The organism is Ruegeria sp. HKCCD7628, assembly GCF_057221005.1.
Genome location: NZ_JBWVBA010000005.1, coordinates 1 through 57,671 on the forward strand (window position 1 = coordinate 1; position 57,671 = coordinate 57,671).

The window sequence follows — 57,671 nt, forward strand, 5'->3', positions numbered from 1 at the left end:
GCATTTCTCGGAGAGTTTAGCCCCAAGTGCCTAGTGTCATTTCATGTTCTGATGAGCTGGCTGGGGTGGTAGGAATCCTTGCCCTCCGATGATTAGACTCGCCTTTTTCAACCGGTGGCCAGAACTGGGGCGGTTTCGGGGGCATTTCGAGGGTGAGCACGGGGTATTCTGACCGCTAGAGAGGTCGTTAGCGGGTGCCAACAGGCGCGACTAGACCGCTAGATCGACCGTCCACTGGCGCTGACGACGTCCGTAAGATGGAACCGCTGTCGAGTCGTTCCGGGTGCTGACGGGTGGTCGCTGGTGCTGGCGGGGGCTTTGGTGGGGTTGATATTGCGTGGGCTAGGGAAATATCCCGTGCTTTTCTTCCATTACTTCCGCTAACCAAATCAAGCTTTCTGAGTCCAAACAAATTCGAACAATTTCCTGCCATGTCACGCGACGAATAAGACCAGGTACCCGGCACGCGGAAGCAGCTTGTCTAATTTGAACGTCCGCAGCTCCGCCAACTTTGTACCTAGGATTTCGGCCATCATATACGAAGACGGCGTGTCCATTTGAAGGATCCACATTTCCGTCAATATTGGTGACTGCAGCGAGTACGTTCCGGACGATCTGATAAGTTGGTAAAAGTGGGCAGGGAGACAGATCCTGCTTGTCGCTCCAATCAAATAAGTCAGGTATGTGATCCCAATAAGAAACGCCAACTTCCGTTAAAGCGCAGCGCGTTTGCCTGTTTTGCTGACGAGTATAGGTCCCATCGCACAAAGGCGTCTCGGACTTTTGCGGCTTGACGCGCGAGCAAATTCCGAACTCTGATTCGCTAAACTTGCATTCAACGGCTACCCGGTAATCGTCCCTTTCTAGGCAGACATCCAATTGCGTTGGTCGAGGCTCATTAAGCGTTTGAACGTCGACTTCCATGGACAGCGCAGTTTCTTGAGAAACGTTTCCAAAAGCTGAACGCCCACATTGGGCCGGAATTTGGGACAGTAATTCCAACTGGCCTGCGGCTTTGAAGGCTCCAAAAACACTTTGAGCCATCGCCTGCGAGCTTCTGAAAGATCGAAAATGCCTATGGCGATCCGTTGCTGCAATTTCAGCTTCAATCTCCGAGGCCATTCTTTCGTCGGATGGCAGCATGAGATTGAGGTAAGGTTTTGAAACGGAGACGACTGGCGGCCTTCCCGGTGCCGATTGCCCGTCGAGATCGCCCTTGGAGAACGATTTCGCATAATTCCACCAAACCCCTTGCAGCAGCGCTTCGTGTTTTTTTGGTTCCGCCCCCATTTCACTTGATTTTTGCAAAGCACTTTTGGGCAACGAGTTCTGGTACTCAATTTGGGATAGCCCGATTAATCTTGGTGCTCTGCTTCGCTGGCCATATTGGACTTTTGCGTTCGGCAAGGATGCGAAGATTATACTAAGGCCAAGAACATTTGAGATTTCTTGCGACTTTTCTTCGAGAACAGACTTAAAGGCTCTGTCAGATGTAAGCCATCGCGACCACCAATCTGCTTCTCCTAGGACCACGATATCAGGCCGCTCCAAGACCATCTCACGACCAAAGGTGTCACGAATTTCCTTCGCAATTCTCGGAAGATTGGCCTCAACGATGGCGGCATATCGTACCCCTTCCAGCAGAGCGACAGGGGGCGGATCACTAGGGCCACCCGAGTGCCCAATCACCTTGAGTTCAACTAGTACAGCTCGGCCATGTTCCGTCAGGCCGAACATATCGATCTTTCCGATTTCACGATCTGCACGTGTCGCCTTTAGCGGAACTTGATAATCAAGCAGCTCAAATCGAGTCCCGTCTGGTAAATCCCAGCCCTCCTGTGCGTTAACCATCGCAATCGCAAAATGCTCTTCCCTGCGGTTCGTCTTCCCTTCAGTCGTAGGATAGCCACTTCTCCCTCCTAAATAGGGGCGACCAGTTGGACGTTTCGGAGCTTCTTCCTTAAGGCATTGATAGGCTTGGCAATACGAAGCTACGTCAATTCGCGCGACGTCTTTCGTTAATGAAGATTTTGGCCAGCGGCGGGCAAACAATAGATCAAATGTCATGTAACTTTATTAATCAGCGAAGTATGACTTGTCATGTCTGGCAGAGGTCCATCCGAGAGATCAATTCGGGCCGTACCTCGCAATTTACTACGCTAGGCCCTCTCGACTCCACCGAGCCTTTATCTGGCAGGGGTTATGCTTGTTCTCGGCGTCCTGATGAGCCCGTGCATGACAGCTTGGGCATAGTGCAATCGCGATGAGCGTTTTCTTGCCCGTTATAGCTATCTGAAACCGTCGACCTCCGACCACGGCGGAATGACATGGCACGAAATGAGCATGCGACTTTGAACCAATACTAGTCGTTTCTACTTCAATCGGTTGTTCAACCGAATTGAACGCGTCGCTGCGCAACCAACACGCGCCTTTATGTCTAGGTATGGGCCTCTTAGTGGCGTCGGTATCCAAATTTGAAAGGTTCTGGTAGTTTGCCTCTGCATCTGGGGAGGAACGCTTGATGGAATACTATAAACTCGGGAACTACTCTCGAAAGATCACTACATCTTCATTCTGGTGAGAGAGCAATAACTCAATGGGGATGAAGTACACGGCTAACGAATATGACTTCTGGGGTGCACAATTAAGTGCCTTGCTGCCGGGAAAGCTCTTTGGGAGACTACGATGGAACAACGACTTTCAGCCATTCTTGCGTCTGATATGGTTGGCTATTCTCGATTGATGGAAGCGGATGAGTTGGGTGTTTTGTCGCGTCAAAAGACGTACCGAAAAGACTTGATTGACCCGGAAATCGCTCGAAACCGAGGGAAAATTGTAAAGACGACTGGAGATGGCCTATTGGCAACATTTCCTTCTGTTCAGAACGCTGTACGCTGCGCGTTGGAAATCCAGAAAGAGATGGGGCGGAAAGAGTTGGACTTGGTCGAAGATCGGCGGATCCGATTCAGAGTGGGTATCAACCTTGGCGATGTAATCTTTGACGACGACGATATCTTTGGCGACGGTGTGAATGTTGCCGCGCGACTAGAGGGCCTGGCGGAACCGGGTGGCATCTGTGTTTCGGACATTGTGCATCAATCTGTTCTGGACAAGATCGATGAACCATTTCGAGACATGGGCGGGCAGCGCGTGAAAAACATCACACGACCAATACGTGTGTGGCAATGGACGCCTAATGTGGTGCAGGAACGAAAAGCGCCGGAAATCTCCTATCAGCAGCGCGTGAAATTCTGCAAATCCGCTGATGGGATTAATTTGGCTTGGGCTTCAACGGGAACCGGAACACCTGTTCTTAAGGCTCCCAACTGGCTGAACCACATCGAATATGAGTGGACCAGTCCTGTATGGGGGGATTTCTTATCTGAGTTTTCCAAACTCTGCCGGCTGGTTCGGTTCGATCAACGCGGCAACGGACTTTCTGACTGGGACGTCGACGACATCTCCGAGGACAGAATGATAGATGATATGGTTGCCGTCGCTGATGCATCTGGCTTGGATCGTTTTGGTCTGTTTGGAATAAGTCAGGGCTCAGCGTTCTGCGTTCGATTTGCCGCGAGATACCCAGAGAGGGTCAAATTCCTGATCCTTCTAGGCGGATATGTCCGTGGAAGAATGATGCGAGGAAATCCTGAGGCTGAACAGTTTTATGAGGCGTCCCGTGCAATGGTTTCAGCGGGCTGGGGGTCGCCTAATCCTATTTATCGACAGTTCTTTACGTCCAGCTATATGCCAGACGCAACTCCAGCGGAGAGTGCCAGCTTTGATGAAATGCAGCGAATTTCTGCGAGCCCGGAAACTGCTTTAAGGATTATGGCCATGAACTCAAAAGTTGATGCGCGAGCAGACGCCCGAAAGTTAAGTGTGCCTACACTTGTGCTACACGTGCAGGGGGACATGGCAGCTCCCATCAGTGAAGGTCGTGAAACAGCGCGTGAAATAGCCACCGCAGAGTTCGTTGAACTTCCCGGTGCTAACCATTGCATGATCCGCGGTCATGCAGGATTTGATGAATTCTTTCATGAAATTGGCCCATTCCTTGCGGAACAACAGGATTGACCGCTTCGTCCGCATCGCGGTCATTCAGCCAACCCTCAACCAAAGTCCGCTTCGGCAAAAAGAAAGCAAAGTCAGCACCCCCGGCAACCCGCAAAGGGCCGCCGAGGGTTGGTATTCAGGGCGGTCTACGGTTGACGACATAGTCAGCCAGCCATTTCCAATAGGCTTCAGCGTCAGGAAACCCCTGAGCACGAGCAGCCAGATCTTCCGCAGCTTTACGGGTGCACCCGCCATCGAACTCAGCGATAGCAGCTCGCTCCACGAACGCATCAATGTCGGGGAAGGTCATGTCGGCAGTTGGATCTGGTCAACGATCGACCGCCGCTGCTCGTCGCTGATGCCAGCCGAGTAGATGCCGTAGGTGATCCCGTTCTCCGACCGTGCCGATTGGTGACCAACCGGAGAGGCCGTGAAGTGCTCAGGAACACCCGTTCGTTCGCACTGGGTCACAAACCACTTGCGGGTCGAGTGAAACACCAGTCCCGGTCGCTCCAGTCCCAACCGACGTCTCAGTCTCGCAAACCCCTTGGTGACATGGGCCACGGTCAACTCAGGAAACAGAGGGCCATGGCAGGGTAACTGACGGAACGTATCGTCTAGCACCGGGTGGACTGGAACCAGTCTCTCCGCCGCATCGGTCTTCAGCAGTCTCAGTTCGTTTGGTTGAACATGAACGAAGCAACCGAGGTTGCCCTTGGTCACGAGTTCTTCCCGGAGCAGCCCGACCGCTTCCCCCGCTCGCATTCCCGTCAGCAGACAGGTCAACAGAACAGGATGTAACTCCCGGTCCTTGGCTTCCAGCAGTCGTACGACTTCATCGTCGGTCGGGACGGCATAGGGTTGAGGACGGACCTTCCGATCAAAGAGAACAGTCCGGAAGGGATTGACCTCCAGATGCCCCTAATAGACCACCCAGTCGAGGAAGTGATTGACCTGCGACCAGATACGCCGCTGGGTTCTGGCCGTTATGGTCACCGAACCCCGAGACGAGTACGCAACTAACTGGTCCAGGGTCAGCCCTCGGGTCCGTTCTGACTTGCCGATCATTGGAGACAGTTGGGCAATTGCGGACAGGAACTCTCTTCCGTCCGCTCTGGTCAGGCTGCAAACCGACTGGTCACCGTATCGACTGGTGAACAACCCGACAGAGTATCGGACCGATTTGAACCCGCTGGGTCGAAGCTCGTTACTGCGCTTGTTCAGATAAGCCCGGCTCAGGTCACGAACCGGCACCTTTACCGGCGCTGATGGCCTGATGAACTTAGACCTCTCCAGATTGCATCCAGAGTCCTCCAGAGTGGCTCGGAGACGGACGAGAGACGACTCCGGTTGGTCAACCCAATCAGGAACGTCAGCGGTGCTCTCTGGGACAGACAGGGCGTCTTCTGCTTGAGACCGAACCTGTTCCACCAGTGTCTCGAACCGGGCATTGACTTCAGCGGCTCGGACGCGAGCGGTGTTACGATCACTGGTCTTGAGGCTCTGCTTCAGCGCCTGAGCGCCCAGCGCGAGAGCCACGTCAGCGGGATAGTTACGTCTGAACAGCCACGTGTGGCCCTTCAAATAGGCATAGCGAATGTGAGCAGACATGGGTCTCCTCCTTTCAGATTTAGGATTTGGGATGGGTTCAGTTGATTGAGACGATCCGCAGGATCATCTCGCGTGCCGGTTCGCCGTAGGAACGCCCCCGAAACCGCCCCAGTTTCTCGGGCTTCGCTGAAAAGCCGATAACAATCATCGGACGTCAAGGATTCCTACCACCCCAGCCAGTTCATCAGAACATGGATCGACAGCAGGCACTTGGGGCTAAACCCTCCGAGAAATGCCCCCGTTTATGCCCCCGCCCAGATCACACACGTCTTGCTAGACTGTCTTGCTGTCTGCACGTCAGCGGCGACCTCCCCCAGACAGAGGGAGAGGCCGATAGCGGTTATGGCTGAGTATAGTCGGGCATAGGGTTAAGTAGTGGAAAACGCGGGATAATAAGGAGAAGAGAAACTCAAACCTCTCCCTCCCAATCACCCAGTTTCCTCATCCCCCAGAGAATCCAGATAGGCTAACCGCTCGCTGAAGATATGCTGACGAACCCTATAAGCTGGGTGGCGAGGGAGATAACGCATGTCCATGTAGTCATCGACCAACCTGGGTGTCTTTCGTTCCACCTCATCACAGTCTTCTGTTCGCCGTGCTCGGCGGCCAGGCCAGCCATCATTCGCGCGAAGATGCCCTTGTTGCTCCACCGTTTCCATCGGTTGTACAGTGTCTTGTGCAGTCCATAGGCAGCAGGGGCATCCCGCCACCGCAAACCTTTGCTTTTGATGGAGACAATCCCGCTCAACACACGCTTGTCATCAACGCGCGGCTTGCCGTGGGGCTTGGGTAAGAGGGGCTCCGGACGCGCCATTTACGCATCCGTAAGCCAGAAGAGATCAGACATGTTCACCGCTCGTTTTTGAACCGTGAATCACGCCGCAAAACAGAAATCAATGGGTCCTGATTCTAAAACATCACCCCCATTTAACTCTCCAACTCGCGTAAAATCGATGATGCAGCTCCTGTGCGGCGAAAGAGCTGTTCATGCCTGATGACCGCACCAAAAATGGGTGCGTTCCGCCATCAGGCTATCCGGATACACTAACCGGATAGCTGAGCTCTCATTGGCACTTGAACGCACATACCTCAGACTACGATACAACTGCTAATCACCGAAACGATCCGGCATCGGACAGGGCGCGAGCAGCTGGGTTTGCTGCAAGTGTCCAACACTCAACGGGATTTTTTAGCTCGGGCTTGACGCCGGATTACTCGGAATGTTCTCTCTAATTCATATAAATTGGAAACCGTACTCAAGGCCACTTCGCTTGTATCAAAAACTGGCACTGGGTCGCATACGAAACGCGTCAAGGATAATGAAATTACTTTGCTTTGTTAGCCTTTCAATCGTTTTTCTTTCAGTGTTGCGGGCGTTTTCAGGGCTGGAGCACGCCTCTTTGTGGACAGACGAACTGTTCACCGCATATTTTGCCGACCCAAAGCTGGCGAATTTCGATAATTTGCTGGCGCGCGCGACCGAAGATGGCCACCCCCCAGGGTACTACATTATCCTCTGGACGGTTTTGCGCGTAGTGGACGGTGAATTCGTGACCGTCGCGCGCGGCTTTTCCGCGCTAACTGCGACAATAGCGCTTGTCCTAGTGTACCTAGCCCCACTCCCGACCGTCAGATGGCAAGCGCGCTTGGTGTCCGTTGCAGTTGCAGTCACTTCGTGGAACTGGTGGTATTATGCTGGTGAGGCTCGCTCTTACGGGATCGTTTATTGCCTTGTCGCGATTGCAATATTAAGCGGCCTTCGGTGTCGTCGCAGCTTTTCAAACAATTTGCCTTTTGCTGTTTGGCTCTTCACGTTAACTGTCACTTCCATATCGACGGTTTTTATTCACTATTATTCGATTTTACTATCCGGGGCGATTTTTGGAGTTTTACTTCTAAGCTGCACTAAATGGTCACATCGGGTTCTGGTTACTTGCTCAGGGTCTGCAGTTTTAGTCTTTGCAGTCTGTCTTGTGATTTGGCACATGCCCAAAATTGTCGTTGACGTACAGAACACCTGGTTCGAAGCCAGCGTGCCATTTATTTTGGAACACATCGCGCGAGGAGTAAACGTCGCGGGCTCGCCAATGGTGGTCGCGATCTTTGCTCTACTCGTGTGCTTAATTACAGTTTTGATTGTAAAATCTTGGGATTTGGCGATACTCAAATCAACTTTTACCCCAGATCTATCTTCGGGGGTTTTGCTCTTAATTTCCGTAATTGTGTTGACGATTGTTTTTGGAATAATCATTTCTGTTCTTTTTGTGCCCGTGTTTTCGTTTCGGCTCTTTCTCATTTTTGCGCCGATACTTTGGATTTCCGTCGCTTATTTCATGGAAGGGATTTACCGCATGATCTCCCTGCGCGACACTCCACCGGTACTTGAAATCACAACAACCTTGGCTTTATCGACTGCGTTGATCATTGTGACCGCACACAATATGATCGAGAGCATACCTCCGAAGGAACCATGGAAACGATCAGCACGTTACATCGCATCTCTGGACAGCTGTTCGTCTTCGAAAATTCCGATTTCATGGTTTGAACAAAAGCATTTTTCGGAAGACGACCCAGAACGATTTTACGGCTTCTACCTGGAACCGAATGCGCAAAGAGAGTGGTTGAAAATACCGCGTCAGCAATCAAATATTGCGTCTGAAATGATCGCGCTAAAAAACCATGTCTTGCGCGTGGCTGGAGACCCCGAAACCTGCCCCGTTCTCTTTTGGAGCATCCATTTCTTCAAAGACGAGCGGTTGGCTGAAATGAAGACCTTTCTGGATGAAACTTTGAAGTCGAATGGCCATGGAGAAATGTGGGTCGAAGTATTGTTTTCCAAGAAGGGGTCATACTCTGCCCTCATGATGCTAGCGTCGGAGTCAAATTCTCATTTAAAATCGGTTTGTTCGCCCCCCAACGCCGATACTGTTTGCCAGCACTGGTTTGAGAGCTAGAAACAAAAAACATTTGAAAATGGCAACTTCGCGCTTTTAGATGCTGGCTGCGCTTAGGGTCAGGACTCATAGCCAATAGATGACCAGAGCTGAGAGGGAGACCTTCGGGTATCTGACGTAACGGGTTGCCACACGGCACCAATCCTTCAGCCTGCCGAGCATGATCTCGATCCGGTTGCGCTGTCTGTAACGACCCGTGTAGTACTTATCCGTTGTCTTTCGCTGCTTCCGACCGGGGATACAAGCGCGTATCCCTTTGCCTTGTAACGTTTCTCGGAACCAATGGGCATTGTATCCGCGATCTCCGAGAAGCCAATCGATTTTCGGTATGCCGCTAAGCAGAGCCCCAGCACCGATGTAGTCGCTGACCTGCCCTGCGGTGACCTGCTCCCCTTTGAGTCCGCATTTTTTAGTTAACTCTGTTCAGGGTTTGGTCCTTTCTTGACCGTTGGTGATTCTCCCGCGGGGTGAGCCCGTCGAGGCTCGAATGCGGGCGGTGATGGTTGTAGTCGTTGCGCCATGCCGCAATCATGCGGCAGGCATGGCGCAGAGACGGGGACAGGTGTTCGTTCAAGCATTCTTCCCGCATCCTTTCCTTCGGGCGCATCCATAGTTTCGCCGTAGGATCAAGCGATACTGTCAGGCTAAAAAGCGTCCCGACGAACTGAAATTGGTTTTTTTGTCCTAAGTAGCAATTCGCATTTTTTCATCGCTGCAACAGGACGCAATTGAGAAAATTTTTGACAGAGGGTACCTGCAAAATGATATAATAAAACGTGAATATTTATTAATACAACACTTCTTGCGTGTTCAATAATCTTGAATTGGGAGGTTCATATGCTTGGGCGCTATGCTTGTTTGCTGACTTTGTTAGGTGTTCCGCTGAGTGCATGGGCCGACGCCATACCCACAAAAGAGGCCGCCGAAGGTACCTTTGCGGAACGACCGTTTTCCCCATATGCCAACCGCTCGTTCCCTGAACGGCCACTTTGGGGGGATACACATTTGCATACCGGCCTGTCGCTAGATGCAGGTGCCTTTGGAAATACACTGCTGCCTGATGAAGCCTGGCGGTTTGCAAAGGGTGAACAAGTCATTTCCTCGACAGGTCAGCCGGTAAGGTTGGCACGGCCACTAGATTGGATGGTTCTGACCGATCATACCGATCTGATGGGATTTGCGCCCGACCTGCAGGCCGGAAAGCCCGGCGTGATTTCCGATCCGAAAGGACTAGAATGGTACGAAGGATACAAAGCCGGAGGAGAAGAAGCCGGAAAAACCGCCTTCGACATCATCACCAATTTCTCGCAGATGACCCTGCCCGAAATCCTCCTAGAGTCGTACAGCCCCGGCGCTGACGCATTTGCATTTACCTGGGAGAACATCGTTCTGGCGGCAGAAAGACATAATGATCCCGGCACCTTTACAGCCTTTATTGGGTTTGAATGGACCTCGGTACCCAAGGGGTTCAATCTTCATCGGAATGTCATGCTGCGCGACGGGCCAATTCGGGCGCTTCAAATGGTGCCACCAGTGACGCAGCCGCCTTATGGGAATACCGACCCAAAAGCGCTCTATTCGTGGTTAGAGGAGTATCAGGCGAAAACTGGCGGCCGCGCTGTAGCCTTTGCCCACAACGGAAATTTGTCTAACGGCTGGATGTTCCCAACCGAAGACACCTATCACGGCGGCAAGGTTGATGAGGAATACGTGAAGGCTCGCGCAAAATGGGAGCCCCACTATGAAGTCACCCAGATCAAGGGCGACGGTGAAGCGCACCCGTTCCTAAGCCCGGATGATGAGTTCGCCGATTATGAGAACTGGGACGTCGGAAATCTGGATATCACCGAACTAAAAACAGACGATATGCTGGCCGGTGAATACGCCAGAGAGGCGCTGAAGCGCGGCTTGTTGCTGGAAGAGAAGTTCGGCGTGAACCCCTATAAGTTCGGAATGGGTGGAGCGACCGACAGCCATACTTCACTAGCGACCGCCGAAGAGGACAATTTTTTCGGCAAATCCGTCAGTGTCGAACCGTCAGCGGAACGGATCAAGCATCCCTTTATAGCCAATGATTTGGGCGAAATTCCCGGTGATCTTCTTGTGGCCTCGGGATATACAGCCGTCTGGGCCACTGAAAACACGCGCGCAGCGATCTTCGATGCATTCAAGCGGCGCGAGACCTATGCCACCACCGGCCCTCGGATCGGCCTGCGGTTCTTTGGCGGATGGGCGTTCGACGATTCCGATATCGAAACCCGCTTCCTTGCTGATGTCGGCTATACCAAGGGTGTTCCGATGGGGTCGGACCTTAGACCGCGCGAAGGCGACACGGCGCCCTCTTTCCTGATTGCAGCACTGCGCGATCCAATCGGCGCCAATCTGGACCGGGCCCAGGTAATCAAGGGTTGGCTGGATTCCGAAGGAGAGCTGCACGAGAAAGTCTATGATGTCGTATGGTCGGATGACCGGACCGCAGATGACAGCGGCAAGATACCTGCCGTTGGAAACACGGTGGATGTCGATACGGCAAGCTGGACTAACACTATCGGATCACCTGAACTGGTAACTGTCTGGACTGATCCGGACTTCGACCCGGATGTTCGGTCATTCTACTATGTTCGCGCCATCGAAATTCCGACGCCACGCTGGGTGTTGTATGATAAAGTTCGCTTTGGAACTGATCTGCCAGAAAACGCCCAGTTGACCCATCAGGAGCGGGCGTATTCTTCACCAATCTGGTACACACCTAGCGAATGACCAAGTTTGGCTAAGTTTCTTGTATCAAGGGCAGAAATTTCTGCACCACAAGCATTTTTGACGCTTGGAATGGGCAGCGGCGCGGTTGCCAAGCCCATTTGTAAGGGTCCCCTAACCGGTGCCGGACAACAGTTTAAGTAAGGTTGCCTATGCGGGTAATGAGAGAGCCTCTATTCCATTTCATTCTGATTGGAATAGCTATCTTTGGCTGGTTTTATTGGGTGTCTCCGGAAGAGGAAACAGCCGAGAACGTCGAAACGATCACGATTGGCGCGGAAGACGTCGCCCTACTGGCCACACGATTTGAACAAAGGCGAAAACGGGCACCCGACGACGCCGAACTACAGGTGTTGATAGGCGCTTTGGTCCGGGAAGAGGTGCTTGTACGCGAAGCAAGAAAGCTTGGATTGGATCGTGGCGATCAGGTGATCCGGGCGCGGCTTGTGCAAAAGATGGACTTCCTGACCGGGGCCATAGCATCGTCTGTGACGCCAGAAGACGCCGTACTGCGATCCTATCTCGCGGATAATTCGACCCGCTTCGAAACCCCTTCTATGGTCGCGTTCGATCAGGTTTTTTTGGGTGAATCCCCTGAACAGAGCCAGATCGCCCAGACCCTGTCTGCGTTGAATGCCAAAGAGGATTGGTCAAGCCTTGGCATCTCTTCTCTTTTGCTCAGTACGATGCCGTTGTCAGCAATGAACGTGGTAGACTCCACCTTTGGCCGCGGGTTTTCTGCCGCTATCCAAGATTTGGAGCCAATGGTTTGGTCCGGTCCGGTACAATCGGGGTATGGGCTGCATTTTGTCCGGGTTACCGCGTCTGAGGCCGGCCAGGTACCGCCCCTGGAAGCAATACGCGATGCTGTGTTGCGGGAGTGGCGCCGCGAAACTGGTGAAAAACTGACACAAGCCCAATACGAGAGCTTTGCCGCTGGATACCAAGTGGATATGCGACCTGACCACGAGGCTGGTCAGTGAAGCTGTGCCTGTACATCTTGTTCGCACTCTGGCTTTGCTGTGTACCGCAGCGCGGAAACGCACACGCGCTTGACCCGGGGTTTCTGGACCTTCGCCAATTGGGTCCGGAAACATGGCAAATCCTCTGGCGCGTTCCGGATGTGAATGGTCAGCCCATGGAAATTGATGCTGTCTTACCCGGACAATGTTCTCCGGCGCGCAGTACCGGTCTGACCGCAGACGATGTCGCTTGGGTATCCACTTGGGTTGCCGAATGCGATGTCCCGTTGGCGGGTCAGATCGTTTCTATCGAGGGGTTAGGCCGACAGCGAAATGATGTTCTGTTACGCATACAACCTTTGAACGGTGCAACCAAAACCATGCGGTTCACGCCCGACACAACGGCACTGACGATCCCGGAAAGCCCCTCCACCTGGTCGACTATGAGCACCTATTTCTGGTTAGGTTTTCAACACATCCTGGAAGGCGTCGACCACCTTTTGTTTGTCTTTGCCTTGTTCATACTCGTGCGCGACCCGTGGCGATTGGTGGGGGCAATAACGGCTTTCACCGTAGCTCATTCTCTGACGCTGGCGATGGCAACCCTGGGGGTTCTGCGGGTCCCTTCTGGGCCTGTCGAAGCGATAATCGCGCTATCCATCGTTTTTTTGGCCCTTGAAATACTCAAACGCAAAGAAGGGAAGATCAGATTGGCGGAACAATACCCATGGATCGTCAGCTTCTGCTTTGGCCTGTTACACGGGCTGGGCTTTGCTGGCGCTCTGTCCGAAATTGGGTTGCCCGCTCAGGATATTCCGGCGGCGCTGCTTGCGTTTAATCTTGGTGTCGAAGGAGGCCAGCTGGCGTTTATTGCGGCACTATCCTTAGTGGTATTTATCTGGCGAATGTTAGCTCCGGCGGCAAGTTCGCGCCTCCACATGATAGCGACGCCAACCACCGGCTACGTGATCGGCGCGGTGTCAGTTTATTGGCTTGTCGAACGCATCAGTGGCTTTTGACACCTGGAATTTGCGGGGCATTTTGACGTTTCTTTTCGGGCCAGAACTCATCCACCACGATATATGCGGCGATCACAAAGAATGCCGCACTGGCAACTTGCAAAACACGGACAATGCTTTTGACATCTGCCTCGTCCGAAAAAGGTGCGATTGATCCGCCATAGACAATCAGGGTCGTTGTAATAGCAGATCCGGCAGCTGCGGCCAAAGGCGTTTGGGTTTTGCCAAGCGCCCCAAGGGTCAGGCAAAAGAAAAAGCACAGCAATATGGGTGTCAAAATGACCGGTGCGATGACATTCGCTTCATAACAAACGATCGACACCGCCGCGCCCAGCAGGTTGGCCGTCAACATCGCCTTGGCTACGGCTTTGCCTGCTGCAGGCATTGCAGCAAGTTGTTGGCTGAGAAGTGCGACAAAGAACAGGACAAGCAGCGCTGAAGCACCCCACACAAAGAAAACCAAGGCGAATGGAACGGTGACAAGTGACATGCGGACAATGCGCCGATGGGGATCGAAATCCTGAGCCACTGCTGCTTTTTGCTGGGCAGCTGTCGGTGGTTCAGCAGGTATGAGCACAAACATCATCGTTGCTGCAAACCCGGCGAACAGCAGGTTCAGAGGAATCCAAAACACCAAGACCAATGCCAGATCCTGTGACTGAAGCACAAGGTTTGGGATCATCAATGCTCCCATTAGGGCAATAACACCGGGCAAAACCCCAGCACCGGAAACGGACCAAGTGAACGACAGAATGATTCCAATGGCCACGAGGATCAGAAACACAACAGGATATGGGGCAAAAACTGACGCCAGCAGAAAGGATAGGAACATCAGCCCAATCGAGAACACGAACAGCTTGCCAAAGGCTGCCAAAGGCAACGCAGCAGGGGCTTGCAAAAACAGAGCTGTGAACACCGCCCCCACCACAGCAAGCGGCCACCCCAGAAGTAAACCCATCGAAAAAACACCGGTTACGCCCAGCGCAAGGCGAAGAACGGCTTGGCGGTCGTCAGTACGCATAGGACAGAATGGAAACCACGCGGATGTAGGTTCGACCCACGAGGTTCAGGAACCCATTGTCGCTGAGATACATAATCACGTCGGCCTGCCCGTTGAGCTGAAAGCGCAGATCGTCTTCGGCGCTTCCGGCCTCATAACCCGGCAACACGATCCGAACGGGGAATCTTTCTGGTTCACGCAGAAACCCTTTGGTACTAGGCGGGCTTGCCAATTGGCCAGGCTCATCGCCACCGCTCAAAGATACAGCCGCGCTAAAGCTCTCAATGACACCTGGAATGATTTGACCAGGGTGCATATCCAATACGACATCAACAGGTGAACCCAACTCTGCCCGACCTAAGTTGTTTTCAGTAAAATACGCCTCGATCCAAACGTCGGTTGCATCTAGGAACGTCAAAAGATCCTGACCGGACCGTGCATATGTACCAGGGGCGATCAATAGATTGGATATGACACCCGTCGCCGGGGCACGCAGTTCAGTCCATTCGATGTTTAGCTCTGCATCTGCCAAGGCTGCCAATGCGCGCTGAATTTTTGGGTTTTCTATTCCGTCTTCGCCCAACCTCTGCTTTGCTTTTTCCAAATCCGCTCTGGCATTCTCATAATTGGCCTCTGACTCTGTCAGTTGACCTCGGGCATCATCGGCTTTTGAAACGGCGATCAAGCCTTTTTTTTCCAACGCAAACACACGCTCTGTTTGAAGACGCATCGTATCAAGATCGCTCTGGGCCCGCGCCAATTTAGCTTGCGCGGCCCTCACCTCTGCCGAGGAGGCGCCCACCTCCTGCGTAGCAGCTTCGAGATCAGCTTCCGCCTTGTCGCGTTGGATTTCATAGGGCCTGGGGTCAATCCGAACCAGAACATCACCTGCCGAGACGACCTGTCCATTCTCCACAAGAACTTCGGTCACTGTACCGGTGACCTGTGGAACGATCTGGGTCGCAATGGCCTTTACTCTGGCATTACCGGTAAACGGCGTTTTTCGGTCAGCGACAAGGTACCAGACCAGGAAAACAAGAATGACGGCCAAGGTGGTCCAAATCGTCTTTCTCATTCCGCCGCTCCTTCAGCCGCGCTTTCGGCTTTTTCGGGCGCATCGATCCAGACCTTGAACAGTTCATAGAAAACGGCGAACAGAACAGGGCCCATAAAAATACCGATCAAGCCATACGCCATCATGCCACCGAGAACACCAATAAGGATAACCAGCATGGGAGTTTCGAGGCCCTTTGAGATGAATACAGGTCTCAAGAAGCTGTCCATTATCGCCACGGGAACGGCCAGTACGGTGAAGATCAACGCTGTGCCACCGGACATGGTGCTCCAGGCGTAGATGACCACTGGAAGCAGAACCAAGCCGGGGCCGATTTGGATAATCGAGAGGATCAGGCAAATGAACGCCAGCGTTGCGGCCGAGCCAATCCCGAACAGCGCCAACAATACCCAAACAACGACCGCCTGAATCGCAGCAACGCCAATCACACCCTTTGTCACATTGCGGATTGTCGCGCCGGCCAGTGTCACGAACTCGCCACCGCGAGGCGCAAAGATACGGTTGGCAAAACGCTGAAGGCCTTGCACCAGGCTTGGACCGGGGCTGAACAAGGCCCCCATGATCAAAACGGACAGGGCCAGCGCCAAGAGCCCAAGCCCGATGCTTAACACCCTTCCGAACAGTGATTTGGTGATCTCAAGAATCTGCGCGCCGTATTTTGCAAGTGCGCCATCGAGGTTTCGTTCAAACAAGCCCCAGATTTCAGCAATCTTGTTTCCAACCAGCGGAAGCTCTCGTAGGCCATCGGGTGCCGGTGGGACTTTAAGCTCGCCTTTGTCTGCTTGTTCCGCAAATTCAGACCCAAGTTCCGCCGCTCCGGAAACAGCAGTAGCGACCGGCCCCAAAGTCAGAACGAGGCCCAACAATACCAGTATAGTCGTGGCAAGTTTCTTCCGCCCGCCCAACTTGGACTGCAACCAATCGAAAACTGGGTACAGCGCTACGCACAGAATCGTAGCCCAGATGACCACGCTTGCCAGTGGGGCCACCATCGCCAAAGCGCTATAAAGGAATAGCCCTAGAAATAGTAACCTAATTGCGAGATCGACGATCCTCGCATCCTGAGTCTTTTCCATACCATCCCTCCAACATTTTTTTTGGTCATTATACTCAAAAAACTTAATATACAAATTTCAAAAAATTTCGAGTAGCTCTGCAAAAATTTGAAATCTCTCGTAAATTCAGAATTCAGAGGGGCTAGCCGGTCAAATTATGGTCTGCGCATCAAATCACATCGGCTCAACGAGACAAAAACCTAGTCGTCCTCGTTCTTGTCATCCTGGGAAAGAATTGTATCCGCGACAGTGGTCGCTGCGGTTACGAAAATACCGAGCCCCACAATGATGTAGAACATAGTAAAGATTTTCCCTGCCGCGGTTTCAGGAGAAAAGTCGCCGTACCCCACAGTCGAAATTGTCACCACAGAAAAATAGATAGAATCTAACCAGCTCCAACTTTCGACATAGCGGTAAAACACCGACGCCCATAGGATCATACCGGCTGTAAAGGCAAGAAGGCCCTTCACCCTGCCATCTTTAAGGGCAACGCGGACACCTCGCGTTATTCTGGTTAGTGAATTCATATTACTACAGTATCAAGTGTTTCATAAATACATAGTGTTTATTGAATTTCATTGTACGTCTACAAAAATCTGTAGCACTCGCGCCTAACAAATCGAGTGAGAGTTGTAAGCAGCTTTTGTTCGAGTTGCTTTTGGAATACTCAATTCCACTATGCTACTCACATGCCAGAGTCGGCGATTGGATCTCAGCTGTTTCTGCTGACCCACGAATGGTCAGAATTGGTGATCCAACTTTGGGTCGCCTGTCAGATGTATAGGACGACACTGTCGAATGAAGTCAAAGATCAGCCTCAAACAGTTACAAGCACTGGAATCCGTCGTGCGGCTGGGCAGCTTTACCCTGGCGGCAAAAGAGCTTGGGGTGTCCCAGCCCACGGTGTCAAACCTCGTCAATTCGTTGGAGCAACACTATCAGTGCCGACTGCTAGACAGGTCAGGGTCGGTTATCAGTTCAACACCTTTGTTGAACAGCATACGAGGTGACATCAAAGCGCTGATCGCCTTGCGAAATGACATTGACGATCGATTGACGGAGGCTCGGAATTTGCACTCTGGAACCTTCCAGATAGGCTACTCCACGTACCAGATTGCGATGCCCTTTATATCCGAGTTTGTCCGTGCCTTCCCAGCGGTCGACGTGACAGCCCGCGCTTTGGCCTCGCATGACCTGCTTCCCCTACTCTACACCGGCGAATTCGACGTGGGTTTAATCACTGCCAAGGAATTGCCGCCAGATCTGTCGGGCAAAGAGATATCTGAAACCAGAATCGGCCTGGTTGTTCCCAAAGATCATGCTTTGGCAGACAACGGATCCGTCTCTTGGGCCGAGGTCGCCCCATTGAAGCTGATTCAACGTGAACCCAGTTCTTCGACACGGCAAATTTTTGATGCCGCCGCCCAGATTGCACGGGTTAAACTGACCACGATTTTGGGCCTGGGATCATGGGGATCCATCCGAACACTCGTAACCACAGGCGTAGGCGTTGGCGTCGCTTTTGCGCAGGAATGCCAAAATGAAACTGGGGTCGCTTTCGTTCCGGTTGCAGACAAGAACCTGACGGCGCGCCACTTTCTGGCCTGCCTGCCAGCTATGCGCCATACATCTGCGGTATCAAACTTTTTCCGGATTGCTGAAGGAAAGCATCATTTGTAACGATCTCATGTCAACTGATCCAACATAGCTTTTCACTATACCCACCAAACCATCATAAATTTGTTAACTTTCATCTCTAGCGCTCTGGCGTCACACAAACGCAGGGATGGCTATGAAGCTTCGCACCTCTCTCCTTTCATTCACCGCATTGGCCACATTGGGAACCCCGGTTCTGGCCAACTGCCCCGTTGCAACCGTAGCCGACCCGATGGGTCTGGAACCCGTATTCCCGCAGCAGCTGGAACTGGTCGAGCTGCAGGCCGCTGCCTCGTGCGAGCTGGGTTTTGCACAAAACCCGGCGATCGCCGATTTGAACGCCCGGATTTTGGGGAACGCGGATCTTGGGCCAGTGGCAGATCGTCTGCCAGTCGAGCCTTTGGTCGTTATGCCCTACGACTCAATCGGTCAGTATGGCGGAGCCATCACCGGCCTGTCCAAAGCGACCGAGTCCGGCACTTCGGACCTGCTGTCGGTGCGCCATGTGAATTTTGTGCGCTATGCTGATGATCTGCAGACCGTGGTTCCCAATATAGCAAAAGCGTGGTCGTGGAATGACGATTATACCCAGCTGACCATCACGTTGCGCGCCGGGCACAAATGGTCTGACGGCGCGCCGTTTACTGCCAAGGACGTCGAGTTCTGGATGAATGATATCATCTATAATCCCGACGTGTACGATAAGACACCGGATCGGTGGCTGTTCGCAGGTGAACAGGCTCAGGTCGAGGCCGTTGGCGACACCACCGTTATATTCACCTTCCCGGTGCCGACCCCTGGCATTCTGAACCGCTTTGCCGTGGACTACGGCCAGCCGTTCCAACCCAAGCATTTCCTGGGCCAGTTCATGGCCAAGCATAACGAAAACGCCGAAGCACTGGCGCAGGAATACGGTTTTGAAAATGCTGCTGCTGCCGTTGACTTCTATTACGGCGGTTCCGACTGGAAAGACGTGCCCAGCCCTCTGCTGAAAGATGCTGACAAGGCTGCCAAGATCGGTCGTGCCGTGGTGCCGACGCTGGAAAGCTATATTGTTGTCGAAGAGACCGCCGAGGGCCGTAAACTGGTGGCCAACCCCTATTTCCACCAGGTCGATACCGCAGGCAACCAGTTGCCCTATATCAACGAAATCGTTGAGACCTATGTCGGCGACAAAGAAGTCCAGAACCTCAAGATCATGAATGGGGATGTGGTCTGGAAACAGCAGGCGGTCTTCTTGGAAGACTTCCCGCTGCTGAAGGAAAACGAGGCCAATGGTGGGTACACCATCAACTTTGCCCCGACCTTTGGCGAGAACGTGTTCTACTCGTTCAATCGCACCCATCAGGATCCGGTCCTGCGCGACATCTTCTCGGACGTTCGTTTCAACCGCGCCATGTCGCTGGCGATGAACCGCGATGAGATCAACGAGATCGTCTATCTGGGTCAGGGCACTCCGATGCAGGGCGTGCCTGCCGAGCCCAAAACCGTGTCCTTCGTCTCGGACGAAGTGCTGAACCGCGACATCGGATACGACCCCGAGGCTGCCAAAGCTCTGCTGGCCGAAATGGGCCTGACCGATGCAGATGGCGACGGCACCGTGGAACGCCCTGACGGCAAGCCGCTGGTCGTGCGTCTGGTGTATTCCTCGCAGGGTGCGCCGGTAAAGATGCAGGAACTGGTGCGCGACTACTGGTCGGCCGTGGGCGTGCGGGTCGACTTGAAAGAGGTCACCTCGGACGAATACCGCGCCTCGGGCAACAACAACGACCTGGACCTGACCGTTTGGAAATATGACGGCAATGCCGGCCCGACCATCAGCCAGGACGTCACGGTTTTTGTCCCGCCGTTCGGTGACTTCTTCAACCCTGGCACGGGTTTCGGCTGGGCCGCCTGGAAAACCAGCGGTGGCAGCGAAGGTATCGAGCCGCCGGCGGATATCCAGAAACTATGGGATCTGAGCGAAAAGTTCATTCAGGTCGAAATGGGCACCGACGAAAGCAACCAGTTGGGAGAAGAGATCGTCAAGATCCACACCGACAACATGTTGAAAATCGGCACTGTCGGCGACATCGTCGCCCCGTTCCTGTATCGCAACGACCTGCAGAACGTGAAGCCGATCAAATCGAAAACCTACGACTTCTACTGGACCTATCCTTACCGCCCTTCGCAGTGGTGGCTGGAGCAGTAACACAGACCACAGTCTGAAAACCGGACCGGAGCGCGGGATGACTGCGCTCCGGTTTTGGCCCCTCTTGTGGGGCCGGATGGGGGATTTTTTAAGTGCTGAGATTCACTCTGGAACGTCTCGTCGGGATGGTCATCACGATGCTGCTGGTATCGGTGATGGTCTTTCTGATCATGGAACTGCCGCCTGGCGACTATGCTGACCGTTATGCGTTCCGCAAATATTCGGGCACCGGCGTCAACGTCACCGAGGCAGATATCGAGGCGATCCGCCGCGATCTGGGTTTGGATAAGCCCATGCTGCTGCGATACTTCGACTGGATCGGAGGCATCGTTCTGCGCGGCGATTTCGGGCAGGCTTTTGCGTTTGAAACTTCGGTGACCAAAGTGATTGGGGACAAGGTCTGGCTGACAGCCGGTATCTTGTTCTCGACCCTGCTGCTGACCTACATCGTGTCGATCCCCATCGGCATCTTTGCTGCGGTGCGACGTGGGTCAGCAGTCGATTATGGTTTGACGGTGTTCTCCTACCTGGGTCTGGCGCTGCCAAACTTCCTGCTGGCCCTGGTGATGCTGTATTTCGCGAACCGCTGGTTCGGCGCCGATATCGGAGGGTTGTTTTCCGACCAGTACCGCGATGCGTCCTGGTCGGTTGGCAAAGTCTGGGATCTGATCAAGCATCTGTGGCTGCCCGCAGTCGTACTGGCCTGGTCGGCGGTGGCGATCCAGATACAGACCGTGCGGGCCACCATGTCGGACGAACTGAACAAGCTGTCCGTCACAGCCGCCCGCGCGCGCGGCGTGCCCGAGTTACGGCTGCTGATCAAATACCCGGCGCGGCTGGCGATCAACCCCGTGGTCTCGACCATCGGGTTCGACGTGAACCGCATCTTTTCCGAACTGCCCATCGTCGCCGTGGTGCTGGGCCTTACCGAACTGGGAGAGCTGTTGCTGCGTGCTTACCTGGACCTGGACATGAACGTGGCGGGAGCCATCCTGCTGATGCTGACCTTCACCATCGTGTTCATGAATTTCGTGTCCGATCTGTTGCTGGCATGGCTGGACCCGCGCATCAAACTGGGGGCCTGATCCATGACCGATGCAACACATCAAACAGATACTACCGCCGAGGAAGCGCGGCTCAAATACTACTCGGCCTCGCAATGGACCCTGATCTGGTGGCGGTTCCGCCGTCACCGCGCCGCCATGATGGCAGCCTCGGTACTGGGGTTGATGTTTCTGGCCGGGATTTTCGCCGAGTTTGTTGCCCCCTACGGACCAGTGACGCGGGATACCAACTATATCGAAGGCGCACCGCAGGTGCCGCGTTTCTGCGATGCGGGGGGCTGTTCCGTTTTTCCCTTTGTAAACGGCACCAAGACTGAGCGTGATCCGGTCACCCTGCGTGCCATCTCGGTCCCTGATCCCAAAGTGCGGCACTATCTGCATTTCTTTGTCAAAGGTGAACCAGTCAAGCTGTTGGGCTTTATTCCGACGGACCGGCATCTGGTGGGGCTAAGCCCCGATGTTGAACAGAAAATCCATTTCTGGGGCACTGACGATCTGGGGCGCGACGTATTCAGCCGCACGATCTATGCCACCCGAACTTCATTGTCGATCGGGGTGATCGGGGTGATGATCTCTTTTGTTCTGGCGCTGATCATCGGCGGCATTGCGGGGTATTTCGCGGGCGTGATCGACAATATCATCCAGCGCGTGACAGAGGTGATCCGCGTGGTCCCCATCATCCCGCTTTACATGGGGTTGGCCGCCGCCATGCCCAAGGAGTGGTCGACCACGCAGGTCTATTTCGCCATGACCCTGATCCTGGGCCTGTTCGGCTGGCCCACGCTGGCGCGGCGGATACGGTCGCAGCTGCTGTCGATCCGGAACGAGGATTATGTGATCGCCGCGCGGCTGGCAGGTGCGCGACCCGGTCGGATTATCGCGTAACACATGCTGCCCAGCTTTACCAGTTTCATCATCGTCGATCTGGTGATCAGCTTTCCTTACATGATCCTGTCGGAAACGGCGCTCTCCTTTGTTGGGCTGGGTCTGCGTCCACCCTCGGTCTCGTGGGGGGTGCTGTTGCAACAAGCGCAATCGGTGCGGGCAATCTAACAAACACCCTGGCTGTTCATCCCCGCGATCTTTGTCGTTGTTGCCGTACTGGCCTTTACCGTGATTGGCGACGGGCTGCGCGATGCCGCCGATCCGTACTCGGAGGCGCACTGAAATGCCGAAAATGCTGACTGTAGAAAACCTGTCGATTTCGTTTCGCACCAGCGAAGGTGTCATCACCCCGGTGCACGACGTCACCTTTAGGGTAGAGGCGGGCAGAACGCTGGGCTTGGTGGGGGAGTCCGGTTCGGGCAAGTCGATTTCGACCAAGGCCCTGATGCAGCTTTTGCCCGACAACGCCTCGTTGAGCGGTGAAACCCGGATGACTTACACAGACAAGGCCGGGAAAGAGATCGCACTTGGCCGCTTGAAAACCGGCAGCAAGGAACTATGCCGCATTCGGGGCGGCGAGATCGGGATGATTTTTCAGGAACCAATGGCCAGTTTCTCGCCTGTTTACACGATCGGCAATCAGATGATGGAAGCCATCATGCTGCATCGCGGGCTGAAAAAGCGCGCCGCGCGAGAATATGCAATCGAGATGCTGAACAAAGTCGGCGTATCGAATGCCTCTGCACGGGTTGACCAGTACCCGCACGAATTGTCTGGCGGGATGCGACAGCGCGCCATGATCGCACTGACCCTGTCTGCCGGCCCTGCCCTGTTGATCGCAGATGAACCGACTACGGCGCTGGACGTGACTATTCAGGCTCAGGTGTTGGACCTGATGCGCGATCTGCAACGCGATCTTGGCATGGGCATGATTTTCATCACCCATGACCTTGGCGTGATCGCCCAGATCGCCGACGACGTTGCCGTGATGTATCTGGGAACTATCGTCGAGCGCGGCCCCGCCCGGGACGTGATCAGAAATCCGCAGCATCCCTATACCCAGGGTTTGTTGGACGCGATCCCCCGCGTCGAACACCTGCACGACCGCCTGAAACCGGTGCCGGGAGATATCCCCAGCCCGACCGCGCGCCCAACGGGCTGTCCATTTCATACCCGATGCGCCCAAGCGATCGCGGGGACCTGCGACGTGACAGCGCCGACCGAGGTCTCAACCATTCCCGGCCGCGCAGTACGCTGCTGGTTGCACAGCGACAAAGATCGGAACGCCGCATGACGCCGAAACACGATACTCTGATCGAGGTGAAAGACCTTTTGGTCCATTTCCCGATCAAAACGCGCAAGCTGTTCAGAAACGAAGTGCAGATGCTGCGTGCGGTTGACGGTGTCAGTTTCGATATCAAACGTGGCGAGACTGTCGGACTGGTCGGAGAGTCCGGATCGGGTAAAACAACCGTTGGCCGCGCGATCCTGCGCGCGATTGATCCGACGGATGGCGAGGTGATTTTTCACCGCAAAAACAAGGGTGACATCGATCTGGCCCACGCATCCAAGACTGAGCTGCGCAAGGTAAGGTCGAAAATGAACATGGCCTTCCGAGAAGGAGGGATCAACGTCCACAACCTTGCTGGCGACCTTCTGCGCGCCTTTCGGCCTGAAATGAGCCTCGTGTTTCAGGATCCCTACTCGTCTTTAAACCCACGAATGACAGTCCGCGATATAATTGCCGAACCGTTGGTGGCGTCAGGCAAGTTCAAAGACCGAGCCAAGATCGACGCCCGCGTTCGTGAAATAGCCGCGCGATGCAAATTGAACCTCGAACACTTGCGCCGTTTTCCTCATGCTTTTTCCGGCGGGCAACGGCAACGAATCTGTATCGCACGGGCTTTGGTGTCCAAACCAAAGTCTGTCGTTTGCGACGAAAGCGTCTCGGCCCTTGATGTCTCGATTCAGGCAGAAATCGTGAATCTGCTAAAAGATCTACAGGGTGAGATGGGTGTCTCGTTCCTGTTTATCGCCCATGATCTGAGTGTCGTCGCACAGATGTCGCACCGCGTGGCGGTATTGTATGTCGGGAAATTCGTGGAATATGCCCCGACTGAAAACCTGTTTTTTGCGCCAAAACATCCCTACACACACGCGCTGCTTAGCGCGATTCCCACAGCGGACCCCGACGCAGATTATGACCCGATCCGTTTAAAGGGGGAAATCCCGAACCCGCTGGCTGCGCCCTCAGGGTGCCGGTTTCACACCCGATGCCCCTTTGCAAAAGATCGCTGCAAAACCGAAGTTCCGGCGTGGCGAGAACTGGATACAGACCATTTTGTAGCCTGTCATTTTGCGGAAGACTTCAATTTTGAAAGGCACCAGAAAGCGTCAGGGTCCGGCCCTAAGGGTGCAGTTTAGAGCTCGTATGAGGTGCTCTTCAGCTTACTCAAAGCGCTGCCGACATGTATCAGAATTTATAACCACTGCTGCGGTCTGATACCGAGGACTCGAAGCAATACCGAGGTTGTAGCAACCCGCTTTACATCAGGACCGAAACATAGCTTTCGACGGAGGCGCTTTTCAGCCAGTACAGCAGCAGGCATACGCATGCGGCGGCTGGCAGAGCCAGTTCAAGCATTTCTCTGTTCTGCTTAGAAGAGCCGTTCCCCAGACGCGTGGCGATGGCAGTTTTCCAGTGTGCCGGGAACGGCTCTCTCATCATAGATTTAAACATATTCTACTCGTTACTTTAACCACGAATACAAATTACCCGTGCAACTTTAACCCAATATTAACTGGGCATTTTATGCCAAAATCACCCTTTTTTTGGCGCTTGGCCGAAGATAATTCCGACGCCTTATGGTCGTTGTTCACAATTTCCGAACGAACAGCCACCTTACCGATCTCAGATCCCCAGTGTCTGAGGGCCGTTCCGTCTAAGGCATTTCTCTTGCCTGCGTCACATTCTGATGTTTCAATGTGATATACGATTGCCTTTCTCACCCGGAGATTCATTTAAAAACAAGGGGAAACTAATGAGATTGTCCTGCCTTCTTGTTCTGACAGCAAGTTTGAGCGCTTCATTCGCCTCTGCGCAAAACGAAGCGATTCAACACGATGCTGAATACTATATTCTTCACGCCCAACACGCCGATCAATGGGCGCAGGACGACTCTGTGGTCGATGCGGCATTGGCAGCCTTTCAGGACCAGAACGGTGGTAGACCCCCGAATATCGTCAGCGTATTGATCGACGACATGGGGTTTGGTGACATGGGAATCCCCGAGTTGAACGCAGTTCGTGGTTATGAAACGCCGAATATCAACGATTTTTCGGATCAGGCCCTAAGGATGGTCCGGATGTATACCGAGCCATCATGCACCCCAACCCGCGTGGCGCAAATGACAGGACGCTTGCCAGTGCGAATGGGTATGGGCGACACAACCGTCGACATTGCCGGGTTCGGGCTGCCTGATGGTGAAGTCACGCTCGCCGAAGTTCTGAAGCAAGCGGGATACGCTACTAGCCATGTTGGGAAATGGCACATGGGCGATATCGCTGAAAGCTGGGCTATGAACCAGGGGTTCGACTACGCCCAACACGCGATCCATCAACAGGGCCAGCTTACAATCTTCAATGACGACGCGATAAAAGAACAGGTCTCGGTCGCGATCCGGGACTTTGATGACAAGTACACTCTGGACGGTTGGTTCCGCCCTGATGCCGCCGCGATGATGACCGTGATCGAGGGCGAAGCCGGCGGGCCGATCCGCGAGATCCGAATGCAGCCCGGCGAAAGGTGGAACGCAGAAAAATATGATGAAATGAACCAGGCATTTCAGGACAAGACTCTGGAAGAACTCGAGCGCCTCGCTGAAGGCGACGAGCCGTTTTTTCTGCAGTATTGGCCAATGATACCGCTGGACAATACCCGCGCCGGACGATCAGGCCCCGAAAGTGTGAACGGTGGCCTCTACGTTGACAAGATGCAGTTGCTGGACCAGTGGCTGGGCGAGCTGTTCACGCGAATGGATGACCTGGGCGTGTCCGAAAACACTGTCGTAGTCGTCATGGGCGACAACGGTCATTTCACCAAATACGCGCCGCAATCCGGATTCACGCCGCTGATCTACGCAGGAGGGAAAGGCGATACGACCGAAGGCGGTGTCCGCGTCGATGCCTTTATCCGCTGGCCAGGCATGATCGAAGCTGATGGTCTGCTGAACAGCATAATCCATGTTTCAGACCTCTATACGACACTATCGCGTTTCGCAGGGGCTGATCAGTACATCCCTCGGGATCGGCTGGTGGACGGGGTCGATCAGTCTGCTGCTTTGCTGTTTGCTGATGAAACCAAGGCGCGCCGCGACCACGTCATTATCTATTCGGTCAACAAACCTGAGGCGGTAGTAAAAGATCAGCTAAAACTAAAACTCCCTGGCCCGGGTGAAAGCGCGATTCTGGCAAAGTTTTTCGATCTCTACCGCGACACACGTGAAGAATATTCGGTTTCGACCGAGGTGGGTGCCTGGGGCGGGCAGGAATTCGCGCGGATTTTGGGGCGTCACATGGCCCGCAAGGAAAAGTTCCCCGACACCCCACCCGCGTATGGCGCGCCGTATGAGGGGATCGAGAACATTCGCCCCGAAACTCAGAAAGCCGTCGACGCGTTCTTGATCAAACGCGCGTCACCTCAGCAATAACTCGGTAACTGGTTTCAATTCAGGAGAAGCAGATGGTCGGAAGCATTCTATTTGCGCTTGGCTTAGTCATTTCGTTGGGTATCGGCTTTGTCTATTTTCGCGATCTGGGCGACGTATCCCAGATGGTGTTGACCGTAAAACGCAAGAACATGATACGGTTTATCCGACATGAATATCAGTTGATCGCAGTTGGCCTTGGCGGTTTCGTGGTCGCCACTCTGGCGCATTTCATTACGGGCAGCGGACCGTTCTGGCTGTGGGTGATTGCAGCATTGCTGACGGTTTTCCTTTATGGCTTTCCCTATGTGTGGGTGCATTTGGGACTAAGGAACCAACTAAACGACGCCGCCTATTTCCCGATTGACGAAGCCCGCAAATATGTCGGTCCAACCGCTCCTGTCATCGTGATCGAAAATAACGGCTTTGCCCGCGCGCACCCGGACGCACAGATCATGCGGCCGCATCTTGCTGGGAATACAGACGGTCTAGGGGGCGAGGATATCGTGATGACCTATTGCGCGATGGCCAACCTTGGGCAGGGTTACATCCCAAGGATCGAAGGCAAACGGCTGAACCTCGAGGTCTTGGCCCAGCACGGCAACAACCTGATCCTGCGGGATAACGAATCTGGTGAGCCAATCCAGCATATCTATGGGTTTCGCGAAGCCGATCACGACAAATACGCCGAAGGCCCAGCCTGCCCTGTGCGCCCCGAGGCACAGATGACGCCCTGGCCAACCTACAGAATGACCTTTCGCGGCTTTCAAAAGGCATTCCCGGCCGGAGAGGTTTTTCTGAACAAACCCTCGCCCAATCCCATGCTTCGGCTGCTGGACATGGTCACAGAGATCACTTTCGGATGGGGAATCGGACGCCAACACCAAGAGGACGCGCCCGTTATGGACAACATGGACCGCACGGACGAGCGTTTGCCAAATAAAACCTATGTCTGGGGAATTACGATCGGTAAGGACGCCGCCTGCTGGACCGATGACTTTGTGATCGACAACAACTGGATCGTGAATGCGAATGTCGGCGGGCGCGATGTGGTCGTGAGCTTGGACCCCAAGTATGAAAGCCTGGGGATTTGGTACAACGACAGTGGCGTACCTGTAACCCGGTGCGATTTCTGGGGCATGTCGGATCAGGGCAGGCTACGACGTGTCGAGACGCTGCGCGCAGGTGTCTTTTGGCATGTCTGGGCCGAGTTCTTTCCAAGCACTGATATCAACCGCGTCAGCCTAGGACAGAAGCAGGATACCAGCACCGCAGCTTAAAGCACATCGACTAGTGTTTGAACGACAGGAGGAGACAAATGAGCCGGATTAAAAGTTTAAGGGACGCAACCGCAGGCTTGATGTTTGCCGCCTGCGCTCCGATCTCTGCGCTGGCGCAACAGTCGGATTGGTCATAACAGGCGACGATCTACCTGTTTACGCCAGAAACAAACGTATCGACTGAAACGGCAATTGGTACTTTAGAAGGGACACTCTCGTTTTCGGACGCGCTGGAGAACCTTGATTTGGCCTTTATGGGTACATTCGCGGCGACCAACGGCCAATGGTCCATATTGGGGGATTACAACTATACGGACTTGTCGTTCAGCAACAGCGCCCCGACTCCCAACATCTCAGGGCTGGAGACGTCGTTGACGACGCAGTTTCTAAGCGGCTTTTTGGGGTACCGGGTTTTGAGCACAGAAAAGTCCACCGTGGATCTTGCTGCCGGGTTTCGTTGGTTCAAGACGGAAACCGATCTGACGGTTCTACCGGGTGCGGCCCCCGGTCGCTCTGCGAATGTTAACGAAAGCTGGACGGATCCTGTTATCGGGATCAGGGCTCGGTTCGACTTAGCTGACCGATGGTCGGGAACAGCATTTTTTGACTACGGTGGGTTCAGAAGCGGCAGTGAAACATGGCAGGTACTGCTGACCGCAGATTATGAGATAAACGACCGATGGATGATCCGCGGCGGTTATCGCTACATTTCGTTTGAGCACGACATAGATGGGAATGAATTCAAATTCGATCAGTCCGGCCCCCTGATTGGAGCAACCTACCGATTCTGAAATACGAACCGTTTAGATAATCAGGCGCTGCGCACAGCGACAGGTTGCGGCGTTGGGGATGTCCAAAGCGGGCCCGGCATATCGGTTGACAGTACTTGTGACACTGCCTTTGCCCATGTCGAAACCTGCAACAACACAATCGCACCGCCGACCACGATGGTCGCGCCAAGTACAGGCGATGCCGCCAGTTCATGACTTTGCGTGGCGGCGATCCAAAGCGCAAAGCCAAGCCGCGTCACTGCAACGGCGTCGGTCACTTTGGTTAAGCCCGGAAGAAAGTAAGTGGTCACCACAGTGGCGCAAACAATAGCGCACATATAGATCAACCCGGTCAACACCGGCAACGGCATTCCATACCGCATCACGTCAATATGCGAATATAGAACGTAACCAGCAGAGAAGGCGAGAAAAGCGATAGAGTAAAGCCTGCGCTTTTGCTGCTCGAAATGTGTAAAGATCCGCTTCACCACAAAGACCCTCTGCCCAATGCCAAGAACCTTTCTGGGTGTTGAATTTGCGGTTGGTCTGACGAAAAAAGGGCGGAAATTTGACTTTGTGGGCGAATGCGAACCGAATTTCGGCCGGGACGTCCGTCAAAACCCGAACGAGACCATTGACGCGTAGTTGTCCGCCAACATCCTTGCGCCATCGCGATCGAAATCGACCGAAGGCAATTCCCCCATGTCGACTTCGTACGACCCGGCAAACATTTTGGACAGATCTACGGTCAGTGCAATTTCAGTCTTGCCGCCTGTGTCGTGCTGCGCAGGCAAAGACACAGAAATCTCTCTCGTATTTTCCGAAAAGCCTACATGATAGGTCAATAGCGACACAGTTTCGCCAATCCGAAGCGCACCTTCGAAAACTACAAACTTGTAGCCGTCTTCTCGACTCCAAGCCATCTGGCCTTCGGGGTCAAGCTTATCCCGCATTTCCGGCGACGTATTGGCTTGCGCATCCAATCCCACCAGAAAACGCAGATACTCAACGTCGCGCAGTGGCACATCTGTCAAAGTGATCGAGTGCGACAACGAGTCGTTGTCGAAACGCAACAAATGGTAACTGTCAGGCACGACATACGTTTCGCCGCCCTGCGACAGGCTCAGGTTACTGATGAAGAACTTGAAGTCGTGAATTTCAAACACCCCTTCCCCGCCGGGGTTGTCGTAGATGAACTGGTCGTAGACCAAAGGCTCACCACCCATTTGCGCCTGAAAGGTCAACGTCACCGTTTTGTCCCGGACATCCCGCGAGGCCAGGATTGCCCAGACGCCTATGATCAGGACCAACAGCCCGGCAAGTCCCGTCATGATCTGGGGTCGCTGCATTATTAAATAGCCTCCAAAGTAAATCGGAAGCTTCTGCAATCGTCACCGCTTCTGTTCACACAGTACAGATTTACTGACCGGAGGCTCATTCGCAGTTTCGTACGGATTGTGCGAACCCCCGAGATGCGATGGCATGCGCCGACCAAACCGCCGCCGAAACAACCGAGCTGGTCTGTGTATTTGGATCGCATTTCATTTCCCCGGTGTGACATGCTCGCAAAAAACCCTAGTGTAATACGCGCTTTACCTTACGTCACCTTAGTTTTCAATGCCGATGGTAAGCCTTGTGACTTGTCACGCTTGGAGAGCTGATCCGCAGTCGGCGGCTTCACCTGAGGCAAAGACATCCCCGCTTCAAGAAGAGTTTAATGAAATTTCACTCAACTATCATCAATACTGGCAGGGAAACGCCAAATGTGTGCCGTTGGGTCACATTTTCAAAGACAGCAAACTTAAAGTTGACAAAATATACTAAAATTGTAAATATCGCCTCGTGTGATTTCCATTGGGCTTCAGTTCGAAAAGGCCACCAAAGATGCTGACAGCAAAGCTCCCAGTTACCATGTTCACCCTGACAGCGATGATCGTTGTCGCAGGATGCAAAGAAGAACAGACAACAAAGATCCAAGTCAGACCAGTTCTGTCAACGGTCGTTGCGGATGTGGATGCGGTTCGGTTAGCTAGCTATCCGGGTCGGGCCAAAGCTGTACGCGAGGTCAACATCGCTTTCGAAGTTCCCGGAAAGGTTCTTGCACGTCCCGTCGATGTGGGATCGCAGGTCGAGGCTGGTGATGTTTTGGCCACTTTGGACTCAGACCCTTACGCAGCGCGTGTGCGCGCATTGGAAGGACAGCGCGACGCGCTGAAAGCCAATCTGACAAATGCGAAGATCGAGTTGGAGCGGCGCGAGCAGCTGGTGAAAAACAATCACATTGCCCAGGCACGCGTTGACGATCAGATCGCTCTCGTCAGGGCGACCGAAGCCAATATCGAAGCCACCCAAGGCCAATTGGATGAAGCACGGCTGAATCTTGGCTATACGACACTGGTCGCCCCTTTTGACGGCGCGATATCCGCAACTTATGTGGAACAATTCCAAAACACCATCGCTGGCCAACCCATTGTTCGGGTGCTCGACACCTCGCGCATCGAAATGGAGGTTGCAGTCCCTGAAAACTTCATCAACCTCGAGCCCTTTGTCGAAGGTATCGAAGTTGAATTCTCAAGCCTGCCTGGCCTGAAGATACCTGCTCAAGTCGCACATGTCGGGAACGAAGCGTCTTCAGCGACCCGGACCTATCCGGTGACGATCATCATGGAACAGCCAGAGGGTGGCGTTATTCAACCCGGAATGGCTGGTCGCGCCACAGCCAAGGTACATCTGCCGGATAGCTGGAGCGATCAGGGCATTCACGTCCCTTCAAGCGCCGTGTTTTCACCCAATCAGAAATCGCCGAACGAAACATTTGTCTGGGTCATCGACCCCGAAGACCTGACCGTATCCGCCACACCCGTAACCGTTAACGCATTCAACGACCGGGGATTTTTGGTCAGCGGCCTTGAGGCTGGTATGCGGATCGCGACTGCCGGCGCGAACACTCTGAAGGACGGTCAGAAAGTCACTCTGACCACAGGCGGAGAATAAGTTGATGTCGCTCGCTTCGGTCGCGGTCAAGAACCGCACGGTCACCTATTTTGCGCTGGTGCTGATCCTCGTGATCGGGACGCTCAGCTATTTTCGGCTGGGTCAGCTGGAAGACCCTGAGTTTACGGTTAAAACGGCGCTGGTCGTAACCCAATATCCCGGCGCCAGCCCGACCGAGGTCGAACTGGAAGTTACTGACAAGATTGAAACTGCCATTCAAGAACTGCCGGAACTGCGTTTCCTAACCTCGTATTCTCATGCAAGTCTGTCCATCGTAAAAGTCGAAATTCAGCAGGAATATTGGGCCGACCGCCTACCCCAGGTCTGGGACAAAGTGCGTAACAAAGTAGGCGATTTGCAAAGCAGCCTACCGCCCGGCGCTGGTGCACCGAACGTTATCGACGACTTTAGTTTTGTCTACGGGTTCGTTCTGGCCGTGACCGGAGATGGATTCACCTATGCAGAGCTTGAGGAACACGTAAAAGCCATCCGCAAGGAACTGAGTCTGGTCCAAGGCGTATCCCGTGTCGAGACCTGGGGCCTGCAGCCCAAGGTGATCTATCTGGATGCCTCCGAGCAGCGACTGCTGGATCTTGGCGTGTCTGCGCAGGACTTTCTGTTAACCCTGAACTTGCAGAACCAGGTGGTCGACTCCGGCGCGCTCACAATCGGAGATCGCAGGCTGCGGATCGCGTCGACAGGGGAATTTCAATCACCTGAGGATATCGGCAACCTGCAACTACGCCCCGGCCTGACAGACCGGGTTTTGGATGTGGCAGAGGGGGCCGACATACCTGTCCAACTACCTGTGTCACGCGACTCCGATGTGATCCGACTTCAAGATATCGTGGACATCCGGCAAGGATATCTGGAACCTGCCCTGACCCAGATGCGCTATGACGGACAGCCTGCAATCGGCTTGTCGATTGCAAACGTATCCGGAGGAAATATCGTGGATACCGGGCGCAACCTCGATGCGGCGCTCGAAGAAATCTCGTCCCGCCTCCCCGTCGGCATCGAAATGCACCGAGTTGCCTGGCAAAGCGATCTGGTGACCGAGTCGATCAACTCGTTCATGGTCAACCTTCTCGAGGCCGTATTGGTCGTCTTGATAGTCGTTGCTGTATTCATGGGATGGCGCATGGGCCTGATCATAGGCAGTGCACTGCTTCTGACCATTTTGGCCACGTTCATGGTAATGGTCGTTCTCAAGATCGACCTGCAGCGGGTCTCTTTGGGTGCGTTAGTGATCGCGCTGGGGATGATGGTGGACAACGCCATTGTCGTAGCCGATGGAATGGCCGCACGCATGAAAAAGGGCATGGGCAAGATCGAAGCCGCGATCGAAGCCGCGGGCCAGCCCAGCATGGCTTTGCTGGGGGCCACGATTGTGGCAGTGATGGCCTTTTTTCCTATCTACGCCTCGTCGGCAGCCGCCGGGGAATACGCGGGATCTTTGTTTGTTGTTGTAGCCGTCTCGCTGCTGATCAGCTGGATCATTGCCATGACGATTACGCCGCTGATGTGCATTGACATGTTGCCCACCCCCAAGGCCGAGACGACGCATACCGAAAGCGCCTTTACCTCGGGGTTCCGTGCCGTGTTGGGGCGTTGCCTGCGTCATCGTGGCATCACCGCGATGGTGTTTCTGGCCTTGCTGGGCGGCGCGATCTACGGCTTCAGCTATGTCGACCGCCTGTTCTTTACCGACGCCACACGGCAGCAATTCATGGTCGATGTCTGGGCCGAGGAAGGCAGTACGATCGACCAGACCTCGGAATTGGCACGTAGAGTCGAGGATAAACTGAATGGCGATCCGCGTGTGAAAGGCGTATCGACCTTCATGGGCGCAGGCGGCCCCCGGTTCTATCTGCCGGTCGACCCCGAGCTTCCTTATGCCAGCTACGCACAACTTGTGGTCAATACTGAAAGCCTTGAGGTCGTGAACGACCTTGTCGCAGAACTGGACGCATGGATCGAAGGCGCAATCCCCGAGGCGATGACGCGGGTGCGCAAGTACACGGCTGGGCCTGGTAATACATGGCCGTTCGAGGTTCGCTTTAGCGGCCCGGCCAATGCAGACCCGCAAGTACTGCGCAACCTGGCTGAACAAACGATGGATGTCTTACGCGCTTCCCCCCATGCCAAGGACATTCGAAGCGATATGCGAAACCGCGTCGCCAAACTGGTTCCGGAGTATGATCAGACAACCGGCATCTGGACGGGTACGTCCCGCAACGACATAGCCAGCGCCGCGCGCTTTGCCTATGACGGGCTGCCGGTTGGTCTCTATCGTGAGAATGAGGATCTGCTGCCCATCATCTTACGTCGGACCGAAGACGAACGGCAGACCGTCGGGCGTGACTTTGAGCAAATCCAGATCCAGCCGGCCTTCTCGACCAAGTCGCTGCCATTGTCTTCTGTAACGCAAGGGGTCGAGATCGAATTGGAGGATCCGACTATCGTCCGTTGGCAACGCCAGCGCGCGGTTACGGTTCAGGCCAGCTCGGACGGCGTTACCCTACCCTCTTTGGTTGATGAGGTCCGCGCTGACATCGATGCAATCGAACTGCCTCCCGGATATCGGATGGAATGGAGAGGTGAGACTTTCAGCACAGCAGATGCCCAGGATTCGCTGAAACCCGGGTCCGGCCCAGCGCTGGTGATCATGGTCTTCCTGGTGGTTGCGCTGTTCAACGCTTTCCGTCCGGCGCTGGTTGTCTTTACGGTCGTTCCCTTTGCGATGATTGGGATCACTGGTGGCCTGCTGCTGTTCAATCAACCCTTCTCGTTTATGGCCCTGTTAGGCGCGATGAGCCTTGTCGGCTTGATGATCAAGAACGCGGTCGTGTTGCTGGATCAGGTCAGCGTCAATCTGGAAGAAGGTATGAAGCCTTATGATGCGCTGGTCGAGGCAACAGTCTCGCGTCTGAATCCCGTATTCCTTGGGGCAGCCACGACAATCCTTGGTGTATTGCCACTGCTGCAGGACATCTTTTGGGTGGCCATGGCGACCACAATCGCTGCCGGTCTGACCGTGGGAACAGTTGTAACTATGCTGATGGTTCCGGTCTACTACGCCCTTTTCCACGGCATCCGTTCTCCAGAAACCAAAGACACCTAAGTGCACGAGCTGAAGCGCAACTCTGGCTATCAACTGAAACGGAGCGAGCCATGTCGAAACCCAAGTTGTTCGCTGCGATCATTGCAAGTGCAATGGTCGCGGGTGGCGCCCTGGCCTGGATCGCAACAGTGCCAAAACCGCTGGTGGTTCAGGGCGAAGTCGAGGCGACCCGCATTGACCTGGCCGCAAAAATCGGCGGCCGTGTCGCCGCTGTGAATGTCGATTTCGGGGATACCGTACAGATAGGCGATGTGGTCGTGTCCTTGGGCAGCCCGCAATTGCAAGCGGGTCTGAAGACGGCACAAGCCGCTGTCGACGTGGCGATTGCCAATCGTGATCTGGTTTTCGCAACCCGACCCGAAGTCATCGACGCGCGCCGGGCCGAGCTTGCGCGCGCCAAAGCCGATCAGGTGTTGGCGCAAAAGACTTATGACCGGATCAAAAAACTCAGCGAAACCTCGTTTGCTTCGCTGCAAAGGCTTGACGAGGCCTCAAACACTTTGGCGGCCGCGCAACGTGGGGTCGACGCGGCGCAGGCCAATCTCGAACTCGCCGAAAACGGCAACAGCATAGAACAAAAAGCCGTCGCTCAGGCTCAGGTCCAAGAAGCCAAGGCCGCTTTGCTACGCACGCAAACTGATCTTGAAGAGCTGCAAATTGCAGCACCTATCAGCGGTCAAGTCACCGCCCGGCTTGCAGAACCTGGCGAGCTTTTCTCGGCCGGGGCTATTTTGTTATCCATAGTGGATATTGAGAACGCCTGGTTCACGTTCAACCTGCGCGAAGACCTGCTGAACGGGCTGGAAATTGGGCAGGAATTGAATGTGCGCGTACCGGCCCTGGGTGATCTGGTGATCCCTGCTCGCGTTACTGCCATCAATGCCGAAGGCAGCTATGCCAATTGGCGCGCCACGAAAGCCACGGGTGATTTCGACCTGCGCACATTCTCGATCAGGGCCGAGCCGGTCACGCGCGATGCGGCCCTGCGGCCGGGTATGAGCGCTTTGGTGGATTGGGCGGCACGCTAGGCCATGTCACGTCCGCTACCAGCCGGTTTTCGGCGCACCTTTCGTCGAGAGCTGCGCCGGATTGCCCATCAACCTCGCCTAGCATTTATGCTGGGGCCATTTCCTTTGATCCTGATGCTGTTGCTTTCTGCGGTCTTCGCGCCCGGGCTTCCTTCGAACCTGCCCGTAGCCGTTGTCGATCAGGATGGGACAACCCTGTCGCGCCAGGCTGTTCGCATGATCGACGCCACTGCGGACCTTGCGGTCACTGTCCGCGCGACGTCTCTGGCCGAGGCGCAGGACGCTCTCGTCTCGGGCGCGGTGTACGCCGTTATTTTCATACCCCAGTCAATGGGGCGCGACTTGCTGCAAGGCAACCGGCCCGAGCTTGTTACCTTCTATAACAACCAATTCCTGACCGTCGGAGGCATCGTTTCAAGGGCTAGCAGGCAGGCAATGGGGACCTTTTCGGCAAGTGTTGCAACCCAGGCTCTGGTCGCAAACGGGGCTGTCCCCGAGGCCGCGGTTGAAGCGGTCGTACCGATCCCGGTTCAGCGCAGTCCTCTGTTCAATCCGGCTCTGGACTATGTCCAGTTCCTGCTTGCCGCCCTTATGCCCACTGTATTGCAAATCTTCATAACAGCCAGCGCTGCACTGACCATCGGCAGCGACGTACAGCACCCCAATGGCATGGCAAGGCTGACCCGGATTGGCGGTTCGTCGATCACGGGTATCGCGGGAAAACTGGCCCCTTACGGGTTAGCCTATTTGCTGACCCTTATTTTTGCGGACGTGATCATTTTTGGGGCATTTGATGCTCCGTTCAACGGAAACATTTGGCTGCATGGGGCTTACTCGGCCAGCTTTGTTTTAGCTTGCCTGTGTCTGGGCGGGATGCTCGCGATGATCGCCGGAGAAACCGTGGGCGCGCTAGGCTTGACCGGCGTGCTGACCGGCCCAGCCTTCGGCTTTGCCGGCATCAGTTTTCCGCGCATTACAATGAACACTTTTGCATGGATTTGGGGTGGATTGCTGCCGCTGACCGCCTATCTGCAACTTCGCACGGATCAGGTACTGCGCGGCGCGCCGATTGAAGTATCTCTGCCTGCCTTTGGCTGGTTGCTGGGGCAGATACTGCTTTACGGTTCAGTTCTGGTGTTTTTGGTGGCCCGCTCGGCGCAAGTGCCAGCTAAACAGGCGAGCATTGCATAATGAGACGCTTTCTCGACGCTGTTTTAGACTCGATCTTCAGGCTGTTTGCCGACAAGGGTGCGCGCATGACGATGGTCGTTTCGATCCTGATCTATGCGTTTCTCTACCCCCAACCCTATACAGGCGAAGTGGTTCGGGATGTCCCTATCGTCGTAATTGACCAGAACGGATCAACCGCCAGTCGAGAACTGCGCCGACGTGTCGACAATTCGGATCAGGTCGCAGTGGTCGCGCACACCGACGGACTGCCAGCCGCGCAAGAGATGTTCAACGCGCGAAAGGTCTATGGTGTCCTGATCATACCGCCTGATTTCGAACAAGATCTTTTGCACGGGCGCCAATCCCCAATCGCAGCCTTCGGAGACGGCAGTTATTTCCTTCTTTATGGAGCGATTTCCTCGGCTGTGTCATCTGCTGCGAACAGTCTTGGGGCCGAAATCCGTGTAAGCCGTCTGACCGCTCTGGGCGTTGACGCAGGCACGGCTGCAGCTCTTGTTTCGCCGGTGGTGATTACTTCGGTTCCTCAGTTCAACCCGAACGGAGGATATGCCAGTTTCGCAGTTCCAGCCGCGTTTATACTGATAATCCAGCAAACGCTGCTGATCGGAATAGGAATAATGCACGCAGGCAAACCGGCTAGACCGGGCATAGCGAGGGTGGCAACACCCACCGCCTACATTCTTCTGTATACATTCTGGGTCGCGGTGACACAGTTGCTGCTGCCAGTGATTTATGGGCTGCCGCAGGTCGGCCACCCTATAACGCTGTTTGCCATTGCGGTGCCGTTTCTAATGGCCGTGACCGCAATGGGTTTTGCGCTTGTTCAGGTGATCCCTACCCGGGAAGGAATGATCTTCTTTCTTGTCGTGCAGGGATTGCCGCTGTTCTTCATAACCGGCGTCTCATGGCCGATCGAAAGTGTGCCAGATCCAATTCGCTGGCTGGCGATGGCAGTGCCCTCAACTTCGGCTATGTCCGCCATCATCCGCGTCGACCAAATGGGCGCGTCGCTTTCAATGATCATACCAATCGTGAAGCTGCAGCTTGCGCTTGCTGTTGGCTATGCAGCCATAGCGTACGCGCTGCACAATTGGCGATTTCCGAACAGCAGCTGAGCCTCGGCGCGCTGCTTACGTGTCCAAGAACACAGTCCGCAGAATGCGGTGGATGTCGTCTGAAAACTCGTCACGAGAAGTCGAAACAACCAAGGCTCCTCGGGTCGATGTGACCAGCAAATGCGCCAAATCGAGCGCCCTGTCCGGCGTCGCCGCCAAACCATTTTCTGACATGAACCGGGCAAGGTTTTCGACGTAGACCTTGGGCCAGTTTTCCGGCTGGTCTGCCGACAGCTTCAGGGCATCTTCCAAAAGCTCTGACCCATGTCGTGTTTTGGCCAGCTCGACCGAGTCTCCGACCACCGAGGTTAAAACCGTGGCCAGAACGTCGATAGGGTCGCCATTTGCCTCATCCAGAATTCCAAAGACGTTTTGGTACAACGCCTGCATATACGTGACCAATGACCACGAATAGCACGCGTCTTTTGAACCGAACTTCTTGTAAATCGACTGCCGCGACAACCCGACCGCCCGGGCGATATCTTCCATCGAAGTTTTGCGGAAACCGTATTGGGCAAAGGCCGTCATGACATCGCGAGGATTGACGCCAGAGATTGTGTAAGCCGTTACCATTTTTCACCTTTCTGAGGTTTTGCAAACCACATCCGGCACTGTTTTCCCATCGCCGGATGTCGCTTGTCCAACCCGTTCCTGCCAGGAGGACATACCCCATGTTTTGCATCATGTTTACAGTATTGATACTTAATGTCAACTGACCGTGATCACAAAACGTCGCGAAATTTTAGCCACAACCGACGCAAAAGCGCCACCCCATTGGCCGGGGCGGAGCGCGTGCAAGGTCACATATCAAAACCGCAAAGTCAGGCTTGCACTGCCTTCATGAAACGGTCCCGGATGACGACTGGATCCATGGTAATCGGCGGCATTTTAGCGTTTCCGCTTTGGCATTTGGCAACGATGATGGTCATCTTTCGCGCCTCCAACGCCTCTTGCACAACCCGACCGGTGTCTTCGGCCTGACACTCGATCACCCTGTCGCAACCGGCCGCTTCTGCCATTTTCGCCAGAGAGGTTTTCTGTCCTGCGTAAGTAGGCTGGTCGCCGGTAGAACCATATGATCCGTTATCAACGATCAGCAGAATATAGTTGTCGGCCACGTTGTTTGCGATTGTTGGCAGCGTACCCAGATTGGTCAGAACCGACCCATCCCCGTCAATCACGATGACCGGTTTGGGTTGTGACAGCGCAAGGCCAAGACCTATGGACGACGCCAACCCCATCGTCCCCAACATGTAGAAATTAGAGGGCTGGTCATCGATGGCATGCAGTTCCTGACTGGGGATACCGATGTTACAGACAACGAGCTGATCGCGCAGAATCGGGGCGATTTCTTTCAGGATTTCAGAACGGATCATTGGTCGCCATAGCCTCCCCAAAAATTGGCGTCGGTCAGGATGGCGACCGGCTTGTTGCACATGAACGTGTATTTCAGGATCGCGTCCAGCTCTTCTACGTCCGACTTGTGATGAAAGTGATAGGTCGGGATATTCAGCTGCGCCAGCAGTGCCTTTGTGTGAACGGCCATTTCGACTTGACAGGCGATCGGTTCGCGCAGCTCACCCCGGTACGAAATCAGCATGGGCAATGGCATTCTGTAATACTGGATCAGCGTGGCCAGCGTATTGATCGTCACTCCGATCGCCGTGTTCTGCATGATAATCGCGGGGCGTTTGCCACCCATCCAGGCACCCGCGCACAGGCCCATTCCTTCGTCCTCTTTGTTCGAAGGGATGTGATAAATACCCTCGCGTTCGTCGATCTCGGCAATAACGCCGGCCAGCTGTTTGCAAGGAACGGTAGTGACGAACGAGATATCGTTGGCCACCAGATCGTCCGTGATCTTCTTGTCTATGTTCATATCCTGTCAGTCAGTCCTGTTTTGGCGCACAAGGCGCAGTTCGAAGTGTTATGGCCTGCGGTGCACGTGGACCGCGCAGGCAGCATGACGAACGACCCGAGACGCGGTCGATCCCAAAAAATAGTCACTTAGGCCCGGCTTGTGCGACCCGATGACGATGCAATCAACGTCGTTATCCTTGGCGAAATCGATGATGGTTCGGGCCGTATGCCCTTTGATGATCTCGGGCTTGACCCCGTCCAGCCCCGAAACCTTGTCACGCAACAAATTACGGGCGGAGCGAAACCCTTCGGCGACCATATCTTTGTCGAGATATGCGCTGACCGATCCCTGCGGCATTTCATAGACGTGTAGCGCGACTATCTCGGCGCCTTCCGCTGACAAGGCCCGCGCGACTTCCAGCGTATGTGGCGATATGCCGTGGTCCAAAGCCATGGGTACAAGAATTTTGCGATACATATTACCTCTCTTTCTGGCGCGGTCAGTGCTCCGGTGCGAGGATGATTTTCGGCGCGGCGACCATTCCCCGACGCAGATCCCGAAACGCCCGCCCCCCCTCTGACATCGGCCGCTCCTCAACCCAGTCCAAAGCACCCAGCCGTCCATTGAAAATAGCTGCAGCCGTTTGGCGAAAGTCTTCAGCCGTATAGGTATAGGTGCCGATAAATGTGATCTCCTGCAAGGTCATGCGGCGAATATCCAAACCTCCGGCACCCTCGCCAAGTCCGACATGAACCATGATCCCACCAGGTTGCGTCAACGCCGACGCAGTAGCGCGCGTCGCCGCAAACCCCACTGCATCGATCACCAGAGGAAAGGTTTCTGACGTTTCAGAGACTACGTCGAATGCCCGCAAATTCAGCAAATATACCCGTCGCAGCGCGTTCGGTTCAACTATGACGACATCCTGCACGCCCATCGCCTGCAGGGCCAAAGCTGCGGCCAGTCCGATCGCCCCCCCGCCCACAACAAGAGCGCGACGCTCCATCGCTGAGTGCAAGGCTTCCAACCCCAGCCGCACGGCATGCCAACTGACCGCCAACGGCTCGGCCAAAGCCGCGCGCGACAAAGGAATATCATCTGGCACATCGACCAAATTGCGTTCGGGCATTGAGATAAATTGGGCAAATGCGCCCTCTCGTGGCGGCATTGAAATGATCTGGCGGTTTTGACACAGGTTTTCCCGCCCCGCTTCGCAGACCGTGCAATTGCCGCACGTGACCAGGGGGTTGACCGTCACCCGCGCCCCGTCGCGTGGTCCACTAACGATCACGCCTGCCGCCTCATGCCCCAGGATCAATGGCGCGGGACGTCTGGCATCATGTCCCAGATAGGCATGCATGTCCGATCCGCAAATACCCACGGCTTCGACACGGATCAGCTGTTCCTCTGGTCCGGGAACTGTGTCCGGAACATCCCGGAATTCCAGGTGTTCAACCCCCTCATAAACCAGAGCTTTCATTTCGCAGTAAACCCCCCATCGACCATCAGCACCTGCCCGGTGACGTAGCTGGACGCCTCTGAGCACAAGAACAAGATCGGCCCGTCGATATCCTCCACCCGCCCATTACGTCCGATACAGGTCTGCGCGGCGTTGCGCGCGGCGCGGTCAGGGTCGTCGAACACGGCCTGAGTCAGCTCGGTCGGAAAGAACCCCGGTCCGATGGCATTGGCGGTGATGCCATGTGGCGCCCATGCCTCTGCCATGGCACGGGTCAGCTGCCCGATCCCGGCCTTTGACGCCCCATACGCAATCCCCCCTGGAAAGGCCCGCGTGGTCTGCAGTGAAGCAAAGTTGACAATGCGCCCCCAACCTTTCGCCTTCATTGCGGGCACCAATGCCTGGCTTAGGAAAAAAGGCGCGCTCAGGTTCAGCGCCAGCGTCGCGTCCCAACCATCAGGCGTGACTTCATCCGCCACCTCGCGGGTGTTGATCCCGGCAGCATGGATGACGATGTCAGGCGCGCCGAATGCCAAGCTGATCTGTTCAACCAGCCTTCCAAGCCCCGCACGGTCGGCCACATCAGCTGTCACTGTCGCGCCCTTGTCGCCAAGTTCGGCTTTCAGTCCTGCCAACGCCTCTGCCCGGCGCGCGACGCCCACTACCCGTGCCCCAGCGGCGGCCAGAGCCTGCGCCGCCCGTCGGCCCAGGCCCGAGCTTGCCCCGGTGACGCAAGCCACCCGCCCGGTCAGGTCAAACAACGCGCGCGGGTCATCCATCTGCGGACAGGTCGAATTGCTCATCGGGGAAATACTTCGCCAACCGCACATCAGCCGCGCGGGCGTGGCCCTCCATCCCTTCCAGCCGGGAAATGCGAGCGGTCGCAATGGCGATGGGCTTCGATCCCTCGCGCGTTGCGCGTTGCCACGTGACGATCTTCATGTATTTGTGGACACTCAACCCCCCAGTATAACTGGCCGCGCCGGACGTCGGCAGGACGTGATTGGTGCCAGTAGCCTTGTCGCCATAAGACACTGTCGTCTCTTCGCCCAGAAACAGAGACCCATAGCAGGTCAGCCGGTCCAGCCACCAATCCAAATCCTCGGCCTGCACAGTCAGGTGTTCAGGCGCATAGGAGTCAGAACAGGCGGCCATTTCTTCGCGATCGGCGCACAGGATCACCTCGGCATAGTCGCGCCACGCGGCCGAGGCGTTTTCGCGGTTCAGTTCCGGAAGGTCTTCGATCAGTGAAGGAACCAGTTGCATCACTTTCTCGGCCAATGGTCGATCATCCGTCACCAGCCAGACGGGTGAATTGTATCCGTGCTCGGCCTGACTGACCAAATCGGTCGCGACCACATGCGCGTCAGCGCTGCTGTCGGCAAGGATCAGACTGTCTGTGGGACCGGCGATCATGTCGATGCCGACCTTGCCATAGAGGATGCGCTTGGCCTCGGCTACGAACTGATTGCCCGGGCCCACAAGGATATTCGCGCGCGGCAGGCCGAACAGGCCATAGGTCATCGCCGCCACGCCTTGCACACCGCCCATGGCCAGAATGCTGTCTGCCCCACAGATATGCGCGGCATAGACAATGGCTGGCGCCACTCCTTCACCGGGGCGCGGCGGCGAACAGGCTGTGATATGACGACAACCCGCCACTTTGGCCGTGGTCACGGTCATGATCGCGCTGGCGATATGGCTATACCGCCCGCCCGGCACATAACACCCCGCCGCGTCCACCGGGATCGCTTTTTGCCCGGCGATGACGCCCGGCACAATCTCGACCTCGACATCTGATACGGTCGCTTTCTGAGCCTCTGCAAAGCGGCGCACATTGTCATGAGCAAAGCGGATATCAGCCTTCAGCTTTTCGGGCACCAACGCGATGGCCGCATCAATCTCGGCCTGCGTCATCAGCACATTGCCGTCAAACTTGTCGAACTTGGCGGCGTATTCCAGCGCCTTGGCATCACCACCCGCCTCGATATCGGCCAGGATTGTCTTGACCGTGTCGTGCACTTCGGACGCATGAGATTGCGCCGTCAATGTCGCCTTTTTCAAATAGTCACGGGGCATGGTCAGCAGGTCCTATTGGTAGATTTCAGGAAGCAAGGTGGTCGAAACCGCCGGTACATAGGCGATCAGGATTACCACGATCAGCATGGTCAGAACAAAGGGCACGGCGCGCGCCGCAATTTTTAGAATTGATTCTCCGGTTATCCCGGAAACAACGAACAGGTTCAGACCCAACGGCGGGGTGATAAAGCCCACACCCAATGCGGTGATCATCATGATGCAGAACTGAATCTCGTTCATGCCGATATTGTCCGCCAGCGGTTTCAGGATCGGGGCGAGGATCACGATATTTGGCGTCGTCTCCATCACACAGCCTGCCGCGATGAGGATACCGATCATCAGCAGGATCAGCAGATACGGATCATCGGTCAGCGAGGTCACGGCCGTCACGAACCCCTGCGGTACGCCCATGATCGCCAGTGCCTCGGCCAGCGGGGCCGAGAAGGCGATGATCGGCAGGATCACCCCGTTCACCTTGGCGGAACTGACCAGCATCGACGGGAAATCAGCCAACGTCAGCGTCCGCAGGATGAAGCCCATGATGATGGTGACGACGACAGCGGTCGCACCGGCCTCGGTGGGCGTCAGGCGGCCCGAGAAGATGCCGTAGAAGATGATCCCCGGCACAATGAACGCGTACCAGCCGGATTTCAGCGCCTTGCCCAGATTGGTCAGCCATTCGCCCATGGTCATCATGCCGCCGCCCTCATAGGCGTAGATGCGGTTCATGATGATGTTGGTTACAAGGATCGAGACAAGAATGGCCAATCCGGGGATGAGGGCGGCCAGAAACAGGGTCGAGGCCGAAATACCCAGCACAAGACCGATGATGATATAGGCGATCGAGGGCGGAATCAGGATGCCGGTACAGGCCCCTGCCGCGACCAGCGCACAGGCATAGGGGCGAGGATAGCCGCTTTCGACCAGCCGGTTGATCGTCATTCGGCCCACCGCAGCAGCGCCCGCCGCGTCCGAGCCCGAGATCGCCGCGAACATGCCGCAGACCAGAACGGTGGCCGAGCCAAAGCCACCCTTGGCGAAACAAGTCAACGCCTCGGCCACGTCCAGAAACTTTCGCGACAACCCCGTGCGCACCAGCACGTCCCCGGTCAGGATGAACAGAGGTACGGCGGTCAGGGCAAAGGCGTCGATGCCAGTGAACAGGCTTTCGCCCACAAGACTCAACGGCAGGTCGCCGGACATGACCAGCATCACGATGGCGGCGGTGCCGATGGCCGCCCAGACGGGCACAGCCAAGGCAATCAGACCAACGAATAAGATCACAGGCAGGTAGAAATCCCACCCAAGTTCAACAGTTTGATTGAGAGAACCCCAGAGCATCGCGTGTCCCCTCAGTCAAACAGCTTGTCGCCTTCGAAGACGGGCGTGCCGTCCCTCAGGCATTTCAGGTCGCGCATCAGTGACTGGATCAGACGCCAGATCATCAGCGCAAAACCGGTGGGCACGGCCATCAGGAACCACACCTTCGATACCCGCAGCCCGTCCGTCACCGAACCGAACTTGGCCGAAACATGCACCGCCTCGTACGACCAGTAGAGCGCGATGACCGCCACGCCGAACATCACCAGATCACCAAAGATATACAGCAGCGCCTTGGGTCGCGGCCCGAGGTAGTGCATGATCACGTCGATGCGGATATGGGCGCGTTCCTTTACGGCTGCTGCCGCACCGATCCACGCAAGGTAGATGAAAGAATAGCGGACGATCTCTTCGCCCCAGATAGACGAGAAAGCGAAAATCTCACGCCGAAGAACCTCGATGGCCATGGTGATGACCAGCATCACGTAGAACACCAGCAGCAGCCAGCGCTCGGCGTTGCGGTCTATGTTTTGAAGTAGGGTCATCTGTTCCCTCGGCAAAAGAGCAACCGGGCCATAGCCTTCTTTGGCGGGCCTGCTTCAGGTCCGGCTGCTTTGAAAGATCGCGGGCTCACTCGCTGCGCCCGCTGCCTGTCTGTTAAGCGTCGTGGACGTAGTATTTGCCCTGCGTGCCTGCGGCCTCGACCAGCTTTTCGAACGCGTCCATCGACCCGGCAAGCTCGGTCTTGAAGGGGTCCCATTCGGCGTTCTGATAGCCGCCGACGCTTTCCCATTCGGCCAATTGATCGGAACTGAGCGAGTGGAACTCGACTCCCGCCTTGTTCAGCTCGGCCATGGCATATGCGCGGGCTGAGGGCACTTTGGCCAGGTTCTGATGCGCGGTCATTTCCGCACCCCACATGATGCCTTCCTGTACGTCAGGCGGCATCGAGTTGAACCATTCCAGATTGCAGGAATAGACCTGACTGTCCGGAACCGCCTGCGTGAAGGTTACATGGCTGAGGATATCCTTGAAGCCGAACACGAAAAGCGCGCCCACTGACGGGTCCAGCGCATCTGCTACGCCCTGCTTGATGGCCGAGGGGGTCTCACCCCAAGCAACCGGCGTCGGGTTCGCGCCCGCCATACGGTAATATTGCTGCAGCATCTTCGAGCCCGGAACGCGGAACTTCACACCGCTCATGTCGCCCGGCGTAATTATCGCATTGCCACCCTGACGCACCGCAACCACGCGCGGGTCGATCACAACGTAGAACAGCGCCTTGAAGCCGGCCGCCTCGACCTTAGGATGCACTTCGTTCTTCCAGGTGTCGGATGTCACAAGGTTGGTGAACTTCTGGTTTGAGCCGCACAGATACGGCATGTTGATTAGGTCAACGGTCGAGGCAAACGGTGCAAAGTTCGACAGCGAGTGCTGTGCGGCCTGAATTGTACCACCCTGAACCTTCTGAACCAGCGAACCGCCCGCGCCCAACTGCCCGCCGGGGGCTAGTTTGACATAGACCTTGCCGTTTGTAGCGTTCTGGATGTTTTCCTTCAGGTCCAGTTGCATGATTGGATAGCTGCGCGATGCGCCCAGCACATAGGCGGTGGCGATGGTCATCACGTGGTCGGCTGCCTTTTCGCGCTCGCTTTCCTCCTTGGCAGTCTGAGCCGCGGCTTCGGTCGACCACAACACCCCACCGGCCCCAGCGACCAGCGCGGCAGTGAATGCGCCCGTGGCACTGAGTTTCAGGAAGTTGCGGCGCTCGGCCGACGCCAGTTCCAGTTTGTCCTTGTTCATTGATTGCCCTCCCAAGCAAAAAAGTCAGCTGTCGCGTTCTGCGTTGCGGTCAGCCTCCTTTTTTAGAATTGCGACAACGAACAGGATCGACGCCGCGAATAGAACCAACATCTCGCCCACGTCTCCTAGGAATGCGCCGCTCGCAAACGCGCCCATCGCAACATTCGCGAAATAGATGACGAACACGATGATAGAGGCAAACAGAAACATATTCCGGGTCCCATGGTGGATTCGGCTCAACTTCACTTGTAAGCGCTTACATGCAAAATGCAAGCGCTTACATATCTGCTTTCCATATCACCTCCATAGATGTACACTCATTGGCAAAGGTGAATTACGGATTTGGAAATGTCGAAACCGCGCTCAGCCCCGACGCTGGATGATGTCGCCAAAATGGCCGGAGTTTCGACCGCGACAGTGTCACGATGCCTGAACAACCCCGATCGCGTTGTCGCCACAACCCGCGAACGGGTTCAGGCCGCCGTTGACGCTTTGGGCTATACCCCCAACTTCGCCGCCCGGGTTATGGCGGCCAAGCGCAGTTTCACCATCGGGGCGATCATTCCGACCATGGAGAATGCTATTTTTGCAAGGGGCCTGCAGGCGTTCCAGGAGGAGTTGCATCTGCGCGGTTACACGCTGCTTGTGTCCAGTTCCGCCTACAAACCTGACATTGAAGAAGAACAGATCCGGAAACTGGCTGCGCGGGGTGCGGATGGCCTATTGTTGATCGGCCATGACCGTGACCCAGAGATTTACAAGTATTTGGAAAGCCGCAGAATTCCGACGCTGATCGCGTGGTCTTACCGGCCCAATGCACTGGCACCGTCTATTGGTTTCGATAACCGAAAGGCAATGCGCAACCTTGCAGAGCGCGTGATTGCGGCGGGTCACACCAGAATTGGGATGATTTCGGGGATCAGCGAAGGCAATGATCGCGCCCGGCTGAGAATTGAGGGCGTTCAAGACGCTGCCAACGCGCGCGGCCTAAGCCCAGACGGTTTCACTATAGTCGAAACGCCTTACGAAATCGAAAATGGTGGTGCCGCATTTGCTGAACTTATGGCACAACCTGTCCCACCGACCGCAATCCTGTGCGGCAATGACGTTCTAGCCGTGGGGGCTGTGCGGCGCGCACAAGACATGGGCCTGCGTGTCCCTCAGGATGTATCCATCACCGGATTCGATGATATCGAACTGGCCCGGATCGTCTCTCCGGCATTGACGACAGTGCATGTGCCACATCGTGAAATGGGGCGCAAAGCAGCGCTACAACTGGTTGAGATGGTTGAAACGCAAAGCCCCGGACAAGGCGAGCAACTGGCGACCAATATAGTATCGGGCGGATCACTTGGACCACCACCCCAAGGTTAAGCGGCTTCGGCCTCCATTGTACGGAAATCATCCTTGAGCCAACTGTGGGTAGCACACATCGGATCGGTGAAATGCTGACGAATGAGCTTTCCCATGGCTTTTTGGATCAGCGCCGATGTGGTTTCAGGGTAAACTTCGGTTGTGAACAGCGACACCGTACGAACAAAGTTACGCCCCGGGAACGGCATTGCCTTCACGCTATCGTGGAACCTTTGGGCGCGGTGGAAACACGCGGCAGTCGTAATGGCCCACCCTGCCCCTTCTGCGACCAGACCGATGATGGACTGGTTGCACTCCAACTCGAAACGGTTGGGCAAGTTGTACTTGCTTCGCGCCAGTTGGATTTCGATCTGCTTGCCGATCATGTAGTCCCGAGAATAGCGTAAAAGGGGCAATTGCGCATCCGGCGTGAACAAATCGCTCGCCGTTCCCTCAAAACCAACGGGCAGGATAACGATGAACGGATCCCGCATCAGAGGGTATTCTATCAAACCATCCGTCCGCTCGGACGGGCGCGTGGCGACCCCTGCATCCAGCTTGTGTTCTTGCAGCTTCGCGATGATCTCATGGCTGGGCCGGGTGAAATGGCGGAAGTTACAGCGCGGTAGGGCCTGGGCCAGAAACCGGAACAGATCTGGTGCGATCTGATTGTCGAAATCGTCGATCAGTGCCAACCGTAAATCTGTAGCGTGCCGCCAGTTTCCTGTGCGGATTTCAGCTTCACCTCGTTTCAACGTGGTAAGCCCGTCGCGCACATAACGCGAAAAGACCTCGCCAGCCGGGGTTAGACCCATCGGACGTCGACTGTGATCAACCAATTCGATACCCAATGCCTTTTCAAGACTGCGCAAGTGATTTGACACAGTACTGATCGACAAACCGGTTTCCGACGCAACTTGCTGAATAGACCCGGATTTGGCGATCAACTGAAAGACTTCCAGCCAGCGCAAGCTCAGGGATTTGGACACGAGGACCACCTACAGTTTCGATTACTTCGAAACTATCGAACCAGAGAATGATCCCCAGAGCAATCCGGAAGTTGCGCTTGTATCGCGTTCAGGATTTGATCCGACCGAAATCCGGATCGTAAGGCGACGGTGCAATCACAACCGCCGACACGCGCTCACCGCATCGGTCCAACTCCATTTCCGACCCGACGTCTGCCAGCCCGGGATCAACAAAAGCATGGGCAAGGTTCAGTCCAATCCGATGCCCCCATTCACCCGAAGTGATCGTTCCGATGACCTCATTTCCCCGCATCAGCGAAGCGCCGGGATGCGCCGGGCCTTGATCCGTCTGAACCTGCAGCGCCACCAATTTCCGGCGCGGGCCCTCGGCCTGTCGCTGGAGCAAGGCATGGCGTCCAATGAAATCGCCCTTGTCCAGCCTGACGAACCGATCCAGCCCGGTTTCGAACGGGTCGAACTCGGTGATCAGATCGGCCTTCCAATGCAGAAAGCTCTTTTCCATGCGCATTGACTCGACCGCGCGCGCGCCGAACAGTTTGAGTCCATGTGCTTCGCCCGCCTGCTGCAATGCCAGATAGGCGGCATAAAGCGAGGCATTGGGAACGTGGATTTCATAGGCCAGCTCGCCTGAGAAACTGACACCCATCACAGTCGCCGGGGCGATGCCGATGAAACACTCTCGCACACCAAGCCATGGGAACGCCTCAGCCGACCAGTCCCCACGCGCGCAAGCGCCTAGAACGTCGCGTGCTTTTGGGCCCGCCAAAATCAGGATCGTCTGGTCGTTGGTCAGGCTGCGCAGCTGGACGTCCTCGTCGCTCCGCAAATGGCGGGTCAGCCAGTCCATGTCGTGGAACTCGCTGGCTGCTGCCGAGCCGTACCAGACACGCGCTGGCCCCCGGTCGCTGGCGGGAAGATTGGCCCCGGTCGCCTCGGCCTTGACCATACCATGGTCGTTCAGCAGATAGCCCAGCCCGACGCGTCCGTCGCGCTTTGTCACAGAGCCACAGAACATTCGATCAAGAAACGCATGACGGTCCGCGCCGGTGATCTCGATCCGGTTGAAACCGTTCACCTCGGCCAGCCCCACATTGGTTTGGACATTCGCAACCTCGGCGGCCACCAGATCGAAGGTTTCGTCAAAATCGAAACTGTGAGTGGGCGCGAAATCGGGCGATGGCTTGATGTAATCCACCCTTTCCCACCCGTTCACGACGGTAAACTCGGCCCCCTCCGCCGCCAGAACCGGGGTCAGAGGGGTCGTCTTGGCGGGTCGCCCTGCGGGGCGGTGTTCATGCGGAAAGTGAAAGCGGAACTCGTTCTGATAATCCTCGATAGCCTTCAGCGCGGTCAGTTCCACATTCGCGTGCCCCGTGAACCGACGCGGATCAAGGCACCACGTGTCATAGCACGCCTCACCATGCACGATCTGTTGCGCCAGCAGCCAGCCGTGGCCGCCACCTTCGCCAAGCCCCGCCCGCAGACCGATGATACAGAACGCATTGCGCTTGCCCGGGATCGGCCCGACCAGAGGCGCACCGTCAATCGTATAGGTGATCGGGCCATTGACCACCGTATGCACGCCCACCTCCATCAGCGCGGGCATCCGGGCAAAAGCGCCTTCCAGCACATCCGTCACCCGGTCCAGATCGTCAGGGCAGAGCGCGTTGACGAAATTCGGGTCAATCCCGTCCATGCCCCAAGTCTTGCAGTCCTGCTCATAGAACCCCAGCAGCAGCCCGTTCTTTTCCTGCCGACAGTAATAATCGCTGATCGGGCACCGCAGCAGCGGCATCCTGTGTCCCGCATCGCGAATGGCCGGAATCTCTTCGGTCAGGAAATACTGATGCTCCATCGAGGCGACGGGATGATGCACCCCCATCATCGCGCCCACCTCATTCACGCGATAGCCGCCCGCGTTGACAACAATATCGCAATCAATGTCGCCATGTTCCGTCTGCACGGTCCACGTATCATCGGCGTGTTGTTTCAGCCCGATGACCGGCGTGTTGCGATATACCTCGGCCCCGGCCTTGCGCGCCCGCCGCGCCAGCGCCTGACACAACTGCGCGGGGTCGATATCCCCATCCATCGGATCCCAAAGCCCGCCGATCAGGTTCTCGGTCGAGATCAGAGGGTGACGACGCGCGCATTCCTCGGCGTCTATCACCTCGAACTGCACGTCCATTCCGCGCGCCATAGAGGCGAATTGGCGGTACCCCTGCATCTGCGCTTCGGTATTTGCAAGACGGATACCGCCGTCGCCGTGGTGGTAATTGATGGGATAGTCCGGGTCGTCGGCCAGTTCCTTGTACAGCCGGATCGAGTGCGATTTCAGCCCGACCATCGTCTGGTTCATCCCGAAATTCGTCACCTGCGCAGCCGAATGCCACGTGGTGCCCGAGGTCAGCTCGTTCCGCTCCACCAGAACCACATCGCTCCACCCCTCCTGCGTCAGGTGATAGAGGGTCGAGCAGCCCGCGATCCCGCCTCCGATGACAACGACCTTGGTGCGTGATTTCATGGGCGCGGCTCCTGTTCTGTTCCGCCCAAGTCTTGCGGAACAATGCGCGCGCACGACAAGTCGCCCGGCGCTTGTATTGAAAAATCGAAACCGCGATTGCGGATTCTGCAAATTGCACTTCGCCTTTGCGTGAGGCGCAATGTGGCGCTTAGGTTTCGGGAAAAGCAACGGGAAAGGAACCGGATGAGCACGGGCAGCAAACGAAGCGGCAGACGCGCCCGGCACGCGCAGCGCGCGGCCGCCCCCGTGATTGATCCCTGCCCGCCCGGCCAGATCGGCGGGGCCTTCAAGCCGCTTACAGACGTCGAGATCGCGCAAATTTACGACACCGCCCTGCGCCTGTTAAAAACCCTGGGGATGGGCGAGGTGCCGGATCGGCTGGCCGGCGACCTGCGGGCTGCCGGAGCGCAACCCGGCCCTGACGACCGATTGCTGTTCCCGCGCGCCATGGTCGAACAGGCCATTCAATTCGCCCCCAAACAATTCACCTTTCACAGCCGCGATCCCGCGTGTTCGATCGAGGTGGGCGGAGACCGGGTGTATTTCGGTACCGGCGGCGCGGCGGTTCAGACGCTGGATATCGACACGGGGCTATATCGCCCCTCAACCCTGACCGATCTGCATGATTTCACCCGGTTACAGGACACGCTGCCCAATGTCAGCTGGTTCACCCGCTGCTGCGTGGCCACCGATGTGCCCGACAATTTCGATCTGGACGTGAACACAGCCTATGCGCTGGTCCGCAACACGACAAAGCCCATTGCCACCTCCTTCACGCTGGCGGAACACGTCGCGCCCATCATCGACATGCTGGACATCGTGGCCGGTGGTCCCGGCGCATTCGCCGCGCGCCCCTTCCTGAAAGCCCATATCAGCCCGGTCATCTCGCCCCTGCGCTATGGCGAGGATGCGGTGGACGTGGTCTATGAATGCATCGCCCATAACATCCCCATGTCCTGCATCACCGCAGCGCAAGCGGGCGCGACCGCCCCGGCCACGCTGGCCGGGTTTCTGGCGCAGTCGCTGGCCGAGACTTTGGCCAGCCTTGTTATGGTCAACACGATCAAACCGGGCTTTCCGATGGTTTTCTCCAACTGGCCCTTCATCGTGGACCTGCGCACCGGGTCTTTTGCGGGCGGCAGTGGTGAAACCGCGATCCTGAACGCCGCCTCGGCGCAGATTTCCAACTGGTTGGGTCTGCCTTCGGGCGTGGCGGCCTCGATGACCGATGCCAAAGCGATTGACGCGCAATACGGTGCGGAAAAGGGCATAACCTCGCTGGCGGCGGCACTGGCGGGAGGGAACCTGATCTATGAAAGCTCCGGTATGACGGCGTCTCTGCTAGGGGCCAGTTTCGAGGGTTTCGTGCTGGACAATGAAATGCACGCTCACACCTATCGCGCCCTCCGTGGGATCGAAGTGACCGAAGAAAACCTTGGGTTCGAGGCGATCTGCCAATCGGTTCTGGGCGACGGGCATTTTCTGGGCAGCGCCCATACTTATGACGCGATGGAGCGAGATTATTATTACCCCGAAATTGCCGACCGGTCCGAGCCCCGCACTTGGGCGGATGAGGGCGCTAGCGACGCATGGGCCACTGCCCGCTCACGTGCCAAAGAAATCCTGGATACGCACCACCCCCAATACCTGACCCCCGAACAGGATGCAGAAATCCGCGCCCGGTTTCGTATCCTTGATTGACCTTCCCCAAGCCTCCTCCGGCGGCTAGGGTCGGCTTAAATACACAGGAATGAGGCCCCGATGACCGATCCCTTCTTTCAGCCCGTCTCGGCCATGGAACTGGCACGATTTGCCGGCGTGCCGACCTTTATGCGCTTGCCGGGCATGACGCTGGATCACGCGCGGATCACTGAGGTTGATATCGGGCTGGTCGGCATCCCCTGGGACGGGGGCACCACGAACCGCCCCGGCGCGCGCCACGGGCCGCGCCAGTTGCGGGATTACTCGACCATGATCCGCGCGATGAACCCGGTGACCGGGGTTGCACCCTTTGCGATGATGAACTGCGCCGATCTGGGCGACGTGGCTCCGAACCCAGTGGATATCGAAGACACGCTTAACCGCGTGACCTCGTTCTACACCGGCCTGACTTCGCGCGGCATCACCCCCCTGACCGCCGGAGGGGATCATCTGACCACCCTGCCCGTCCTGCGCGCGCTGGCCAAATCCGGCCCGCTGGGACTGATCCAGTTCGACAGCCATACCGACCTGTTCGACAGCTATTTCGGCGGGCACAAATTCACGCACGGCACCCCCTTCCGGCGCGCGGTCGAAGAAGGCTTGGTCGATCCCAAACGCTTTGTTCAGGTTGGCATTCGCGGCACCGCCTATAACACCGAGGATATCGAATGGGGCGAAGCGCAGGGCATCCGCATCATCCGAATCGACGAGTTTTTCGACCGGGGCATCGGCGATGTGATGGCCGAGGTTCGTAGCATTGTTGGCGACGCGCCGACCTATTGCACCTATGATATCGACTTTGTGGACCCGACATTTGCCCCCGGCACCGGCACGCCCGAGATCGGTGGCCCGAACAGCTTTCAGGCCCAGCAGGTGATCCGCCAGATGGCCGGGGTGAACTTGGTGGGCGCCGATCTGGTCGAGGTTTCACCGCCCTTCGACGCCTCGGGCGGCACCGCGTGGCTGGGGACTTCGCTCATGTTCGAACTGCTCTGCGTATTGGCGCAGGCCGTCGAGGCCCGCCGCTAACGGACGTTTTCGGCGATCATCGAAATCATCTCGAACATCACCGCCGCTGCGGTCAGGGCGGTGATATTGTTGGGGCTGTCCTTGGTGGGCATCATGCAGACTACGTCTCCGCCCACGATATTCAACCCGCGCGCGGCGCGCAAAATCCCTACGGCTTCGTCAATATCGAACCCCTTCTCGCCAGGTTCCAGATTGGACACCGCAGGCGCAACGGTCGGGTCAAGGCAATCCAGATCGAAGGTGATATAGACCGGACGGTCGCCCAGCACTTCGCGCGTTTGCGCCACCACGTCCTCCAGCCCGCGCTGTCGGAACTCGCGCATGGTGACGATGTTGTAGCCATAGTCATAAGACGGCTGCAGCCAGTCCAGACTGCGCGGATGACCCCGTAGACCGATCTGCATGGATTGCGTCGGATCAACCTGCCCTTGATCGGCCAGATACGCGCCCCAATGGGCGGCGGATTTCTTGGCGCCCAGAAAGTGATCGACCTTGGTGAACACATCCGTATGGGCATCCAGATGCAGAAAGCTGACGGGCTCTCCCCCGGCCAGTTGACCACGCCCCAGCGCCTGCACGATGCCGCCCGTAATCGAGTGATCTCCACCCACCGACACAGGCCGCGCGCCTGCTGCGTCGATGTCTTTGTAAAAGGTCGTAATACGCTCGATGCAGTCCTCGTTGTCATTCGCGCGCGGAAAGGGCACGTCGCCCACATCGGCGATCTTGGCGCTGCTCCACGGGTCGATTTCGAACACCGAGTGCACCCGCCGCTGCACCGCCGAGACATGGCGCAGCGCGCGCGGACCCAAGTGCTGATCCCGCTCGGTCGTGCCGTTTCCGGTGGAATGCGGGACGCCGACAAGCGCAATGTCCTGCCCCTCGGGGCCGGTATTGGGACAGCGAAACAGGGTCGGTACGCCCCACCAATACAGGTTATCCATCATCGACTGTTCATAGCGGTCGGTCATCTGCATCCCCTTAAATGAAAAACGCCCCCGGCTGGCGGGGGCGTTTTTTGTTTAGATTTTCTCGTCTTCTCGCCGGAAGGCCCCCTGCACGATCCGGTCGATGACCATGGCACAGAACAGGATGGCAAAGCCGCCCAACAGACCCGGACCCTTGGCCGCATATTGCAGCGCCTCAAGGATTTCCTTGCCCAGACCGCCGCCGCCGATCAGCGAGATGATCACCACCATCGACAGACACATAAGGATCGTCTGGTTCACCCCAGTCATGATCGAAGGCAGCGCCAGTGGGATCTCAACATCCTTCAGCAACTGCCATTTCGATGCACCAAAGGCCACTGCGGCCTCTTTGATGCTGTCCGGCACACCCCGCATCCCCAGCGCCGTCAGGCGGATCACCGGCGGCATCCCGAAGATGATCGTCGCCAGAATGCCCGGCGGGTTTCCGGTGCCAAAGAAGGCGATGATCGGGATCAGGTAGACAAAGGCCGGTAGCGTCTGCATCAGGTCCAGCACCGGTTCAGCCGCACGGTAAGCCCGTGCAGATTTGCCGAACCAGATGCCTAGAGGAATGCCGATTACCACGCATAACAACACGGCTGCACCTACCAAAGCGACCGTCTCCATTGCGACATCCCAGTAACCCAGAAGTGCGATGTAAGCCAAAGAGGCGGCGGTGAAAATCGCCACACGCGGCCCCGCCGCACGCCACGCGGTGACGCAGATCACCAGCATCACGACCGGCCATGGCGATCCAATCAGTGCAATCGTCAACGCATCCAGGACCGAGCGCACCCCAGCGACGATCCCGTCGAACACGTCCCCGCCCGCAAGGGCTGCGGCGTCGATCTTGGCCTCCATCCAGCTGGCGAGGCTTGAGAACAGCGTGCCGCCATCTTCGCCCAGAAACAAGGCCGAGACCTCTTTCTCCGGGAACGCATCCAGCATCGCGAGCGAAGCGTTGACGGTGAATTTATAGACGATCAGAGGCCCGATTGCGGCAATCAGAACGGCGCCCAGAACCGTGTTGCGCGTAGAGCGCCCGCTTTCAGTGCTGTCGGGATCAATCCGCCAGCGCGAATACTGCTTTTCGTAGATGCGGTCCGCATAAAGCCCCTGCACAAGCTTGAACACCAACAACATCGCCAAGCCAATCAGCATGATCCCCAGCGATTCCGACTGGGCGGCCGCGGCTTTTTCAAAACTGCTGTCTGCCGCCTTCTGGATATTCTCGGCCAATTTGGTGAACCGGTCGATATCGCCCTGCTCTGTCGCTGCGGCGGCGCGTTCCAGCAGCTCGTTCGCACGGGCTTGCTGGCGTTCGGCACGTTCGGCCATGTCGGCGCCGGGATTGCCCCAAGCCCCGCGTCCGATTTGCACCCACGCGATGATTTCAAGAATCAGGAAGGTCCAGAACATCCCCCAAATCGCGCGCGAGGCGGACCAGAACGGACCCAGCGCCGCCGCCCATTTATTGAACGTGTTTGGCACCGCGCTGGTCGCATCGTGGATCTTGTGAAAAGCGTTGACGTAGTAATCCCCGTTCGGACCCGCAAATTCGTGGATCGAGCGGTCAAGTGCGTCGCGATCCACCTCGATATCCGAGGCGGCAGTGACTTTCAGTTCGGTGGTTGCGTCAGTCATTTTTGCCCCCCTGAATACCGCGCAGTAGACGCGGCTTGGTCACGACACCCACGTCGCTGCCACCATCCGTAATGATCACCGGCAGTTCAGTGTTAACGGCCAGATCAATCAACTGGTCCAGATCAGCACCTTCATCGGCACGCGGCGCGCCTTCGGTTGGGCCGGAATAGCTGGCCAGCGGCTCCATGATCGAATGGGCTTTGACCAGTTTCAGTTTGGAAATCCCCTGCACAAATTCGCGCACGTAATCGTCGGCGGGGTTCATAACGATATCTTCGGGCGTGCCAATCTGCACGATCACACCGTCCTTCATGATGGCGATGCGATGGCCGATGCGGATGGCCTCGTCCAAGTCATGCGTGATAAACAGCGTGGTCTTTTTCAGTTGCGCCACCAGCGCCTTGAACTGATCCTGCAACTGCAAGCGGATCAATGGGTCGAGGGCCGA

Annotated in this window: 50 protein-coding genes and 3 pseudogenes (1 of these 53 running past the window's edge); 23 read left to right on the forward strand and 30 right to left on the reverse strand. The window is 56.0% G+C overall.

Annotated elements, in window-relative coordinates:
- Window positions 1-342: 342 nt before the first annotated feature.
- Entirely contained in the window at window positions 343-2,067 is a 1,725-nt protein-coding gene (locus AC2TAD_RS12335) for a PGN_0703 family putative restriction endonuclease (RefSeq protein ID WP_480867982.1), read from the reverse strand.
- Window positions 2,068-2,685: 618 nt separating this feature from the next.
- Between AC2TAD_RS12335 and AC2TAD_RS12340 the strand changes: the two genes are divergently transcribed.
- Window positions 2,686-4,077 carry an alpha/beta fold hydrolase gene (locus AC2TAD_RS12340; RefSeq protein WP_480867984.1) on the forward strand — a complete coding sequence of 464 codons (1,392 nt, stop codon included), beginning with the start codon at window positions 2,686-2,688 and terminating at the stop codon, window positions 4,075-4,077.
- A 115-nt stretch (window positions 4,078-4,192) separates the two neighbouring features.
- Here the strand turns inward: AC2TAD_RS12340 and AC2TAD_RS12345 are convergent, their stop codons facing one another.
- The 4 genes and pseudogenes from AC2TAD_RS12345 to AC2TAD_RS12360 all read right to left on the reverse strand — a co-directional run.
- Window positions 4,193-4,366 carry a hypothetical protein gene (locus tag AC2TAD_RS12345; protein ID WP_480867986.1) on the reverse strand — a complete coding sequence of 58 codons (174 nt, stop codon included), beginning with the start codon at window positions 4,364-4,366 and terminating at the stop codon, window positions 4,193-4,195.
- A complete protein-coding gene (locus AC2TAD_RS12350) occupies window positions 4,363-4,680 on the reverse strand; it encodes a hypothetical protein (RefSeq protein ID WP_480867987.1) in 318 nt (105 codons plus the stop codon). The genes AC2TAD_RS12345 and AC2TAD_RS12350 overlap by 4 nt, the downstream gene beginning before the upstream one ends.
- A gap of 297 nt (window positions 4,681-4,977) precedes the next feature.
- A complete protein-coding gene (locus tag AC2TAD_RS12355; protein WP_480867989.1) occupies window positions 4,978-5,667 on the reverse strand; it encodes a DUF6538 domain-containing protein in 690 nt (229 codons plus the stop codon).
- Between the two features lie 574 nt (window positions 5,668-6,241).
- Window positions 6,242-6,481, reverse strand: a pseudogene (locus AC2TAD_RS12360) (transposase); the annotation flags it as partial.
- A gap of 505 nt (window positions 6,482-6,986) precedes the next feature.
- Here AC2TAD_RS12360 and AC2TAD_RS12365 point away from each other — a divergent pair.
- Complete coding sequence (locus AC2TAD_RS12365) at window positions 6,987-8,621, forward strand: hypothetical protein (protein WP_480867991.1); 1,635 nt, start codon at window positions 6,987-6,989, stop codon at window positions 8,619-8,621.
- Window positions 8,622-8,687: 66 nt separating this feature from the next.
- Here AC2TAD_RS12365 and AC2TAD_RS12370 read toward each other — a convergent pair.
- Window positions 8,688-9,005, reverse strand: a pseudogene (locus tag AC2TAD_RS12370) (transposase); the annotation flags it as partial.
- A gap of 25 nt (window positions 9,006-9,030) precedes the next feature.
- A pseudogene (locus tag AC2TAD_RS12375) lies at window positions 9,031-9,213 on the reverse strand (integrase core domain-containing protein); the annotation flags it as partial.
- Window positions 9,214-9,458: 245 nt separating this feature from the next.
- Between AC2TAD_RS12375 and AC2TAD_RS12380 the strand changes: the two are divergent.
- From AC2TAD_RS12380 to AC2TAD_RS12390, 3 genes are all read left to right on the forward strand, one after another.
- Window positions 9,459-11,381: a DUF3604 domain-containing protein gene (locus tag AC2TAD_RS12380; protein WP_480867993.1), complete on the forward strand. Its 1,923-nt coding sequence runs from the start codon at window positions 9,459-9,461 to the stop codon at window positions 11,379-11,381.
- Between the two features lie 158 nt (window positions 11,382-11,539).
- Window positions 11,540-12,361, forward strand: a complete 822-nt coding sequence (locus AC2TAD_RS12385) for a peptidyl-prolyl cis-trans isomerase (RefSeq protein ID WP_480867994.1) — start codon at window positions 11,540-11,542, stop codon at window positions 12,359-12,361.
- Between the two features lie 338 nt (window positions 12,362-12,699).
- Window positions 12,700-13,359, forward strand: a complete 660-nt coding sequence (locus AC2TAD_RS12390; RefSeq protein ID WP_480867995.1) for a HupE/UreJ family protein — start codon at window positions 12,700-12,702, stop codon at window positions 13,357-13,359.
- On the opposite strand, the gene AC2TAD_RS12395 is transcribed toward AC2TAD_RS12390, so the two are convergent.
- The 4 genes from AC2TAD_RS12395 to AC2TAD_RS12410 form a co-directional block, all read right to left on the reverse strand.
- The gene (locus AC2TAD_RS12395) at window positions 13,346-14,380 is read right to left on the reverse strand and encodes a DUF2955 domain-containing protein (RefSeq protein ID WP_480867997.1); all 1,035 of its coding nucleotides are present in this window, start codon (window positions 14,378-14,380) and stop codon (window positions 13,346-13,348) included. The genes AC2TAD_RS12390 and AC2TAD_RS12395 overlap by 14 nt on opposite strands.
- The gene (locus tag AC2TAD_RS12400; RefSeq protein ID WP_170356175.1) at window positions 14,370-15,434 is read right to left on the reverse strand and encodes an HlyD family secretion protein; all 1,065 of its coding nucleotides are present in this window, start codon (window positions 15,432-15,434) and stop codon (window positions 14,370-14,372) included. Before AC2TAD_RS12400 ends, AC2TAD_RS12395 begins: the two co-directional genes overlap by 11 nt.
- Window positions 15,431-16,510 (reverse strand): AI-2E family transporter, encoded by a 1,080-nt coding sequence (locus AC2TAD_RS12405; protein ID WP_480867998.1) that lies wholly within the window; start codon window positions 16,508-16,510, stop codon window positions 15,431-15,433. Before AC2TAD_RS12405 ends, AC2TAD_RS12400 begins: the two co-directional genes overlap by 4 nt.
- A 179-nt stretch (window positions 16,511-16,689) precedes the next feature.
- Entirely contained in the window at window positions 16,690-16,959 is a 270-nt protein-coding gene (locus AC2TAD_RS12410; RefSeq protein ID WP_331251873.1) for a potassium channel family protein, read from the reverse strand.
- 328 nt (window positions 16,960-17,287) lie between these two features.
- Between AC2TAD_RS12410 and AC2TAD_RS12415 the strand changes: the two genes are divergently transcribed.
- The 7 genes from AC2TAD_RS12415 to AC2TAD_RS12445 all read left to right on the forward strand — a co-directional run bounded on the left by AC2TAD_RS12415 (window position 17,288) and on the right by AC2TAD_RS12445 (window position 24,709).
- The gene (locus AC2TAD_RS12415) at window positions 17,288-18,169 is read left to right on the forward strand and encodes a LysR substrate-binding domain-containing protein (protein ID WP_480868001.1); all 882 of its coding nucleotides are present in this window, start codon (window positions 17,288-17,290) and stop codon (window positions 18,167-18,169) included.
- Window positions 18,170-18,281: 112 nt separating this feature from the next.
- Entirely contained in the window at window positions 18,282-20,336 is a 2,055-nt protein-coding gene (locus AC2TAD_RS12420; protein WP_480868003.1) for an ABC transporter substrate-binding protein, read from the forward strand.
- Between the two features lie 92 nt (window positions 20,337-20,428).
- A complete protein-coding gene (locus AC2TAD_RS12425; RefSeq protein ID WP_480868004.1) occupies window positions 20,429-21,421 on the forward strand; it encodes an ABC transporter permease in 993 nt (330 codons plus the stop codon).
- A gap of 3 nt (window positions 21,422-21,424) precedes the next feature.
- Window positions 21,425-22,285 carry an ABC transporter permease gene (locus AC2TAD_RS12430; RefSeq protein WP_480868006.1) on the forward strand — a complete coding sequence of 287 codons (861 nt, stop codon included), beginning with the start codon at window positions 21,425-21,427 and terminating at the stop codon, window positions 22,283-22,285.
- 3 nt (window positions 22,286-22,288) lie between these two features.
- Complete coding sequence (locus AC2TAD_RS12435; protein WP_480868007.1) at window positions 22,289-22,453, forward strand: hypothetical protein; 165 nt, start codon at window positions 22,289-22,291, stop codon at window positions 22,451-22,453.
- 115 nt (window positions 22,454-22,568) lie between these two features.
- A complete protein-coding gene (locus tag AC2TAD_RS12440; RefSeq protein ID WP_480868008.1) occupies window positions 22,569-23,579 on the forward strand; it encodes an ABC transporter ATP-binding protein in 1,011 nt (336 codons plus the stop codon).
- The gene (locus AC2TAD_RS12445; protein WP_480868009.1) at window positions 23,576-24,709 is read left to right on the forward strand and encodes an ABC transporter ATP-binding protein; all 1,134 of its coding nucleotides are present in this window, start codon (window positions 23,576-23,578) and stop codon (window positions 24,707-24,709) included. The genes AC2TAD_RS12440 and AC2TAD_RS12445 overlap by 4 nt, the downstream gene beginning before the upstream one ends.
- A gap of 121 nt (window positions 24,710-24,830) precedes the next feature.
- On the opposite strand, the gene AC2TAD_RS12450 is transcribed toward AC2TAD_RS12445, so the two are convergent.
- A complete protein-coding gene (locus AC2TAD_RS12450) occupies window positions 24,831-25,025 on the reverse strand; it encodes a hypothetical protein (protein ID WP_170356168.1) in 195 nt (64 codons plus the stop codon).
- Window positions 25,026-25,326: 301 nt separating this feature from the next.
- On the opposite strand from AC2TAD_RS12450, the gene AC2TAD_RS12455 reads away from it, so the two are divergent.
- From AC2TAD_RS12455 to AC2TAD_RS12465, 3 genes are all read left to right on the forward strand, one after another.
- Entirely contained in the window at window positions 25,327-26,994 is a 1,668-nt protein-coding gene (locus AC2TAD_RS12455) for a sulfatase-like hydrolase/transferase (RefSeq protein WP_170755094.1), read from the forward strand.
- Between the two features lie 32 nt (window positions 26,995-27,026).
- The gene (locus AC2TAD_RS12460) at window positions 27,027-28,271 is read left to right on the forward strand and encodes a DUF3179 domain-containing (seleno)protein (protein WP_170755092.1); all 1,245 of its coding nucleotides are present in this window, start codon (window positions 27,027-27,029) and stop codon (window positions 28,269-28,271) included.
- Window positions 28,272-28,525: 254 nt separating this feature from the next.
- On the forward strand, window positions 28,526-29,062 hold the full coding sequence (locus AC2TAD_RS12465; RefSeq protein ID WP_480868011.1) for an outer membrane protein: 537 nt from the start codon (window positions 28,526-28,528) through the stop codon (window positions 29,060-29,062).
- A gap of 20 nt (window positions 29,063-29,082) precedes the next feature.
- Here the strand turns inward: AC2TAD_RS12465 and AC2TAD_RS12470 are convergent, their stop codons facing one another.
- Window positions 29,083-29,529, reverse strand: coding sequence for a hypothetical protein (locus tag AC2TAD_RS12470; protein ID WP_480846777.1), 447 nt, complete (start codon window positions 29,527-29,529; stop codon window positions 29,083-29,085).
- 126 nt (window positions 29,530-29,655) lie between these two features.
- Window positions 29,656-30,390, reverse strand: coding sequence for an MbnP family protein (locus AC2TAD_RS12475; protein ID WP_170756532.1), 735 nt, complete (start codon window positions 30,388-30,390; stop codon window positions 29,656-29,658).
- A 535-nt stretch (window positions 30,391-30,925) separates the two neighbouring features.
- Here AC2TAD_RS12475 and AC2TAD_RS12480 point away from each other — a divergent pair.
- From AC2TAD_RS12480 to AC2TAD_RS12500, 5 genes are read left to right on the forward strand one after another with little or no spacing between them, the layout of a single operon-like run.
- On the forward strand, window positions 30,926-32,035 hold the full coding sequence (locus AC2TAD_RS12480) for an efflux RND transporter periplasmic adaptor subunit (protein ID WP_480868013.1): 1,110 nt from the start codon (window positions 30,926-30,928) through the stop codon (window positions 32,033-32,035).
- Window positions 32,036-32,039: 4 nt separating this feature from the next.
- The gene (locus AC2TAD_RS12485; RefSeq protein WP_480868015.1) at window positions 32,040-35,159 is read left to right on the forward strand and encodes an efflux RND transporter permease subunit; all 3,120 of its coding nucleotides are present in this window, start codon (window positions 32,040-32,042) and stop codon (window positions 35,157-35,159) included.
- 50 nt (window positions 35,160-35,209) lie between these two features.
- Complete coding sequence (locus AC2TAD_RS12490; protein ID WP_480868017.1) at window positions 35,210-36,187, forward strand: HlyD family secretion protein; 978 nt, start codon at window positions 35,210-35,212, stop codon at window positions 36,185-36,187.
- 3 nt (window positions 36,188-36,190) lie between these two features.
- Window positions 36,191-37,378, forward strand: a complete 1,188-nt coding sequence (locus tag AC2TAD_RS12495) for an ABC transporter permease (protein WP_480868019.1) — start codon at window positions 36,191-36,193, stop codon at window positions 37,376-37,378.
- Complete coding sequence (locus AC2TAD_RS12500; protein WP_480868021.1) at window positions 37,378-38,493, forward strand: ABC transporter permease; 1,116 nt, start codon at window positions 37,378-37,380, stop codon at window positions 38,491-38,493. Before AC2TAD_RS12495 ends, AC2TAD_RS12500 begins: the two co-directional genes overlap by 1 nt.
- Window positions 38,494-38,508: 15 nt before the next feature.
- On the opposite strand, the gene AC2TAD_RS12505 is transcribed toward AC2TAD_RS12500, so the two are convergent.
- The 11 genes from AC2TAD_RS12505 to AC2TAD_RS12555 all read right to left on the reverse strand — a co-directional run bounded on the left by AC2TAD_RS12505 (window position 38,509) and on the right by AC2TAD_RS12555 (window position 47,225).
- Window positions 38,509-39,066 carry a TetR/AcrR family transcriptional regulator gene (locus AC2TAD_RS12505; RefSeq protein ID WP_480868022.1) on the reverse strand — a complete coding sequence of 186 codons (558 nt, stop codon included), beginning with the start codon at window positions 39,064-39,066 and terminating at the stop codon, window positions 38,509-38,511.
- A 248-nt stretch (window positions 39,067-39,314) separates the two neighbouring features.
- Window positions 39,315-39,869, reverse strand: a complete 555-nt coding sequence (gene comE, locus AC2TAD_RS12510; protein WP_170356156.1) for a sulfopyruvate decarboxylase subunit beta — start codon at window positions 39,867-39,869, stop codon at window positions 39,315-39,317.
- Window positions 39,866-40,372 carry a sulfopyruvate decarboxylase subunit alpha gene (gene comD, locus AC2TAD_RS12515; RefSeq protein ID WP_170356155.1) on the reverse strand — a complete coding sequence of 169 codons (507 nt, stop codon included), beginning with the start codon at window positions 40,370-40,372 and terminating at the stop codon, window positions 39,866-39,868. The genes comE and comD overlap by 4 nt, the downstream gene beginning before the upstream one ends.
- A gap of 48 nt (window positions 40,373-40,420) precedes the next feature.
- Window positions 40,421-40,831 (reverse strand): universal stress protein, encoded by a 411-nt coding sequence (locus tag AC2TAD_RS12520; RefSeq protein WP_480868024.1) that lies wholly within the window; start codon window positions 40,829-40,831, stop codon window positions 40,421-40,423.
- 22 nt (window positions 40,832-40,853) lie between these two features.
- Entirely contained in the window at window positions 40,854-41,834 is a 981-nt protein-coding gene (locus AC2TAD_RS12525; RefSeq protein ID WP_480868026.1) for an alcohol dehydrogenase catalytic domain-containing protein, read from the reverse strand.
- A complete protein-coding gene (locus AC2TAD_RS12530; protein WP_480868271.1) occupies window positions 41,831-42,592 on the reverse strand; it encodes an SDR family NAD(P)-dependent oxidoreductase in 762 nt (253 codons plus the stop codon). Before AC2TAD_RS12530 ends, AC2TAD_RS12525 begins: the two co-directional genes overlap by 4 nt.
- Window positions 42,585-43,892, reverse strand: a complete 1,308-nt coding sequence (gene hisD, locus AC2TAD_RS12535) for a histidinol dehydrogenase (protein ID WP_480868028.1) — start codon at window positions 43,890-43,892, stop codon at window positions 42,585-42,587. The genes AC2TAD_RS12530 and hisD overlap by 8 nt, the downstream gene beginning before the upstream one ends.
- 12 nt (window positions 43,893-43,904) lie before the next feature.
- Complete coding sequence (locus tag AC2TAD_RS12540; RefSeq protein WP_170755070.1) at window positions 43,905-45,233, reverse strand: TRAP transporter large permease; 1,329 nt, start codon at window positions 45,231-45,233, stop codon at window positions 43,905-43,907.
- Window positions 45,234-45,244: 11 nt separating this feature from the next.
- Window positions 45,245-45,757, reverse strand: coding sequence for a TRAP transporter small permease (locus tag AC2TAD_RS12545; RefSeq protein WP_170755068.1), 513 nt, complete (start codon window positions 45,755-45,757; stop codon window positions 45,245-45,247).
- Window positions 45,758-45,869: 112 nt separating this feature from the next.
- Window positions 45,870-47,015 carry a TRAP transporter substrate-binding protein gene (locus AC2TAD_RS12550; protein WP_170356149.1) on the reverse strand — a complete coding sequence of 382 codons (1,146 nt, stop codon included), beginning with the start codon at window positions 47,013-47,015 and terminating at the stop codon, window positions 45,870-45,872.
- A 24-nt stretch (window positions 47,016-47,039) separates the two neighbouring features.
- A complete protein-coding gene (locus tag AC2TAD_RS12555) occupies window positions 47,040-47,225 on the reverse strand; it encodes a hypothetical protein (protein WP_170356148.1) in 186 nt (61 codons plus the stop codon).
- A gap of 138 nt (window positions 47,226-47,363) precedes the next feature.
- Here AC2TAD_RS12555 and AC2TAD_RS12560 point away from each other — a divergent pair, with 138 nt between their 5' ends.
- Window positions 47,364-48,389, forward strand: a complete 1,026-nt coding sequence (locus tag AC2TAD_RS12560; protein WP_480868031.1) for a LacI family DNA-binding transcriptional regulator — start codon at window positions 47,364-47,366, stop codon at window positions 48,387-48,389.
- Here the strand turns inward: AC2TAD_RS12560 and AC2TAD_RS12565 are convergent.
- On the reverse strand, window positions 48,386-49,357 hold the full coding sequence (locus tag AC2TAD_RS12565; RefSeq protein WP_480868033.1) for a LysR family transcriptional regulator: 972 nt from the start codon (window positions 49,355-49,357) through the stop codon (window positions 48,386-48,388). The two genes, AC2TAD_RS12560 and AC2TAD_RS12565, sit on opposite strands and share 4 nt — an antisense overlap.
- Before the next feature lie 88 nt (window positions 49,358-49,445).
- Entirely contained in the window at window positions 49,446-51,881 is a 2,436-nt protein-coding gene (locus tag AC2TAD_RS12570; protein WP_480868034.1) for a GcvT family protein, read from the reverse strand.
- Window positions 51,882-52,064: 183 nt separating this feature from the next.
- Between AC2TAD_RS12570 and AC2TAD_RS12575 the strand changes: the two genes are divergently transcribed.
- Window positions 52,065-53,582: a trimethylamine methyltransferase family protein gene (locus AC2TAD_RS12575; protein ID WP_480868035.1), complete on the forward strand. Its 1,518-nt coding sequence runs from the start codon at window positions 52,065-52,067 to the stop codon at window positions 53,580-53,582.
- Window positions 53,583-53,642: 60 nt separating this feature from the next.
- The gene (locus AC2TAD_RS12580; protein WP_480868037.1) at window positions 53,643-54,611 is read left to right on the forward strand and encodes an agmatinase; all 969 of its coding nucleotides are present in this window, start codon (window positions 53,643-53,645) and stop codon (window positions 54,609-54,611) included.
- Here AC2TAD_RS12580 and AC2TAD_RS12585 read toward each other — a convergent pair.
- The 3 genes in view from AC2TAD_RS12585 to AC2TAD_RS12595 are tightly spaced (at most 51 nt apart) and all read right to left on the reverse strand, a layout consistent with a single transcriptional unit that may run on beyond the window.
- Window positions 54,608-55,582 carry an arginase family protein gene (locus AC2TAD_RS12585; protein WP_170755056.1) on the reverse strand — a complete coding sequence of 325 codons (975 nt, stop codon included), beginning with the start codon at window positions 55,580-55,582 and terminating at the stop codon, window positions 54,608-54,610. The two genes, AC2TAD_RS12580 and AC2TAD_RS12585, sit on opposite strands and share 4 nt — an antisense overlap.
- A 51-nt stretch (window positions 55,583-55,633) precedes the next feature.
- Entirely contained in the window at window positions 55,634-57,223 is a 1,590-nt protein-coding gene (locus AC2TAD_RS12590) for an ABC transporter permease (RefSeq protein WP_480868038.1), read from the reverse strand.
- Window positions 57,216-57,671: the final stretch of a quaternary amine ABC transporter ATP-binding protein gene (locus AC2TAD_RS12595; RefSeq protein WP_170356140.1), read on the reverse strand. It continues 582 nt past the right edge of the window; 456 of the gene's 1,038 nt are visible here — the last part of the coding sequence; its start codon lies off the right edge, out of view; it ends in the stop codon at window positions 57,216-57,218. The genes AC2TAD_RS12590 and AC2TAD_RS12595 overlap by 8 nt, the downstream gene beginning before the upstream one ends.

Coding starts and splice junctions, on each gene's coding strand:
- comD (WP_170356155.1), bottom strand. CDS start 40,372: ATGAACATAGACAAGAAGATCACGGACGATCTGGTGGCCAACGATATC.
- AC2TAD_RS12465 (WP_480868011.1), top strand. CDS start 28,526: ATGGGTACATTCGCGGCGACCAACGGCCAATGGTCCATATTGGGGGAT.
- AC2TAD_RS12365 (WP_480867991.1), top strand. CDS start 6,987: ATGAAATTACTTTGCTTTGTTAGCCTTTCAATCGTTTTTCTTTCAGTG.
- AC2TAD_RS12385 (WP_480867994.1), top strand. CDS start 11,540: ATGAGAGAGCCTCTATTCCATTTCATTCTGATTGGAATAGCTATCTTT.
- AC2TAD_RS12380 (WP_480867993.1), top strand. CDS start 9,459: ATGCTTGGGCGCTATGCTTGTTTGCTGACTTTGTTAGGTGTTCCGCTG.
- AC2TAD_RS12420 (WP_480868003.1), top strand. CDS start 18,282: ATGAAGCTTCGCACCTCTCTCCTTTCATTCACCGCATTGGCCACATTG.
- AC2TAD_RS12485 (WP_480868015.1), top strand. CDS start 32,040: ATGTCGCTCGCTTCGGTCGCGGTCAAGAACCGCACGGTCACCTATTTT.
- AC2TAD_RS12340 (WP_480867984.1), top strand. CDS start 2,686: ATGGAACAACGACTTTCAGCCATTCTTGCGTCTGATATGGTTGGCTAT.
- AC2TAD_RS12580 (WP_480868037.1), top strand. CDS start 53,643: ATGACCGATCCCTTCTTTCAGCCCGTCTCGGCCATGGAACTGGCACGA.
- AC2TAD_RS12335 (WP_480867982.1), bottom strand. CDS start 2,067: ATGACATTTGATCTATTGTTTGCCCGCCGCTGGCCAAAATCTTCATTA.
- AC2TAD_RS12590 (WP_480868038.1), bottom strand. CDS start 57,223: ATGACTGACGCAACCACCGAACTGAAAGTCACTGCCGCCTCGGATATC.
- AC2TAD_RS12555 (WP_170356148.1), bottom strand. CDS start 47,225: ATGTTTCTGTTTGCCTCTATCATCGTGTTCGTCATCTATTTCGCGAAT.
- AC2TAD_RS12500 (WP_480868021.1), top strand. CDS start 37,378: ATGAGACGCTTTCTCGACGCTGTTTTAGACTCGATCTTCAGGCTGTTT.
- AC2TAD_RS12405 (WP_480867998.1), bottom strand. CDS start 16,510: ATGGAAAAGACTCAGGATGCGAGGATCGTCGATCTCGCAATTAGGTTA.
- AC2TAD_RS12440 (WP_480868008.1), top strand. CDS start 22,569: ATGCCGAAAATGCTGACTGTAGAAAACCTGTCGATTTCGTTTCGCACC.
- AC2TAD_RS12445 (WP_480868009.1), top strand. CDS start 23,576: ATGACGCCGAAACACGATACTCTGATCGAGGTGAAAGACCTTTTGGTC.
- AC2TAD_RS12550 (WP_170356149.1), bottom strand. CDS start 47,015: ATGAACAAGGACAAACTGGAACTGGCGTCGGCCGAGCGCCGCAACTTC.
- hisD (WP_480868028.1), bottom strand. CDS start 43,892: ATGCCCCGTGACTATTTGAAAAAGGCGACATTGACGGCGCAATCTCAT.
- AC2TAD_RS12575 (WP_480868035.1), top strand. CDS start 52,065: ATGAGCACGGGCAGCAAACGAAGCGGCAGACGCGCCCGGCACGCGCAG.
- AC2TAD_RS12520 (WP_480868024.1), bottom strand. CDS start 40,831: ATGTATCGCAAAATTCTTGTACCCATGGCTTTGGACCACGGCATATCG.
- comE (WP_170356156.1), bottom strand. CDS start 39,869: ATGATCCGTTCTGAAATCCTGAAAGAAATCGCCCCGATTCTGCGCGAT.
- AC2TAD_RS12480 (WP_480868013.1), top strand. CDS start 30,926: ATGCTGACAGCAAAGCTCCCAGTTACCATGTTCACCCTGACAGCGATG.
- AC2TAD_RS12560 (WP_480868031.1), top strand. CDS start 47,364: ATGTCGAAACCGCGCTCAGCCCCGACGCTGGATGATGTCGCCAAAATG.
- AC2TAD_RS12570 (WP_480868034.1), bottom strand. CDS start 51,881: ATGAAATCACGCACCAAGGTCGTTGTCATCGGAGGCGGGATCGCGGGC.
- AC2TAD_RS12585 (WP_170755056.1), bottom strand. CDS start 55,582: ATGACCGACCGCTATGAACAGTCGATGATGGATAACCTGTATTGGTGG.
- AC2TAD_RS12490 (WP_480868017.1), top strand. CDS start 35,210: ATGTCGAAACCCAAGTTGTTCGCTGCGATCATTGCAAGTGCAATGGTC.
- AC2TAD_RS12415 (WP_480868001.1), top strand. CDS start 17,288: ATGAAGTCAAAGATCAGCCTCAAACAGTTACAAGCACTGGAATCCGTC.
- AC2TAD_RS12530 (WP_480868271.1), bottom strand. CDS start 42,592: ATGGATGACCCGCGCGCGTTGTTTGACCTGACCGGGCGGGTGGCTTGC.
- AC2TAD_RS12475 (WP_170756532.1), bottom strand. CDS start 30,390: ATGCAGCGACCCCAGATCATGACGGGACTTGCCGGGCTGTTGGTCCTG.
- AC2TAD_RS12345 (WP_480867986.1), bottom strand. CDS start 4,366: ATGACCTTCCCCGACATTGATGCGTTCGTGGAGCGAGCTGCTATCGCT.
- AC2TAD_RS12430 (WP_480868006.1), top strand. CDS start 21,425: ATGACCGATGCAACACATCAAACAGATACTACCGCCGAGGAAGCGCGG.
- AC2TAD_RS12400 (WP_170356175.1), bottom strand. CDS start 15,434: ATGAGAAAGACGATTTGGACCACCTTGGCCGTCATTCTTGTTTTCCTG.
- AC2TAD_RS12450 (WP_170356168.1), bottom strand. CDS start 25,025: ATGTTTAAATCTATGATGAGAGAGCCGTTCCCGGCACACTGGAAAACT.
- AC2TAD_RS12545 (WP_170755068.1), bottom strand. CDS start 45,757: ATGACCCTACTTCAAAACATAGACCGCAACGCCGAGCGCTGGCTGCTG.
- AC2TAD_RS12355 (WP_480867989.1), bottom strand. CDS start 5,667: ATGTCTGCTCACATTCGCTATGCCTATTTGAAGGGCCACACGTGGCTG.
- AC2TAD_RS12505 (WP_480868022.1), bottom strand. CDS start 39,066: ATGGTAACGGCTTACACAATCTCTGGCGTCAATCCTCGCGATGTCATG.
- AC2TAD_RS12460 (WP_170755092.1), top strand. CDS start 27,027: ATGGTCGGAAGCATTCTATTTGCGCTTGGCTTAGTCATTTCGTTGGGT.
- AC2TAD_RS12525 (WP_480868026.1), bottom strand. CDS start 41,834: ATGAAAGCTCTGGTTTATGAGGGGGTTGAACACCTGGAATTCCGGGAT.
- AC2TAD_RS12435 (WP_480868007.1), top strand. CDS start 22,289: ATGCTGCCCAGCTTTACCAGTTTCATCATCGTCGATCTGGTGATCAGC.
- AC2TAD_RS12455 (WP_170755094.1), top strand. CDS start 25,327: ATGAGATTGTCCTGCCTTCTTGTTCTGACAGCAAGTTTGAGCGCTTCA.
- AC2TAD_RS12395 (WP_480867997.1), bottom strand. CDS start 14,380: ATGCGTACTGACGACCGCCAAGCCGTTCTTCGCCTTGCGCTGGGCGTA.
- AC2TAD_RS12495 (WP_480868019.1), top strand. CDS start 36,191: ATGTCACGTCCGCTACCAGCCGGTTTTCGGCGCACCTTTCGTCGAGAG.
- AC2TAD_RS12540 (WP_170755070.1), bottom strand. CDS start 45,233: ATGCTCTGGGGTTCTCTCAATCAAACTGTTGAACTTGGGTGGGATTTC.